This window comes from Modestobacter marinus, from assembly GCF_011758655.1.
GTDB lineage: Bacteria > Actinomycetota > Actinomycetes > Mycobacteriales > Geodermatophilaceae > Modestobacter > Modestobacter marinus.
Genome location: NZ_JAAMPA010000001.1, coordinates 283090 through 339082, shown reverse-complemented (window position 1 = coordinate 339082; position 55993 = coordinate 283090). Strand labels below are relative to the sequence as shown.

General features: G+C 73.6%; 60 protein-coding genes (2 of these 60 running past the window's edge). 17 read left to right on the top strand and 43 right to left on the bottom strand.

The window, feature by feature from the left end:
• Both FB380_RS01660 and FB380_RS01655 read left to right on the top strand, forming a co-directional pair.
• Window positions 1–266, top strand: the 3' portion of a protein-coding gene (locus FB380_RS01660; protein ID WP_166753566.1) for a PadR family transcriptional regulator. 70 nt of this gene lie to the left of the window's left edge; only the last 266 of its 336 coding nucleotides appear in the window; the start codon falls outside the window, past its left edge; its stop codon occupies window positions 264–266.
• Window positions 263–1276 (top strand): HAAS signaling domain-containing protein, encoded by a 1014-nt coding sequence (locus FB380_RS01655; RefSeq protein ID WP_166753565.1) that lies wholly within the window; start codon window positions 263–265, stop codon window positions 1274–1276. Before FB380_RS01660 ends, FB380_RS01655 begins: the two co-directional genes overlap by 4 nt.
• 13 nt (window positions 1277–1289) lie before the next feature.
• On the opposite strand, the gene trhA is transcribed toward FB380_RS01655, so the two are convergent.
• Window positions 1290–2111, bottom strand: a complete 822-nt coding sequence (trhA, locus tag FB380_RS01650; protein ID WP_166753564.1) for a PAQR family membrane homeostasis protein TrhA — start codon at window positions 2109–2111, stop codon at window positions 1290–1292.
• A gap of 143 nt (window positions 2112–2254) precedes the next feature.
• On the opposite strand from trhA, the gene FB380_RS01645 reads away from it, so the two are divergent.
• The 6 genes from FB380_RS01645 (at window position 2255) to FB380_RS25760 (ending at window position 7886) form a co-directional block, all read left to right on the top strand.
• Window positions 2255–3034 carry an isoprenyl transferase gene (locus FB380_RS01645; RefSeq protein ID WP_166753563.1) on the top strand — a complete coding sequence of 260 codons (780 nt, stop codon included), beginning with the start codon at window positions 2255–2257 and terminating at the stop codon, window positions 3032–3034.
• Between the two features lie 68 nt (window positions 3035–3102).
• Window positions 3103–4320: a DUF885 domain-containing protein gene (locus FB380_RS01640; RefSeq protein ID WP_166753562.1), complete on the top strand. Its 1218-nt coding sequence runs from the start codon at window positions 3103–3105 to the stop codon at window positions 4318–4320.
• A 5-nt stretch (window positions 4321–4325) separates the two neighbouring features.
• Complete coding sequence (locus FB380_RS01635; RefSeq protein ID WP_166753561.1) at window positions 4326–4511, top strand: hypothetical protein; 186 nt, start codon at window positions 4326–4328, stop codon at window positions 4509–4511.
• A 43-nt stretch (window positions 4512–4554) separates the two neighbouring features.
• Complete coding sequence (locus FB380_RS01630) at window positions 4555–5550, top strand: ATP-binding cassette domain-containing protein (RefSeq protein WP_166753560.1); 996 nt, start codon at window positions 4555–4557, stop codon at window positions 5548–5550.
• Window positions 5547–6356, top strand: a complete 810-nt coding sequence (locus tag FB380_RS01625; RefSeq protein ID WP_166753559.1) for an ABC transporter permease — start codon at window positions 5547–5549, stop codon at window positions 6354–6356. The genes FB380_RS01630 and FB380_RS01625 overlap by 4 nt, the downstream gene beginning before the upstream one ends.
• A 234-nt stretch (window positions 6357–6590) precedes the next feature.
• Window positions 6591–7886 (top strand): RNA 5'-3' helicase PhoH2, encoded by a 1296-nt coding sequence (locus FB380_RS25760; RefSeq protein ID WP_166753558.1) that lies wholly within the window; start codon window positions 6591–6593, stop codon window positions 7884–7886.
• A gap of 65 nt (window positions 7887–7951) precedes the next feature.
• Here FB380_RS25760 and FB380_RS01615 read toward each other — a convergent pair whose 3' ends face one another.
• The 7 genes from FB380_RS01615 to FB380_RS01585 form a co-directional block, all read right to left on the bottom strand.
• Complete coding sequence (locus FB380_RS01615; protein WP_166753557.1) at window positions 7952–8968, bottom strand: SIS domain-containing protein; 1017 nt, start codon at window positions 8966–8968, stop codon at window positions 7952–7954.
• A 10-nt stretch (window positions 8969–8978) separates the two neighbouring features.
• A complete protein-coding gene (locus FB380_RS25755; protein WP_166753556.1) occupies window positions 8979–9824 on the bottom strand; it encodes a PfkB family carbohydrate kinase in 846 nt (281 codons plus the stop codon).
• Window positions 9821–10951: an NAD(P)/FAD-dependent oxidoreductase gene (locus FB380_RS01605; RefSeq protein ID WP_166753555.1), complete on the bottom strand. Its 1131-nt coding sequence runs from the start codon at window positions 10949–10951 to the stop codon at window positions 9821–9823. Before FB380_RS01605 ends, FB380_RS25755 begins: the two co-directional genes overlap by 4 nt.
• A gap of 28 nt (window positions 10952–10979) precedes the next feature.
• The gene (locus FB380_RS01600) at window positions 10980–12017 is read right to left on the bottom strand and encodes a Gfo/Idh/MocA family protein (protein WP_166753554.1); all 1038 of its coding nucleotides are present in this window, start codon (window positions 12015–12017) and stop codon (window positions 10980–10982) included.
• Complete coding sequence (locus FB380_RS01595; protein WP_188959580.1) at window positions 12014–12784, bottom strand: amino acid ABC transporter ATP-binding protein; 771 nt, start codon at window positions 12782–12784, stop codon at window positions 12014–12016. Before FB380_RS01595 ends, FB380_RS01600 begins: the two co-directional genes overlap by 4 nt.
• Window positions 12781–13572 carry an amino acid ABC transporter permease gene (locus tag FB380_RS01590; protein ID WP_166753553.1) on the bottom strand — a complete coding sequence of 264 codons (792 nt, stop codon included), beginning with the start codon at window positions 13570–13572 and terminating at the stop codon, window positions 12781–12783. The genes FB380_RS01595 and FB380_RS01590 overlap by 4 nt, the downstream gene beginning before the upstream one ends.
• A gap of 66 nt (window positions 13573–13638) precedes the next feature.
• The gene (locus FB380_RS01585; RefSeq protein ID WP_208382719.1) at window positions 13639–14499 is read right to left on the bottom strand and encodes an ABC transporter substrate-binding protein; all 861 of its coding nucleotides are present in this window, start codon (window positions 14497–14499) and stop codon (window positions 13639–13641) included.
• Between the two features lie 184 nt (window positions 14500–14683).
• Here FB380_RS01585 and FB380_RS01580 point away from each other — a divergent pair, with 184 nt between their 5' ends.
• Window positions 14684–15784 carry a LacI family DNA-binding transcriptional regulator gene (locus FB380_RS01580; RefSeq protein WP_166753551.1) on the top strand — a complete coding sequence of 367 codons (1101 nt, stop codon included), beginning with the start codon at window positions 14684–14686 and terminating at the stop codon, window positions 15782–15784.
• Window positions 15785–15796: 12 nt separating this feature from the next.
• On the opposite strand, the gene FB380_RS01575 is transcribed toward FB380_RS01580, so the two are convergent.
• The 33 genes from FB380_RS01575 to FB380_RS01415 form a co-directional block, all read right to left on the bottom strand.
• Entirely contained in the window at window positions 15797–16048 is a 252-nt protein-coding gene (locus tag FB380_RS01575) for a hypothetical protein (RefSeq protein WP_188959579.1), read from the bottom strand.
• On the bottom strand, window positions 16045–19038 hold the full coding sequence (locus tag FB380_RS01570; protein ID WP_166753550.1) for a hypothetical protein: 2994 nt from the start codon (window positions 19036–19038) through the stop codon (window positions 16045–16047). The genes FB380_RS01575 and FB380_RS01570 overlap by 4 nt, the downstream gene beginning before the upstream one ends.
• Window positions 19019–21064, bottom strand: coding sequence for a flagellar biosynthesis protein FlhA (gene flhA, locus FB380_RS01565; RefSeq protein ID WP_166753549.1), 2046 nt, complete (start codon window positions 21062–21064; stop codon window positions 19019–19021). The genes FB380_RS01570 and flhA overlap by 20 nt, the downstream gene beginning before the upstream one ends.
• Window positions 21065–21225: 161 nt before the next feature.
• Entirely contained in the window at window positions 21226–22359 is a 1134-nt protein-coding gene (locus FB380_RS01560) for an EscU/YscU/HrcU family type III secretion system export apparatus switch protein (RefSeq protein ID WP_166753548.1), read from the bottom strand.
• An 18-nt stretch (window positions 22360–22377) separates the two neighbouring features.
• The gene (gene fliR, locus FB380_RS01555) at window positions 22378–23142 is read right to left on the bottom strand and encodes a flagellar biosynthetic protein FliR (RefSeq protein ID WP_166753547.1); all 765 of its coding nucleotides are present in this window, start codon (window positions 23140–23142) and stop codon (window positions 22378–22380) included.
• Between the two features lie 7 nt (window positions 23143–23149).
• On the bottom strand, window positions 23150–23425 hold the full coding sequence (gene fliQ, locus FB380_RS01550) for a flagellar biosynthesis protein FliQ (protein WP_036336255.1): 276 nt from the start codon (window positions 23423–23425) through the stop codon (window positions 23150–23152).
• A 45-nt stretch (window positions 23426–23470) separates the two neighbouring features.
• Window positions 23471–24316 carry a flagellar type III secretion system pore protein FliP gene (gene fliP / locus FB380_RS01545; RefSeq protein ID WP_166753546.1) on the bottom strand — a complete coding sequence of 282 codons (846 nt, stop codon included), beginning with the start codon at window positions 24314–24316 and terminating at the stop codon, window positions 23471–23473.
• Window positions 24316–24735: a FliO/MopB family protein gene (locus tag FB380_RS01540; RefSeq protein WP_229682044.1), complete on the bottom strand. Its 420-nt coding sequence runs from the start codon at window positions 24733–24735 to the stop codon at window positions 24316–24318. The genes fliP and FB380_RS01540 overlap by 1 nt, the downstream gene beginning before the upstream one ends.
• A 5-nt stretch (window positions 24736–24740) precedes the next feature.
• On the bottom strand, window positions 24741–25487 hold the full coding sequence (fliN, locus tag FB380_RS01535) for a flagellar motor switch protein FliN (RefSeq protein ID WP_166753544.1): 747 nt from the start codon (window positions 25485–25487) through the stop codon (window positions 24741–24743).
• On the bottom strand, window positions 25484–26455 hold the full coding sequence (locus tag FB380_RS01530) for a flagellar motor switch protein FliM (protein ID WP_229682043.1): 972 nt from the start codon (window positions 26453–26455) through the stop codon (window positions 25484–25486). Before FB380_RS01530 ends, fliN begins: the two co-directional genes overlap by 4 nt.
• Window positions 26456–26595: 140 nt before the next feature.
• A complete protein-coding gene (locus FB380_RS01525; protein WP_166753542.1) occupies window positions 26596–27072 on the bottom strand; it encodes a flagellar basal body-associated FliL family protein in 477 nt (158 codons plus the stop codon).
• Window positions 27069–28034, bottom strand: a complete 966-nt coding sequence (locus FB380_RS01520) for an OmpA/MotB family protein (RefSeq protein ID WP_166753541.1) — start codon at window positions 28032–28034, stop codon at window positions 27069–27071. Before FB380_RS01520 ends, FB380_RS01525 begins: the two co-directional genes overlap by 4 nt.
• Window positions 28031–28801 carry a motility protein A gene (locus FB380_RS01515; protein WP_166753540.1) on the bottom strand — a complete coding sequence of 257 codons (771 nt, stop codon included), beginning with the start codon at window positions 28799–28801 and terminating at the stop codon, window positions 28031–28033. The genes FB380_RS01520 and FB380_RS01515 overlap by 4 nt, the downstream gene beginning before the upstream one ends.
• Before the next feature lie 3 nt (window positions 28802–28804).
• The gene (locus FB380_RS01510) at window positions 28805–29092 is read right to left on the bottom strand and encodes a flagellar FlbD family protein (RefSeq protein WP_166753539.1); all 288 of its coding nucleotides are present in this window, start codon (window positions 29090–29092) and stop codon (window positions 28805–28807) included.
• A 204-nt stretch (window positions 29093–29296) separates the two neighbouring features.
• Window positions 29297–30574 carry a flagellar hook protein FlgE gene (locus FB380_RS01505; protein WP_166753538.1) on the bottom strand — a complete coding sequence of 426 codons (1278 nt, stop codon included), beginning with the start codon at window positions 30572–30574 and terminating at the stop codon, window positions 29297–29299.
• A 52-nt stretch (window positions 30575–30626) separates the two neighbouring features.
• Complete coding sequence (locus FB380_RS01500; protein ID WP_166753537.1) at window positions 30627–31073, bottom strand: flagellar hook capping FlgD N-terminal domain-containing protein; 447 nt, start codon at window positions 31071–31073, stop codon at window positions 30627–30629.
• Window positions 31074–31088: 15 nt separating this feature from the next.
• A complete protein-coding gene (locus FB380_RS01495) occupies window positions 31089–32543 on the bottom strand; it encodes a flagellar hook-length control protein FliK (RefSeq protein WP_166753536.1) in 1455 nt (484 codons plus the stop codon).
• Window positions 32540–33490 carry a transglycosylase SLT domain-containing protein gene (locus FB380_RS01490; RefSeq protein WP_166753535.1) on the bottom strand — a complete coding sequence of 317 codons (951 nt, stop codon included), beginning with the start codon at window positions 33488–33490 and terminating at the stop codon, window positions 32540–32542. Before FB380_RS01490 ends, FB380_RS01495 begins: the two co-directional genes overlap by 4 nt.
• Window positions 33478–33933 (bottom strand): flagellar export protein FliJ, encoded by a 456-nt coding sequence (locus FB380_RS01485; protein WP_166753534.1) that lies wholly within the window; start codon window positions 33931–33933, stop codon window positions 33478–33480. Before FB380_RS01485 ends, FB380_RS01490 begins: the two co-directional genes overlap by 13 nt.
• Before the next feature lie 10 nt (window positions 33934–33943).
• A complete protein-coding gene (locus FB380_RS01480; RefSeq protein WP_229682042.1) occupies window positions 33944–35287 on the bottom strand; it encodes a FliI/YscN family ATPase in 1344 nt (447 codons plus the stop codon).
• Window positions 35284–36219, bottom strand: coding sequence for a FliH/SctL family protein (locus FB380_RS01475; protein ID WP_166753533.1), 936 nt, complete (start codon window positions 36217–36219; stop codon window positions 35284–35286). The genes FB380_RS01480 and FB380_RS01475 overlap by 4 nt, the downstream gene beginning before the upstream one ends.
• On the bottom strand, window positions 36197–37273 hold the full coding sequence (gene fliG / locus FB380_RS01470) for a flagellar motor switch protein FliG (RefSeq protein WP_188959578.1): 1077 nt from the start codon (window positions 37271–37273) through the stop codon (window positions 36197–36199). Before fliG ends, FB380_RS01475 begins: the two co-directional genes overlap by 23 nt.
• A 148-nt stretch (window positions 37274–37421) precedes the next feature.
• Entirely contained in the window at window positions 37422–38975 is a 1554-nt protein-coding gene (gene fliF, locus FB380_RS01465; RefSeq protein WP_166753532.1) for a flagellar basal-body MS-ring/collar protein FliF, read from the bottom strand.
• Window positions 38975–39301 carry a flagellar hook-basal body complex protein FliE gene (fliE, locus tag FB380_RS01460; RefSeq protein WP_166753531.1) on the bottom strand — a complete coding sequence of 109 codons (327 nt, stop codon included), beginning with the start codon at window positions 39299–39301 and terminating at the stop codon, window positions 38975–38977. The genes fliF and fliE overlap by 1 nt, the downstream gene beginning before the upstream one ends.
• A gap of 2 nt (window positions 39302–39303) precedes the next feature.
• Entirely contained in the window at window positions 39304–39708 is a 405-nt protein-coding gene (locus FB380_RS01455; protein ID WP_166753530.1) for a flagellar basal body rod protein FlgC, read from the bottom strand.
• Window positions 39708–40037, bottom strand: a complete 330-nt coding sequence (locus FB380_RS01450; RefSeq protein ID WP_166753529.1) for a flagellar basal body rod protein FlgB — start codon at window positions 40035–40037, stop codon at window positions 39708–39710. The genes FB380_RS01455 and FB380_RS01450 overlap by 1 nt, the downstream gene beginning before the upstream one ends.
• A 282-nt stretch (window positions 40038–40319) precedes the next feature.
• Complete coding sequence (locus FB380_RS01445) at window positions 40320–40709, bottom strand: hypothetical protein (RefSeq protein ID WP_166753528.1); 390 nt, start codon at window positions 40707–40709, stop codon at window positions 40320–40322.
• The gene (gene fliS / locus FB380_RS01440) at window positions 40706–41092 is read right to left on the bottom strand and encodes a flagellar export chaperone FliS (protein ID WP_166753527.1); all 387 of its coding nucleotides are present in this window, start codon (window positions 41090–41092) and stop codon (window positions 40706–40708) included. The genes FB380_RS01445 and fliS overlap by 4 nt, the downstream gene beginning before the upstream one ends.
• A 42-nt stretch (window positions 41093–41134) precedes the next feature.
• The gene (gene fliD / locus FB380_RS01435; protein ID WP_166753526.1) at window positions 41135–42496 is read right to left on the bottom strand and encodes a flagellar filament capping protein FliD; all 1362 of its coding nucleotides are present in this window, start codon (window positions 42494–42496) and stop codon (window positions 41135–41137) included.
• 104 nt (window positions 42497–42600) lie between these two features.
• On the bottom strand, window positions 42601–43737 hold the full coding sequence (locus FB380_RS25200; protein ID WP_166753525.1) for a flagellin N-terminal helical domain-containing protein: 1137 nt from the start codon (window positions 43735–43737) through the stop codon (window positions 42601–42603).
• A 228-nt stretch (window positions 43738–43965) separates the two neighbouring features.
• Window positions 43966–45105 carry a flagellin N-terminal helical domain-containing protein gene (locus tag FB380_RS01425; RefSeq protein ID WP_166753524.1) on the bottom strand — a complete coding sequence of 380 codons (1140 nt, stop codon included), beginning with the start codon at window positions 45103–45105 and terminating at the stop codon, window positions 43966–43968.
• Between the two features lie 117 nt (window positions 45106–45222).
• Window positions 45223–46059 carry a flagellin N-terminal helical domain-containing protein gene (locus tag FB380_RS01420; protein WP_208382718.1) on the bottom strand — a complete coding sequence of 279 codons (837 nt, stop codon included), beginning with the start codon at window positions 46057–46059 and terminating at the stop codon, window positions 45223–45225.
• A gap of 141 nt (window positions 46060–46200) precedes the next feature.
• Window positions 46201–47118, bottom strand: coding sequence for a sigma-70 family RNA polymerase sigma factor (locus FB380_RS01415; RefSeq protein WP_229682041.1), 918 nt, complete (start codon window positions 47116–47118; stop codon window positions 46201–46203).
• Between the two features lie 181 nt (window positions 47119–47299).
• On the opposite strand from FB380_RS01415, the gene FB380_RS01410 reads away from it, so the two are divergent.
• The 8 genes from FB380_RS01410 (at window position 47300) to FB380_RS01375 (ending at window position 53742) form a co-directional block, all read left to right on the top strand.
• Window positions 47300–47788 (top strand): flagellar protein FlgN, encoded by a 489-nt coding sequence (locus FB380_RS01410; RefSeq protein WP_166753522.1) that lies wholly within the window; start codon window positions 47300–47302, stop codon window positions 47786–47788.
• Window positions 47785–49209, top strand: a complete 1425-nt coding sequence (gene flgK, locus FB380_RS01405) for a flagellar hook-associated protein FlgK (RefSeq protein WP_166753521.1) — start codon at window positions 47785–47787, stop codon at window positions 49207–49209. Before FB380_RS01410 ends, flgK begins: the two co-directional genes overlap by 4 nt.
• A gap of 4 nt (window positions 49210–49213) precedes the next feature.
• Complete coding sequence (gene flgL, locus FB380_RS01400) at window positions 49214–50122, top strand: flagellar hook-associated protein FlgL (RefSeq protein ID WP_166753520.1); 909 nt, start codon at window positions 49214–49216, stop codon at window positions 50120–50122.
• Between the two features lie 143 nt (window positions 50123–50265).
• Entirely contained in the window at window positions 50266–50514 is a 249-nt protein-coding gene (gene csrA / locus FB380_RS25195; protein ID WP_166753519.1) for a carbon storage regulator CsrA, read from the top strand.
• Window positions 50515–50656: 142 nt separating this feature from the next.
• Entirely contained in the window at window positions 50657–51247 is a 591-nt protein-coding gene (locus FB380_RS24025; protein ID WP_188959577.1) for a hypothetical protein, read from the top strand.
• Between the two features lie 94 nt (window positions 51248–51341).
• On the top strand, window positions 51342–52439 hold the full coding sequence (locus FB380_RS01385; RefSeq protein ID WP_229682040.1) for a sigma-70 family RNA polymerase sigma factor: 1098 nt from the start codon (window positions 51342–51344) through the stop codon (window positions 52437–52439).
• A 197-nt stretch (window positions 52440–52636) separates the two neighbouring features.
• Entirely contained in the window at window positions 52637–52984 is a 348-nt protein-coding gene (locus FB380_RS01380; protein ID WP_166753518.1) for a hypothetical protein, read from the top strand.
• Window positions 52981–53742 (top strand): hypothetical protein, encoded by a 762-nt coding sequence (locus FB380_RS01375; RefSeq protein WP_166753517.1) that lies wholly within the window; start codon window positions 52981–52983, stop codon window positions 53740–53742. Before FB380_RS01380 ends, FB380_RS01375 begins: the two co-directional genes overlap by 4 nt.
• A 23-nt stretch (window positions 53743–53765) precedes the next feature.
• On the opposite strand, the gene FB380_RS25750 is transcribed toward FB380_RS01375, so the two are convergent.
• Window positions 53766–55685 (bottom strand): NlpC/P60 family protein, encoded by a 1920-nt coding sequence (locus FB380_RS25750; protein ID WP_166753516.1) that lies wholly within the window; start codon window positions 55683–55685, stop codon window positions 53766–53768.
• 250 nt (window positions 55686–55935) lie between these two features.
• A protein-coding gene (locus FB380_RS01365) for a citrate synthase (protein ID WP_166753515.1) crosses the window boundary here: on the bottom strand, window positions 55936–55993 show its end. Its footprint extends 1244 nt past the window's final position; only the last 58 of its 1302 coding nucleotides appear in the window; its start codon lies beyond the right edge, outside the window; its stop codon occupies window positions 55936–55938.

Here is a 55993-nt window from a genome sequence, read left to right as displayed (position 1 = left end):
GCTACGGCTACGACGTGGTCCGGCGACTGCGCGCCGCCGGGCTGGAGGAGGTCGGCGACGCCTCGGTCTACGGCACGCTGCGGCGGCTGTACGCCGCCGGCCACCTGACCAGCTACGTCGTCCCGTCGGCCGAGGGGCCGCACCGCAAGTACTACGGGCTCAACGTCTCCGGGCGGGCGCAGCTGGAGATCGCGACCAAGACCTGGCACGGCTTCGCCGACACCATGGCGGCCCTGCTCACGACCGATCCGGAGGTGGCGGCATGACCGGCGCGACGAGTGTGGGCCGGCAGGCCGAGGTGCGGGAGTACGCGGCGGCGGTGCGCGCGGCGCTGACCGACGTCCCGGCCGACCGGTGCGAGGAACTGCTGGAGGACCTCGAGGACCACCTGGCGGAGGTGGCCGAGGACGGCGACGCGCCGCTGGAGTTCCGGCTGGGCTCGCCCCGCCACTACGCCGACGAGCTGCGGGCCGCCGCCGGGTTGCCGGCCGCGCCGGTGGCCGAGGACGAGCAGGTCGGCCTCGCCGAGCTGGTCGGCCGGCTCCGGTCGTGGGGGCCGGTGCGGCAGGTCGAGGAGTTCCTTCCCGAGCTACGGCCGGCCTGGTGGGTGGTGCGGGCCTGGGCGGCCGTCACCGCCGTCGACGTGGTGTTCGTCGGGGGCACGTCCTTCCCGGTGCCCACCCTCGGGCTCGGCCCGGTCGGCCTGCTGGTCACCGGCGCGGCGATCGCCTGGTCGGTGCGGCTCGGCCTGCAGGCCCGGGCGGAGGGGCGGGAGCCGGGGCGCCGGGCCGTGCTGGTCAACGCCCTGCTCGGGCTGCTGACCCTGGTCGCGCTCGTCGGCCTGGCCGTCGGCCCGGGCGTCGCCACCGCCGAGACGGTGTACGTCGAGGACCAGCAGCCCGCCCACCTGGTGCACGAGGACGGCACGCCGATCACCAACATCCTGCCGTACTCCTCGACCGGGGAGCCGCTGCGCGGGGTGCTGCTCTACGACCAGGACGGGCGGCCGATCGACGGCCTGGCCGACGTGACGGTCGAGGGGGAGCAGGTGGAGACGGTGCCGGACGCGCCGGTGCAGCCGGGCAACGCCTACCCGCAGCAGCGGCAGGTGCTGAGCTGGGACGCCTACGGCGAGCAGACCGCCGTCCCCATGCCGCTCCCGAGCGTCGCGCCCGAGGACGGGGTCGAGTCGGCAGAGCCGACGCCGTCCGAGCCCACGCCCTCCGAGCCCGTGCCGTCCGAGCCTGTGCCGTCGGGTGCTGCGCCGACGCCCTGACCCAGCTGGGGGCTCAGGTGAGCGGGGAGTTGTACAGCGCGAAGTAGACGGCGATGTAGTGGCAGATGGCGGCCACGATCGTCATCGCGTGGAACACCTCGTGGTAGCCGAACGTCCCCGGCCACGGGTTGGGCCGCTTGCTGGCGTAGGCCACCGCGCCGACGCTGTAGAGCAGCCCGCCGACGGCCAGGAGCACCAGCACGGTGACGCCGACCAGCTGCAGCATGTCGACCATCACGAACACCGCGGCCCAGCCCAGCGCCAGGTAGATCGGCACCCCCACCCAGCGGGGGGCGTGCGGCCAGACCAGCTTCAGCGCGACGCCCAGCGCAGCGCCGGTCCAGACGGTGCCCAGCAGCCACCAGCCGGTCGGCTCGGGGACGGCGAGCACGGCGAACGGCGTGTAGGTGCCGGCGATGAACACGAAGATCATCGAGTGGTCGGCGCGCTTCATCAGCTGCCAGCCGCGCAGTGACCAGCGGCGGCGGTGGTACAGCGCGCTGACCCCGAAGAGCCCGAGGATGGTGACGCAGTAGACCGTCACCGACCAACCGGCGCGGGCGCCCTGCACGGCGGCGAGCGGGATCAGCACCGCCCCGGCCACGATCGACCCGAAGAACGCGAACAGGTGCAGCCAGCCCCGCAGCCGGGGCCGGGTGTCGGGGTGCCCGTGGCCGTCCCGCTCGGACGGCGCCCACTCGCCCGGGCGCTCGACGGCCTCGACCCGCTCGCCCTCATCGCGGACCGCGGCCACCGCCTCGCCGGCCGGCGCCTGGAGCTCGGCGCCGTCCGCGGTGACCCGGACGTGGTCCTCGTGGTCTGAGGAGACGCTCATGGGCCGAGGTTACGGAGCCGCGGGCGACGCCGTCACGTCGAGCCGGGTGTGACCTTGCTGGGAGACGCGCTCCCGGGGAGGCGCGCGGGGCCGGGTACGGCGCGCTCCGTCCGGGCGGGGGAGGCGGCACCTAGGGTGAGGGCGTGGGGGTGCGCGCGAGGGTCCGGGACGCACTCACCGTCGTCTACGAGCGCCGGCTGGCCAGCGAGCTGGTCGGCGCCGACACCCCCCGGCACGTCGGCGTCATCATCGACGGGAACCGGCGCTGGGCCCGGGCCATCGGTCTGGAGGACGTCAGCGAGGGGCACCGTCGCGGCGCGGACAAGATCGCCGACCTGCTCTCCTGGTGCGACGAGGCCGGGGTCGAGGTGGTCACCCTCTTCCTGCTGTCCACCGACAACCTGACCCGGCCGGCCCCCGAGCTCACCCCGCTGCTGCGGATCATCGAGGGCGTCGCCTGCGACCTGGCCGGCCCGGACCGGCGGTGGCACCTGCGGGCGGTGGGCGCCCTGGAGCTGCTGCCGGCGGAGACCGTCGCCGTCCTGACCCGGGCCGAGCGCGACACCCGCGAGCGGCCGGGCGCGACGGTGAACCTGGCGGTCGGCTACGGCGGCCGCCGGGAGATCGCCGACGCCGTCCGGTCGCTGCTGGCCGAGCACGTCCAGCGGGGGACGACGCTGCCGGAGCTGATCGAGGTGCTCGACGCCGACCACATCGCCGAGCACCTCTACACCCGCGGGCAGCCCGACCCGGACCTGGTCATCCGCACCAGCGGCGAGCAGCGGCTGTCGGGCTTCCTGACCTGGCAGACCGCGCACTCGGAGTTCTACTTCACCGACGTCTACTGGCCGGAGTTCCGCCGGGTCGACTTCCTGCGGGCGCTGCGCGCCTACGCCGCCCGGCACCGCCGCTTCGGCAGCTGACCCCGGGGGCAGAAATGGCCATTTCTGCCCCCCGCGGGCGTGGGGACGCGGACTGACAGACTCGCGGCATGGCAGCCGGCGCGGTCGACGTCCCCCTGGAGTACGTGCGGCTGGGGCTGCGCTTCGACCGGCTCGAGCCCGGCTTCGTCGACGCCTACACCGGCGAGGCGCGGCTGCGGGCCCAGGTCGCCGACGAGCCGGCGCCGCAGCCGCACCAGCTGCGCGACCAGGCCCGGGCCCTGCTGGCCGAGCTCGACTCGGCCGCGTTGCCGCACCCCCGGACCGCCTACCTGCGCGGTCAGCTCACCGGCCTGGAGTGCAGCGCCCGCAAGCTGGGGGGTGAGCCGGTCGGCTTCATCGCCGAGGTCGAGGCCTACTTCCAGGTGTCGGTCGCCCTCGGTGACCCGGCCGAGTACGCCGCCGCGCACGCCGAGCTCGAGCAGCTGCTGCCCGGCAGCGGGACGCTGGCGGAGCGGTACGCGGTGCACCGGCGCCGGGAGGAGTGCCCGCCCGCGCGGCTGGAGGAGGCGGTGCACGCGCTCTCCTCCGCGCTGCGGGACCGGGTGCGCGGTCAGTACGGCCTGCCCGAGGCCGAGACGGTGCGCTACGAGGTGGTCACCGACAAGCCGTGGTCGGGGTTCAACTACTACGAGGGCGACTACCGCTCCCGGGTGGCGATCAACGCCGACCTGCCGCACCGGCTGGCGCAGCTGCCGCACCTGGTCGCGCACGAGTCCTACCCCGGGCACCACACCGAACACTGCCGCAAGGAGCGGGGGCTGGTCGAGCGCGCCCAGCACCTGGAGCACACCGTGTTCCTGGTCAACACCCCCGAGTGCCTGATGGCCGAGGGGCTGGCCGACCTCGGGGTCGAGGCGTCGATCGGCGACGGGTGGGGGCCCTGGGCCGCCGACGTGCTCGGTGACCTGGGCCTGCGCTTCGACGGGCACCTGGCCGAGCGGGTCGCCGCCGCGGCCGCACCGCTCAACCGGGTGCGCCAGGACGCCGCGATCCTGCTGCACGACCGCGGCGCCGACCCCGACGTGGTCATCGCCCACCTCCAGCGCTGGGGGCTGGTCAGCCACGACCGCGCCGTCCAGCAGCTGCGCTTCCTCACCGACCCGCTGTGGCGGGCCTACATCTCCACCTACGTCGAGGGCTTCGACCTGCTCTCCGCGTGGCTGGCGGCCCGGCCGGCCGGGCAGCCCGTCGCCGACCGCTTCCTGCGGCTGCTGGACGAGCCGCTGACGCCGGCGGTCGTCACCGCCGAGCTGGCCGGCGCCTGACCACCGTGGCGAGCGGGACGACGGAGGAGCGGCAGGCCCTCGGGCTGTGGACGGCGGGCTGGCTGGCGCTGTTCCTGCTCGGCGGGCTGCTGTGGCTGGGCGACGTGTCCCTGCAGTGGCCGGTCCTGCTGGTGCCGGCGCTCTGGGCGCTGGTCGTGCTGCGGCCCCGCCGGTCGTCCGCCGGGAGCTGAACCCGGTCGACTCCTGTCGGTGCACCGGTGGAGGATCCGCAGCGTGATCCACGCCCGCGGGCTCGCCCGCACCTTCCGGAAGAAGAAGCAGGAGGTGCACGCCGTCGCCGGGGTGGACCTCGACGTCGAGGCCGGGGAGATCGTCGGCTTCCTGGGCCCCAACGGGGCCGGCAAGACCACCACGCTGCGAATGCTCACCACCCTGCTGGAGCCCACGGCCGGCACGGCCACGGTGGCCGGCTGCGACCTGGTCAGCGACCCGGTCGGGGTGCGCCGCCGGATCGGCTACGTCTCGCAGAGCGGCTCGACCGCGCCCGAGGCCCGCGCCGGGGAGGAGGTCGTCGACCACGCCCGGCTGTACGGGATCAGCACCGCGGAGGCGACCGCCCGCGGCAAGCAGCTGTTCCGCGAGCTGGACCTCGACGGCCTGTGGGAGCGCCAGCCGAAGGCGATGTCCGGGGGCCAGCGCCGCCGGCTGGACATTGCGCTGGGCCTGGTGCACGTGCCGGGCCTGGTCTTCCTCGACGAGCCGACCACCGGGCTGGACCCGCAGGCCCGGGCGAACCTGTGGCAGCACATCCGTGGCCTGCGCGAAGAGCGCGGGACGACGGTCTTCCTGACCACGCACTACCTCGACGAGGCCGACGCGCTGTGCGACCGGATCCTGGTCATCGACTCCGGCCGGATCGTCGCCTCCGGTACCCCCGACGAGCTGAAGTCCGACGTGGGCGGCGACGTCCTGACCGTCACCGCCGAGCACCCCGACGCAGCCGGCCGGGTGGCCGCCCTGATGGCCGCGCTGCCCGGGGCCGAGGCGCCCCAGGTCGACGGCCCGCGGGTGGTCGGGCGGGCTCCGCAAGGCGGGGCCGCCCTGGTGGCGCTGGTCCGTGAGCTGGACGCCGCCGGCATCGCGGTGGCCGGCATCGAGAGCCGCCGGCCCAGCCTGGACGACGTGTTCCTCGGCCTCACCGGCCGGTCGCTGCGGGAGGCCGGGGCACCGGCCGCCGTCCCCGCCGAGTCGCTGGAGGCAGCCCGATGAGCACGGTCGCGACCCCGGCGGAGGCGAGCCCGACCAGCGCCACCGCGACCAGCAGCCTGGTCCGGGACACCTACACCGTCTTCGCCCGGGCGATGCGGATGTCGCTGCGCAACCCGGCCTGGCTGGTGATCAGCCTGATGCAGCCGATCCTCTACATCACCCTGTTCGGCCCGCTGCTGACCTCCGACGCCGTCCAGCTCGGTGCGGGCAACGCCTACCAGGTGTTCGTGCCCGGGATCCTGGTCCAGCTGGGAATCTTCGGGGCGCTGTTCGTCGGGTTCGGGCTGATCGCGGAGTACCGGGCCGGGGTCATCGAGAGCCAGCGGGTCACCCCGGCCAGCCGCACCGCGCTGCTGCTGGGGCGGGTGCTGCGCGACGTCGTCGTCCTGCTGGTGCAGGGCACGCTGCTGGTGCTGGTCGCCATCCCGCTGGGGCTGCGTGCCCCGCTGGCCGGCGTGCTGCTGACCCTGGTGGTCATCGCCCTGCTGGGGGCGGCGTTCGCCTCGGTCTCCTACGCGCTCGCGCTGACGCTGAAGAGCGAGGACGCGTTCGCGCCGCTGCTCAACGCCGTCGTCCTGCCGGTGCTGCTGCTGTCGGGCATCCTGCTGCCGATGTCGCTGGCGCCAGGCTGGCTGCAGGCGATCAGCGACGTGAACCCGCTCAAGCACGTCGTCGAGGGCACCCGCGCGTTCTTCGACGGCGACTACGGCAGCAGCACCGCCTGGTGGGGCGCGGCGCTGACCGTGGCGCTGGGCGTGCTCGGCTGGTGGTTCGGCGTCCGACGTTTCCGGCAGGAGTCCAGCTGACGAACGGCGCACCACGCATCACCCGATCGCGTGTCGGGTGCGTGCTTTCGTCGGTACCGGGGCCTAGCGTCGGCGGTGGAGGACGAGCTCACCTCGCCCTCCACGGGAGGCCCGGTTGGTGCGACGCAGTTCGTCCATCAGAGGGGCCGCGTTCCGGCCCCAGCGCCGGGGCCCGGCCACCTTCGAGCCGGGGCGCGCCTTGTCACCAGGGTGGCGCTCCACGGGAGCCGACTCGTGAGCACTCGCCGTACCTACGTCCTCGACACCTCCGTGCTCCTCTCCGACCCGGGCGCCCTGTTGCGCTTCGACGAGCACGACGTCGTCGTCCCGCTCGTCGTGATCGGTGAACTCGAGGACAAGCGGGACCACCCCGAACTCGGCTGGTTCGCCCGGCAGACCCTGCGGATGCTGGACGACCTGCGGGTGCAGCACGGCCGGCTGGACGCCCCGCTGCCGGTCGGCGACCAGGGCGGTTCGCTGCACGTCGAGCTGAACCACAGCGATCCGTCGGTGCTCCCGCCGGGGTTCCGCAACGACAGCAACGACAGCCGGATCATGGTCGTCGCGCTGAACCTGCGCAGCGAGGGCCGCAGCGTCTGCCTGGTGACCAAGGACGTGCCGCTGCGGGTCAAGGCCGCCGCGGTGGGGCTGGACACCGAGGAGTACCGCGGGCTGGGTGCGGTCGACACCGGCTGGACCGGGATGGCCGAGCTCGCGGTCGAGGAGTCCGACGTCCAGGCGCTGTACGACGCCGGCTCGGTGTACCTGCCGGCCGCTGCCGAGCTGCCCACCCACACCGGGCTGGTCCTGCTCTCCGGCCGCGGGTCCGCGCTGGGCCGGGTGACCCCGGACAAGCACGTGCGGCTGGTCCGCGGCGACCGGGACGCCTTCGGCCTGCACGGTCGCTCCGCCGAGCAGCGGGTCGCCCTGGACCTGCTGCTCGACCCGGAGATCGGCATCGTCTCGATGGGCGGCCGCGCCGGCACCGGCAAGTCGGCGCTGGCGCTGTGCGCGGGGCTGGAGTCGGTGATGGAGCGGCGGGCGCACAAGAAGGTCGTGATCTTCCGTCCGCTCTACGCCGTCGGCGGGCAGGAGCTCGGCTACCTGCCCGGCAGCGAGGGCGAGAAGATGGCGCCCTGGGCCCAGGCGGTGTTCGACACCCTCGGTGCGCTGGTCTCCGGCGACGTCGTCGAGGAGATCGTGGCCCGCGGGCTGATCGAGGTGCTGCCGCTGACCCACATCCGCGGCCGCTCGCTGCACGACTCGTTCGTGATCGTCGACGAGGCGCAGTCGCTGGAGCGCGGGGTGCTGCTCACCGTGCTCTCCCGGCTGGGCACCAACTCCCGCGTCGTCCTCACCCACGACGTGGCGCAGCGGGACAACCTCCGGGTCGGCCGGCACGACGGCGTCACCGCGGTGATCGACCGGCTGAAGGGACACCCGCTGTTCGCCCACGTCACCCTGACCCGCTCGGAGCGCTCGCCGATCGCCGCGCTGGTCACCGAGATGCTGGAGGACCTCCCGCTCTGACGGGTCGCGCCTGGTCACCCGGCAGACCGGCGGGCGCCGGTCTGCCGGGTGACCGGCGCAGTGCCTCAGTACGGGAACTGCCACATGTAGCGGCGTCCCTCCAGTGCATAGCCGCGTACGGCGGCGTAGTGGGCGGCCAGCCGGAACATCAGCGAGTAGAAGACGACCGGGGCCACGAAGGCCCGCTGGTCCGCGGCGATGCCCGGCAGTTCCAGGTCCCGACCGTCCAGGTAGCACGTGCGGCCGCTGTGCTGGTCGAGGAAGCGGGACACCCGTTCACCCATCGGCCGGGTGTCGTCCTCCCCCAGGAACACCAGGCACCGGGTCTCCTCGTCGAACACCTCGAACGGTCCCTGGAAGAACTCGTCGGCGTTGATGGTCGCCGCGTGCATCCACTGCATCTCCTGCAGGAAGCAGCTGGTGAAGGTGTTCGCCGGCCCGATCAGCGGTCCGGACGCCATCGCGTAGGTGACCGGGACGTCGTGCATCGCCGCGGCGATCTCGGCGGCTCTCGGTTCGAAGGCGTCCACCGCCGCCTCCAGGGCGGTGGGCAGCGCGCGCAGGGCGGCCAGGTGCGGGGAGACGTCGATCCCGTCACGGTCCAGGACGGCCAGCGCCACCAGCTGGAGGAGCACCTGGTTGCCCTCGCCGCTCTGCGCCACGAAGGCCGTCGGCAGCGCCTGGGCGAGCGGCCCGTCCGCCTTGAGTGTGACGGCGGCGACCGCGGCTCCCCGGCTGAGCGCCCACTCCGCCGCCCGGACGGTCTCCGGAGTGTTGCCGGTGCCGGACAGGGCGATCACCAGGGCCCCTGGGCCGACACCCGGCGGGGAGCGGAAGAACAGCTCGTCGGAGTTGATCGCCACCGACGGCGTCTGCGCCTCGCTGTCGAGCACGAACTGGGCGGCCGTGAGACCGATGAAGGACCCGCCGGCGCCCACCAGGTAGACGCGGCGCAGGTCGGGCACGTCGGCGACGAACTGCCGGATGGGCGCCCACAGCGAGCAGGCGTGTTCCACCGAGGACCGCAGGCCCTCCGGCGCCGGAGCGACGGGGGAGGGACCGAGGTAGGTGCCGTTGGTCATGGGGATGTCCTCACTGGGTGACGGAGGGGGACAGGACGGGGTGGTCGGCGCGGCCGTGTCCGAACGCGCCGTGGATCGTGCAGACCGCCGCGGCGTCGGACGCCGCCGCCGCGAGCAGGTGGTCAGGGGCCTCGCCGGCCAGCAGGCCGACGAGGGTGCGGGCGATGAAGGCGTCCCCGGCGCCCAGGGTGTCGACGACCGATGCGGCCGGGGACGCCGGGCAGTGCCATTCGGCGCTGCCGTTGCTGAGCACCGCGCCCGCCGCGCCGCGGGTGACGAGCACCCACTGGGCGCCGGACGCCACGGCCAGCCGACGAACGGCGTCGACGCCGGCAGCAGCGAGGTGCCCACCGGAGAAGGTGGCCAGGTAGCAGTGCGGTGCGATGACCCGGATGTGCTGTGGGTCCTGGTGGACGGCGAAGTCGTACGAGAGCCGGGTGCGTCCGGCGATCTCCGGCAGGTGGCGGTCCAGACGGCTGGAGTGCCCGACGTGGGCGGCGTCCACGGTGCTGAGCAGGTCCAGGTCTGCCGGGTCGGGGTCGAACACCGACACCCCCAGCTTCGAGCCGAGGAAGACCCGGTCGCCGCCGCGGTGGCCGATCCGGCAGTGCGCCGTCGGGCCCCCCGCGACCCGGAGCCGGCTGACGTCGACCCCCTCCGCGACCAGTGCGTCCCGGATGAGGAGGCCGTCGGCGTCCTGCCCCACTGCACCGACGTAGGCAGCCGCCGCGCCAGCACGGGCCGCGAAGACGGCCACGTTGACGCAGTTGCCGCCCGGGAAGGTCGTCCCGAGCGCCTCGTAGCGGTCGACCACGTTGTCGCCGACGCCGGCGACCCGGACTCGGGAGGGAGTCACCGGGACGCGGGGGCGAAGCGACCCGGTCGGAACGACCGGAGCAGCGGGCTCTCCTCGCCGGTGAGGACCTCCCGGGCGACGAGCTCGCCGAGGATCAGCGCCAGGGTCGCCCCGCTGTGCGTGAACACGGTGAACAGGCCGGGGACCTCCTCGACCGGCCCGACGACCGGTTCGCCGTCGCCGGGGATGGGCTTCGGCCCGACGCCGTAGCGCTCGACCGTCAGCTCGGGACGGCCGGCCAGCACCGCGCGCGCCTCGGCCACCAGTCCGGCGATGGTGGAGTCGGCCACGGAATAGCTGCCGTTCTCGCGGACCACGACCTCCTCCTCCGACCAGGCCGCGTCGAACACGAGCGAGCCGTTCGGCGTGGGACGGACCGCCACCCGCGGGGTGTTCAGCACCGCCTTGAGCGGGGACTCGACCGGCTTGCTGGTCACCAGCAGCGAGACCGGCGTCAGCTCCGGCAGCACCACGCCGAGGTCGGCGAGGTCGCGAGGCACCCACGGCCCGGTGGCCAGCACGACGGCGTCGGCGTCGAAGGTCTCGCCGGACTCGGTGGTGGCACCGGTGGCCCGGCCGTCGTCCACCCGGACGGTGGCCCGGCCGATGCCGGTGCGCACGGTCGCGCCCGCCTCGACCAGCTCGGTCAGCAGCTCGTCGGCGAGCATCGGCAGGTCGACCCAGCCCTCGCCGGGGTTGAAGATGGCGCCCTCCTCGGCCACCGCCGCGGCGTCGACGCCCGGCGCCCAGCGGGCTGCCTCGGCGGGGGACACCCACAGGGACTCGTACCCGATGTCCAGCTCGTGCCGGTGTCGGTCGGCGAAGCTCTCGCCCGGACCGGCCCAGGTCAACCCGCCGTCGAAGTGCAGGAACGAGGGGGAGCCCAGCCGGGTGGCGAGGCTGCGGTACCGCTCGATGCCGGCCATTCGCAGCCGGTGGTAGTCGTCGGAGCGAGGACCGGCGGAGTTGAGCCAGGACAGTGACCGACCCGACGCGCCGGCCGAGCCGATGGTCTCCGTGACCAGGGTGACCGCGGCACCGCTGCGGGCCAGCTGGAGGGCAGTGGACGTGCCGATGGCGCCGGCGCCGATCACCAGGACCTGACGGACGGGGGAGTGGGGGTTCATCGCTTCTCTCGGATCGTGGTCGAGGTGGTCAGGCCGCAGCGGCGCTGCGACGGAGTCGTTCGATCAGCTCGATGACGTGCAGGGAGTCCGCCGGGTCGACGGGCAGCGGACCGCCGCTCCGCAGCGCGGCCGACAGCAGCCGGTAGAAGGCGCCGTAGTCGCCGCGGGCCGCGGGCACCGGCTCGAGTGCTCCGGGGACGCCGAGGGTGCCCCAGCGGTCCGGTGGGGTGAGGCCCCAATCAGGGTCGGTCGGGACGAGGCCCTCCTTGAGCGCCGCCTCCTGACCGTCCAGTTCCCAGCTGACGTAGCCGGCTCGGGAGCCGAGCACCCGGAACCGCGGCCCCGGTTGTGCGGCCACCGAGCTCATCCAGAGGTGGGACCGGACGCCGGAGGTGTGTTCCAGGACGACGAAGGTGTCGTCGTCGGCCCCGCCGCCGGCCCGCCGGACGTCGGTCTCCGCGCTGAGTCCCTCGACCGGGCCGAAGAGCTGCACGGCCTGGTCGATCAGGTGGGTGCCGAGGTCGAACAGGATGCCGCCGCCCTGCTCCGGGCCCAGCCGGCCCTTCCAGGTGTCCGGCGGGACCGGCTTCCACCACTCGAACCGGGACTCGAACCGGTGCACGGTGCCCAGACGCCCGTGGGCCAGCAGTTCGCGGAGGGTCAGGAAGTCGGCGTCCCAGCGGCGGTTCTGGTGGACGGTCAGCGGGACGCCGGCGGCGCGGGCGTGCTCGATGACCTCCCGGCCCTCGACGGACGTCACGGTGAACGGCTTGTCCACCACGACGGCGAGCCCGGCGTCGATCGCCCGGTGCGCCAGGTCGGCGTGGGTGTGCGGCGGCGTGCCGATGATCACCAGGTCCAGGTCGACGGCCCGGGCCAGGGCGTCGTCCGGGGTCGGTACGACGACGGCGTCGGGGTGGGCGGCGGTGGCCTGGCCGGCGCGGTCCGGGTCGGCGGTGGACACCACGGTGACCGCGTAGTCGGGGTCGGTGGCGAGCAGCGGTCCGTGGAACACCCGGCCCGCGGTGCCGAAGCCGAGCAGCGCCGTGCGCAGCGGCGTGGTCACAGCACCTCGCTGAGGAAGCGGCGCAGCCGAGGGCTGGCCGGGTCGCTGAAGAGCTGCGCCGGATCGCCGGCCTCGACGACCTTGCCCTCGTCCATGAAGACGACCTGGTCTGCCGCCTTCCCGGCGAAGCCCATCTCGTGGGTGACCACGACCATCGTCATCCCGCGCTGGCCGAGCGTCGCCATCAGGGTCAGCACGCCCTTGACCAGTTCCGGGTCGAGCGCGCTGGTGACCTCGTCGAACAGCATGACCTCGGGTTCCAGGGCCAGGGCGCGTGCGATGGCCACCCGTTGCTGCTGGCCCCCGGAAAGGTCGCGGGGGCGGTGACCGGCCCGCTCGGCGAGCCCGACCTCGGCCAGCCGCGCGGCGGCGAGCTCCCGGGCGTCGGCCTTCGACATGCCCTTCACCTTGCGCAGCGCGAGTGCCACGTTCTCGAGCGCGGTGTGGTCGGGGAACAGGTTGAAGTGCTGGAACACCAGGCCGATGCGTCGGCGCAGCACGTCTGGCTTGAGCTGCAGGGCGCTCTCCCCGTCGAGCAGGACGTCGCCGCCCTGGGGCTCGTGCAGCCGGTTGACGCCGCGGAGCATTGTCGACTTGCCCGAACCGGACGGGCCGATGACGCAGGTGGTGCTGCCGGCCGGCACGGCGATGTCCACCCCGCGCAGCACGTCGACGTCGCCGTAGGCCATCCGCAGGCCCACGAGCTCCAGGCTCGAGCCGCGGTAGACGGGCCCGTCGGTGAGGGCAGCAGAGGAGGTCGTGGTCACGTGTTGCTCCCGCGGGTGAGGGCGATGGGCGTGCCGTCGACCTCGTCGACCTCGTCGAGCCCGCTGGCCGGGGCGGTGGCCGTGCGGCGTCCGGTCCGGAAGCGGTTGTCGAAGTGGTTGACGAGGTGGGTCAGCGGGACGGTGATGGCGAGGTAGAAGACCCCGGCGAGCACCAGCGGCGACAGGTTGCCGTTGAGCACGGCAGCGTCCTGGGCCACCCGGAAGATCTCCCGCTCGGTGACGAGCAGCCCGAGGAAGTAGACGAGGCTGGAGTCCTTGACGATGGCGATGAACTGGTTGACCAGCGCCGGCAGCACCCGGCGGATGCCCTGGGGGACGACGACCTGCCGCATGCCGGTGGCGTAGCTCATCCCCAGCGCGCGGCAGGCCTCCAGCTGCCCGCGGTCCACGCTTTGGATGCCGGCCCGGAAGATCTCCCCGATGTAGGCGCTGGAGATCAGCGACAGGGCGAGGATGCCGAGCGGGTAGGGGGAGGGGCCGAAGACGTCCCGGGCCACCCCGGCGAACCCCTGGCCGATCAGCAGGATCGTGAGGATGGCGGGCAGGCCGCGGAAGACGTCGGTGTAGATCCGGGCGGGGAGTCGCAGCCAGCGGGTGGTGGAGATCCCCATGACGGCGAGCACCATGCCGAGGACGACGCCGATGAGGGTGGCGGACACCGAGATGACCAGGGTGTTGACCAGTCCGGTCGTCAGCAGCTGCGGCAGTACCGCCAGCATGGCCGAGCCGTCGAAGAACGTACGTGCGAGATCGCTGAGCCAGTCCATCGGGGACCTCTCCGGGAGTGAACGGTCGGGGGCCTCCCGGCGACGGGGCCGCCGGGAGGCAGCGCGTCACGACGTCGGCGAGGCGCCTTCGGTCTGCTCGGCCTTGGGCAGGTACTGCGGGGTGAGCGGAGACCCGGGGAACCACTCCTGGTAGAGCTCCTTCCAGGTGCCGTCCTCCATGGCTGCGGCGAGCCCCTCGTCCAGCGCCTCGCGGAGCGCGTCGTTGCCCTTGGCGACGGCGAAGCCGGCAGGCGCGTCGAAGGAGGGGATGTCCTTCACGTCGGTGAGGTCGTACTGCTCGATGTAGGCCTTCGCCGACTCGTAGTCGAGGAAGTGCGCATCGATGCTGCCGGTGTTCAGCGCGGAGATCGCCGCGTTGTTGTCCGGGAACCGGACCAGGGCGGCCTCAGGGAAGTTCTCCACCGCGTAGGTCTCCTGGAGCGTTCCCTGAACCACGCCCAATCGGGAGCCGGCCAGGGCGTCCTCGTAGGACACCGCGGACTCGTCCTTGGCGAGGACGGTCAGGAAGCCGGCCAGGTAGCCGCTGCTGAAGTCGACGGTCTGCTTGCGGTCGTCTGTGATCCCGATCGCGGCCACCCCGACGTCGTACTGCTCGTTCGACACGGCCGCGAGCAGGCCGGAGAAGTCCGTGCCGGTGAAGGTCACCTCGTCGATCCCGGCCCGCGCGGTCACGTCCCGGAACAGCTCGACGTCGAACCCAGTGAACTCCCCGGAGGCGTCGGTGAACGTGTACGGCTTGAGGTCGCCCACGCTGGCGACGCTGATCTGCCCGGGGGTGATGAGGCCGTAGGGGTTGTCGGCGGAGTCGCTCTCCGTGTCGGTGGAGCCGCACCCGGCGAGGACCAGGGTGATGGCTGTCGCTGCGGAGAACAGGGCCGCTCGCCGGCTGAACCTGGTGGTGGTCATGTCGTTCCCGTCCATGCGTCTGGGTGGCTGAGGAGGGCTCCACGGGCCGATCCGGATTGCCCGGTCAGCCGGTCCGATGGCTAATGTCAGTTCGGAAGTGCGTTGTGAGTCCGGACTCAACGCGGCGAAAGTTAGCCCGCGGGTCATGTGCTGTCAACCACACCCGAGGTGCGAGGAGGTGGGCATGGCGAGGTCGAGCGACCGCCGACGAGACGTGACGGTGGCCGACGTGGCACGGCTGGCGGGTGTGAGCAAGGCAACGGCGTCGCGCGCCCTGGGCAACTACGGGGCGGTCAGCGAGACGGTGCGGGAGCGGGTGGCGACGGCGGCGCGTGAGCTCGACTACCGGCCGAACGAGCTGGCCAGGAGCATGAACACGGGACGGTCGATGTCCATCGGGGTGGTGGTAGGCGACATCGAGAACGGCTACTTCGGGCTGGCGATGCGCGGCATCACCGACACCGCGCGGCGGGCCGGGTACGACGTCGTCCTGGCCAACACCTCGGAGAGCGTGGAGGCCGAGATCGACGCCGTGAAGGTGCTGCTGGACAAGCGCGTCGACGGTCTCATCATCTCCCCCGCCTCGGCGTACGAGACCCAGCACCTGCACGACGCCCGGGACACGGGTCGGCCCATCGTGCTGCTGGACCGTCGTCTCCCGGGCCTGGACGTGCCCTCGGTGGAGGTCGACATCGCCCCGGCGGCCCGGGCGGCCACCACAGCACTGATCGAGTCGGGGCACCGGCGGATCGCCTTCATCAGCGCACTCACCACGGACGGCCCCGAGTTCACCGGCCTGCCGCTCGGCGTCTCCTCGGTCACCGACCGTCTGGAGGGCATGTTGCAGGCGCTGGGCGCAGCCGGCCTGGACGTCTCCGCCGACCTGATCCGGTTCGGTGCGGTGAGCCGGGAGACGACCCGGCAGATCGTCCGGCAACTCTTCGAGCTGCCCGATCCACCGACAGCCGTGCTGGCCTCGGACAGCGTCATCGCCCTCGACGTGCTTCTGGCGCTGCGCGAACGTGGGCTCACGGTGCCCGACGAGGTCTCCTTCGTCGCCTTCGACGACTTCAGCTGGGCAGAGCTGATCGACCCACCGCTCACGATCGTCTCCCAGCCGGTCCACCAGGTGGGCGTGACCGCGGCCGAAGTCCTGCTGCTCATGCTCCAGGGTGGACGACCCGCCACCCAGCGGCACACGCTCGTCGCCGACCTCGTCAACCGTGGCTCGACCGGCCGCCCGCGCCTCTCGGCCCGAGCGGCTCGTCCGCAGGACGCCGGCTGAGGGCAGCGCCGCTCAGCCGACAGCACCGCCGGCCGGCGCAGCGCTGTCCTCCGGGGGGCCGGCCGCCCCCGGACCCCGTCGTGGCGACGGCGGGGTGCTGGCCCAGCGCACCAGGGCGACGGCCACCCAGCCGGCGCCCAGGCACCACAGCAGGCGGATCGTGACGTCGTCGAGGGAGAGGTCCCCGCGCAGCCCCAGCAGGAACACCGGGATGGCCAGCACGAAGCCGGTCACCACGACGTCCCGGCGGAACGGGCTGATCACGCGCCCATCTCCTCCAGCCGCTCACACAGCAGCGAGGCCCAGCGGTGGGCGGTGGCCCGGGTGCCGTCGACCATGGCCACCGGCACCGGAACGTGGTCCAGCACGGCAGCCGGGTCCGCGGTCGAGTCGGTGTCCTCGACGACGACGGCGTCCAGGCGGGGCAGCCCGTCCAGCCACGGCACGAGGTCCTCGGGCTTGCGGGTGGCGTCCATGACCGCCCACACCGCCGACGGCGACCAGACCGAGAGCATGTGCTCCATCCACGGCCCGCCGGACGTGCGCAGCGGGGCGTCCACGGCGACGATCGTGACCGCGCCGGTCGCCGCGCTGGTCCGGCGGCGGGCCAGGGCGGTCTCCAGCGAGGTGATCCGGCTGGCCTCGGGGGCCAGGCCGGCCAGCGCGCCCGACGCGGCCCACAGCACCGCCTCCGGCTCCAGCCGCAGGGACGAGGCCAGCGACCGGGCGGCGGCGAAGGTCTCGGCGCCGGGGCCGACGAGCATCAGCACGTCGCCCGGCTCCGTCGGCGCCGGCGGAGCTGCGGGCAGCCGCTCGGACAGCGTCCGGGTCAGCGCCGCGTACACGCCGCGGGCGGCCGCGTCAGCGGTGAAGTCGGCACCCAGCAGCGAGTCGGGCAGCCCGAGGGTCAGCAGCCGGAGGACCAGCTCCTCGGGCTCGCTCATCGGGTAGGGGGCCAGCGCACGCGAGGACGGCGCGGGGACCAGCCGGGTCACGGTCGCGAGGCGGCCACCGGGCTCGTCGGCGGGCGGCAGCGCCGGGGCGGCCGGACGGGGCGCCACCGGGAGGGAGGTGGGGCGGGTCGACGCCGGCGGCCGGCCGGACAGCGCGGGGCGGGTGCTCGCCGGCACCGGCGGGCGGGACCGGCGGACCGGCGGGACACCCGGACGGGAGGCCAGCAGCGGCGGCTGCCCACCGCCGAAGTGCTGCGGCGGCATCAGCGACAGCGGCGGCAGGATGGTGGTGGCGTCCAGCGGCAGCGGAGCCGGGTCGCTCGCGGTCCGCGCCATGGCCGGGGACAGCGCCGCCGGGACGGCGTAGCGCTCGCGCTGGTCGGTCGGCAGGGACTCCACGAAGCGGACCTCCTCGGCCGGGGACACGTCGACGACGACGGCGTCCACGACCAGGTTCTGAGCGGCCGCGAACTGCGCCGCCCGCTGCGCGACCCGGGCGTCGCTGGCGGTCCGGTAGGCGCCGGTGTCGTAGGCGCTGGGGCCGGTGGCGGTGGTCTGGCAGGCCCACGGCTGCGGGACGTCGCGCACCTGGTCCTCGACGAACGCCGGGGCCGGCCAGGCGCGTGAGGCGGCCGCCTCGACGATCGCCGACGCGGCTGCGACCGCGGCGTCACCGTCCTCGTCGGCCTCGACGGCGGACCGGTCGCCGGCTGTCTCGGGGGAGCGGTGCCGGCCGCGGCCGGAGCCGTTGGCGGCCAGGACCTCCTCGAGCAGTTCGGCCAGCTCCTCGTCCGCGCTCCGGACCGACTCGACCATCGACAGGACCGGCGCCGCCTCGAGGCGGGCGATCTCCGCCCGGGCGACCTCGATCCGCGCCGCCTCGGCCTCGGCCTCGGCCTGGGCCTGACGGCGTGCGGCCTCGGCCTCGGCGGCAGCGGCGGCTGCGGCTTCGGCCTGACGGCGGGCGGCCTGGGTGGCGGCCGCGACCTCGGCCTCGGCCCGGAGGCGGGCGGCCTCCGCAGCCTCGGCCTGGGCCCGGGCGGCCTCGGCAGCAGCCTGGACCCGGGCGGCTTCGGCGGCGGCCTCGGCCTCGGCCTGGAGGCGGGCGGCTTCGGCTTCGGCCTGGATCCGGGCGGCTTCGGCAGCAGCCTCGGCCTCGGCCTGCAGGCGGGCCGCCTCGGCGGCGGCCTCGGCTTCGGCCTGGATCCGGGCGGCCTCGGCTTCGGCCTGGACCCGGGCGGCCTCGGCAGCGGCCTCGATCTCGGCCTGGAGGCGGGCGGCCTCGGCCTCGACTCGCGCTGCCTCGACCCGCGCTGCCTCGACGCGCGCCGCCTCGAGGCGCGCCGCCTCGACCCGCGCTGCCTCGAGGCGCGCCGCCTCGAGGCGCGCCGCCTCGACGCGTGCTGCCTCGGCCCGCGCTGCCTCGGCCTGGACCCGGGCGGCCTCGGCGGCAGCTGCCTCGATGCGCGCCGTGGCCTGCCGTGCCGCCTCCGCGGCCGCGGCCTCGACCGCAGCCGTCTGGGCCGCGGCCGCCTCGGCCGCCGCCAGCTCCGCAGCCGCGGCGGCGTCCTCGACAGCGGCGTCGGCCGCCGCCTGCACCGGGCTCGAGGCGACCATCCGGGTGAGCGCTGCGGCGAACGGCGAGGGGCCCGAGGGCTGCTCGGCGACCGGCGCCGGGGCGGGCCCGGGCACCAGGTCCTCCGCGGCCAGCATCAACGTGTGCTTGGCGGGGGTGAACGGCTTGGCCGCCACCGGGCTCGCGGCGGCGGTTGCGCGCGGGCTCGCGGCGGCGGTCGCGCGCGCCGGCTGCGCCGTGGACCGGGCGCCGGCGGACGACCGCACCGGGGAACCGGTCGGGGAGGTGGTCGACCGCCCCGACGACGGGGAGGTGGTCGACCGCCCGGGCGACGGCGCGGCAGTCGTGGCCGTCTCGGGCGCGGTCCGCACGGAGCCGGCGCGGCCGTAGAGGTCGACCGCCGGGCTGCCCTGGGCCGCCGCCCCGAGCAGGTCGGCGAGCTCCTTCATCCGGTCGTCCATAGACGGCCCGGCCGGGCGCGCGGGGGCGGCGGGGTCCTTCAGCACGGCGGCCGAGCCGGTGCTCGGCCCGGTCGCCGGCGCGGTGGCCGCCCCGGCCGCGGGCACCTCGACCTCGGCGATGAACCGCTCGTTGGTGAAGAAGCCGAACATGCCGCCGGAGCGGATGCGGCGCACCCCGACCACCCGGGCCGAGGCCCCGAACTCCGCGCGCGCGGCCGCGATGGCCTCCTCGCGCGTGGCTGCCTCAACGGATCGCGACGGCACCGCTCACCACTCCCAGGGACTCGATCTGTGCCGTGCGGGACACCTCGTTGTACGAGATGACCGACAGGCGGGGCAGGACCTGGCGGACCAGGCGGGACAGGGCGGCTCGCACCTGCGGTGAGCAGACGAGCACGGGGGAGAGGTTCAGCCGCTCGGCGTCGTCGAGGAGCTCGGTGCAGCCGCGGACCAGGACGTCGACGGTGTGCCCGTCCAGCGCGAGCACCTGGCCGCCCTCGGTGGGCCGCACGGCCTCCAGGAGCCGCTGCTCGAACGACGGCTCGAGGGTGATGACGTGCAGCCGCTCCTCCTCGGTCACGTACGGGTGGCTGATGGCCGCGCCGAGGGCGGCGCGGGCCGCCTCGACCAGGCCGTCGAGGTCGGTGGAGACCTTGGCCCGCAGGGACAGCGCCTCGAAGATGCGCACCAGGTCGCGGATCGACACGCCCTCGTCCAGCAGCGCCTGCAGCACCCGCTGCACCTCGCCGAGGCTGAGCAGCGCCGGGGTGAGCTCGTCGGCGACGGCCGGGTGCGAGCGGCGGATCATCTCGACCAGCACCTTGACGTCCTCCCGGCCCAGCAGCGCCGAGGCGTTCTGCCGGACGACCTCGGCCAGGTGGGTGGTGATGACCGAGGAGCGGTCGACGACCGTGGCGCCGGCCATCTCGGCCTGCCGCTGCAGCTCGGCGGGCACCCACTTGGCGGCCAGCCCGAAGACCGGCTCCCGGGTCGCCTTGCCCGGCAGCCCGTCGAGGTGGTCACCGATGGCGAGGACCGTGCCGGCCGGGGAGGTGCCCTTGGCCGCGGGGACGCCGTTGAGCCAGATGACGTACTGCGAGGCGGGCAGGTCCAGGTTGTCCCGGGTGCGGACCAGCGGGATGACCAGGCCGGTCTCCATGGCGACCTTGCGGCGCAGCGCCTTGACCCGGTCGAGCAGGTCGCCGCCGCGCGCGGTGTCGACCAGCTCGACGAGGTCGAAGGCGACCTCCAGCTCCAGCGGGTCGACCCGCATCCGGTCGGCGATCGCCTCGGGGGAGTCCGGCTGCGGCTCGGCGGCGACGGCGTCCCCGGGGGTGCTCTCGTCGTCGTCCTCCTCGACCCGGTCGGTGAGCCGGGTGGAGATGAACAGGACCAGGCCGCCGATCAGCAGGAACGGCAGCTTGGGCAGGCCGGGGATCAGGCACAGGGCGAGGGCGGCGAGGCCCGCGATCCGCACCGGCTGCCTGTTCCGGCTGAGCTGGCTGATCAGGTCCGAGCCCATGTCGCCCTGGGAGGCGGACCGGGTGACGATCAGGCCGGTGGCGGTGGAGATCAGCAGCGCCGGGATCTGGGAGACCAGGCCGTCGCCGACCGACAGCAGCGAGTAGGTGGTGACGGCCTCGCCCGGGGCCATGCCGCGCTGCAGCACGCCGATGGCGAAGCCGCCGATCAGGTTGATCAGCGTGACGATGATGGCGGCGATGGCGTCGCCCTTGACGAACTTGCTGGCGCCGTCCATCGAGCCGTAGAAGTCGGCCTCGGCGGTGACCTCGCTGCGCCGCTTGCGGGCCTGCTTCTCGTTGATCAGGCCGGCGTTCAGGTCGGCGTCGATGGCCATCTGCTTGCCGGGCATCGCGTCGAGGGTGAAGCGGGCGCCGACCTCGGCGACGCGGCCGGCACCGTTCGTGATGACGACGAACTGGATGATCGTCAGGATCACGAAGATGACCAGGCCGACGATCAGCGAGCCGCCGATCACGAAGTGCCCGAAAGCCTCGATGACCTTGCCGGCGTAGCCCTCGCTGAGGACCAGGCGGGTGGAGGAGACGTTCAGGGCCAGCCGCATCAGCGTCGCGATCAGCACCAGGGACGGGAAGATCGCGAAGTCCAGGGGGCGCTTGATGTTCATCGCCACCAGCAGGATCAGCAGCGACCCGACGATGTTCAGCGCCAGCAGCACGTCCAGCAGGGGCGCCGGCAGCGGCACGACGAGCATCAGGACGATGGAGACGACCCCGATGGGGACGGCGGCCTTCGTCAGCTTCCCCACGAGACCTCGTTCCTGAGCGGTGCGCCACGGCGGCGGTGGAGTGCGCCGCTGCGCCCCCCACCGCCTTCTCGGCAGTCCGGGTCACGGGCGGTACCGCTGGGTGGGGCGGCACACCGTGCGTCACAGCCGCTCCGCGGAGCGCAGACAGGCGGGTCGGGCCGTCAGCGGCGCCGGCCGGCGCGGGGGAGCCCTTCGGTGGCCGGCGCCTCGAAGCCGGGCCGGTGCATGCCGCCGCGCACGCCGCGCGCGGACAGGTGCATGACGAAGGCGAGCACCCGGGCGACGGCGGTGAACAGCTGGGCCGGCACCTCCTGCCCCAGGTCGCAGGAGGCGTGCAGCGCCCGGGCCAGCGGGATGTCCTGGACCATCGGCACCTTGCACTCCTCGGCCCGGGCGCGCAGCCGGGCGGCCATCTCGTCGGCGCCCTTGGCCACCACCCGGGGTGCGCCCTTCAGCGGGTCGTACTTGAGCGCGACGGCGACGTGGGTGGGGTTGACCAGGAGCACGTCGGCGTCGGCGACCTCGGCCATCATCCGGTTGCGGGACATCGACAGCTGGGTCGAGCGCCGCTGCGCCTTCATGTGCGGGTCGCCCTCGGACTGTTTGTGCTCCTGCTTGATCTCGTAGACGCTCATCTTCAGCTGCTTCATCATCTTGTGCCGCACGACCACGTAGTCGGCGACCGCGATGACCAGGCCGGTGATGCCCACGACGCGGAACATGAGCACCGCGGAGTCGGTGAAGGTGTGCACGACCTCCGACAGCGGCAGCGCCCCGGCGGCGGAGACCAGGTGCATGGCCCGATCGGAGGTCACGCCGATGACGGTGGCCAGCGCGACGGTCTTGATGATCGCCTTGGTCGCCTCCCAGATCCCCTGGGTGCCGAACATCCGCTTGATCCCGGGGAAGGGGTTCAGCTTCTTCAGCGTCGGCTTCATCGGCTTCGTGGTGACGGTGACCCCGCCCTGGGCCGCCGAGGCGACGGTGCCGATCACCATCATCGCCAGGGCCATCGGCAGCAGCGCGGTCATGAAGACGGCCAGCGCGGTGCCGAACAGCGCCTGCATCGTGGCCGGCTGGGGGTCGTTGGCGACCACGCCGACCTGCACGAACAGCTCCTGGATCGCGCCGAACGCACCCCCGGCGAGCATGGGCAGCAGCACGCTCGCCGCGGCCGCGCCCAGCCAGGTGCCCAGTTCCTGGGTGCGCGGGATCTGCCCTTCCTTGCGGGCGTCCTTCAGCTTCTTCGGTGTCGGTTTCTCTGTCTTCTCACCACCGGGACCGTCCTTGGCCATCAGTCACCCCCTCCCACGTCAGCCGCTGCGCAGCGAGGTCATCGCGTCGAGCGCGGAGTCCAGCAGCCCGTCGAGCGCCGGCGGCAGCAGCGGGAAGGTCAGGCCGAGCAGGGTCAGGGTGATCATGATCTTGACGGGGAAGCCGAAGGCGAAGATGTTCAGCGCCGGCGCGGCCTTGGACAGCAGGGCGAGCGCGACGTCGGCCAGCAGCAGCACCGCCACGAGTGGCCCGGCGATCTGCAGCGCGGCCAGGAACATCATCGAGAAGGCGGTGATCAGCACCTGGCCGAGCTGGTCGGTGGGCAGGGAGCCGCCCACGGGGAGCCCCTGGTAGGAGGTGACGAACCCCCGCACCAGCAGCAGGTGGCCGTTGCTGGTGAACAGCAGGGTGACGGCGAGCAGGTAGTGCAGCCTGCCGATCACCCCCTGCGTGGTCAGCGACATCGGGTCGTAGGCCGGTTGCAGGGAGAACCCGCCGGTCACGTCGATCAGGTCACCGGCCAGCTGGACGGCGCTGAACAGCAGCTGGACGACGAAGCCCAGCGCGGCGCCGATGACCGCCTCGGTGACGGCGCCCGCGACCAGGAACCCGGCCGTGACCTCGGGCAGGGTCCCCGAGATGTGCGGGAAGGTGACCAGCGCGATGCAGAGGGCGAGCGCGCCCTTGACCACCCGCGGGATGCCGTTGGAGTTGAACGGCGGGGCCAGGGCGATGAAGCCGGCGGCCCGCGTGCTGGCCAGCAGCAGCGCCGCGAGGGTCGCGGAGGGGACCTCGAGGTCCACTGCGGCCTCAGGTCCTGCCGAGCAGCCGCGGCAGCGACTCGAACAGCTGGTCGGTGAAGGAGACCAGCTCCGAGAGCACCCAGTTGCCGGTCACCAGCAGCGCGATCGCCACCGCGATCATCTTCGGCACGAAGGACAGGGTCGGTTCCTGGATCTGGGTGGCCGCCTGGAACAGCGAGATCATGAAGCCCACCAGCAGGGCGGTCAGCAGGATCGGGGCGGACACCTTCGCCGCCACGATCATCGTCTGGGTGGCGATCTCGGTGACGTCGGCGTCAGACACGACGCACCCCCGACGGGCCCGTGCCCCGGGCGGTCAGCGCGGCGCTCATCCGTAGGACCCGACCAGTGCGGTGGTCACCAGCGCCCAGCCGTCGACGATCACGAAGAGCATCAGCTTGAAGGGCAGCGACACGATGGTCGGCGGCACCATCATCATGCCCATCGCCATGAGCGCGGCGCTGACCAGCATGTCCAGCACCAGGAAGGGGATGAAGACGACCAGGCCGATGATGAAGGCGCTCTTGAGCTCCGAGAGCACGAACGCCGGGACGAGGGTCAGCATGCTCACCGCCTGCGCGTCCGCCGGCGCCTCCTCCCCGGAGAGCCCGACCATCAGCTTGAGCTCGTCGTCCCGGGTGTTGGCCAGCAGGAAGGTCTTCAGCGGCTCGACCCCGGAGTCGTAGGCCGCCGAGGCGGTGATCGCACCGTCGAGGTAGGGCTGGACGGCGACCTCGTTGACCTCGCTCAGCACCGGGCCCATCACGAAGATGGTCAGGAAGAGCGCGATCCCGGTGAGCACCTGGTTCGGCGGTGAGGTGGGCAGGCCCAGCGCGTTCCGGGTCAGGGCCAGCACCACGAGGATCTTGGTGAACGAGGTGACCAGCAGCAGGGCCGAGGGCGCGATCGACAGCACGGTGATCGCCAGGATCAGCGTCACGGCGGTGCTCGGGCTGTCCCCGCCGATGGAGATGTCCAGGCCGCCGTCGTCCACCACCGGGGCGACCGGCTCGGACGGCGGGGTCGGCGCGGTGGGGGCGGCCGAGGCCGGGCCGGCCAGCAGGACCAGCAGCACGACCGTGCCCAGCAGCAGCAACGGCAGCAGCCACGCGGCGCGACGGCGGGCGGGCCCGGACGTCGGCGGCGCCGGCAGCCGGACGGGGACGGCGGCCATCAGCGGCGCACCGTCCGCTCACGCAGCTCGTGCACCACCGACGTCCACGTGCCGCGGTCGAGCACCGAGCCGGCGAGCGCACCGCTGCCCGCCCGCGGCACCGGCACCCGGGCGGCGGGCAGTTCGGTGGTCGCGCCGTCCGCGCCGACCGCCGGGCGGGTCTGGGCGGCGAGGGCCGCCTGCAGCTCCTCGTCCTCGACCTCGGCCAGCAGGGTGACCTGCTCCTCGGTCGAGCCGACCACCAGCACCCGTCCGGCGACCCGCAGCACCGAGACGCTGCTGGCCCGGCCCATCCGCTGGCGGGCCACGACCTCGATGACGCCGGTGGCGCCGCCGAGCCCGCGCTTCTTCGCGACCTTGCTGGCGAACAGCAGCACCGCGGCGACGAAGACCAGCGACAGGACGAGGCGGACGATCATCCAGCTCATGCGGGCGGAGCCCCGTACTCGCCGGCCTCGGTCACGATCTCGCTGATCCGCAGGCCGAAGTCCTCGTCGACGACGACGATCTCGCCGCGGGCGATCAAGGTGCCGTTGACCAGCAGGTCCGCCGGGGCGCCGGCGGCGCGGTCGAGCTCGATGACCTCGCCGGGGTGCAGGGAGAGCAGCTCGGACACCGTCATCCGGGTCCGGCCGATCTCGACGGTGACCTCCATGGCCACGTTGCGCAGCAGGTCCAGGCTGCCGCGCCGCTCCCGCGGGCGGGGCAGGGTGACCTGCAGGGCCAGGGTGGCGGCGATCTCGGTGCCGTTGATCAGCGGCACGGCGAGGAAGACGCCCTTGTCCCGCAGCCCGTCCAGCGCCGCGACGACGTCCTCGACCCGCTCGGCCGCCACCCGGACCCGGCCGAGGGCGCCGGCGGCGGCCTCGAGCGCGGGGCGCAGCGCGGTGGCGACGTCCATCGGGCCGACCGGGGAGTTGGTCAGCGCGCTGACGATCTCCTCGGAGAGCACCAGCACGATGTCGCCGCTCACCTCGCCGCCCAGCGCCGCGGTGACGGCCGCGCCGGGGGTCGGGGGGAGCGGGACCGACTCGGGGTCGGCCACCGTCTCCCCGGCCTGCAGGACGAGCTCGGCGGGCATCGCGGCTGCGGCGGCCTGGGCCGCGGCAGCGACGGCTGCGGCGATGGTGTCGGAGTCCGACGAGCGGTCGGTGCCGAAGGCGGTGGTCATGCGGGGTCCTTTCCGCCGGTCGCGGTGTCGGGGACGATCTCGGCCGCCAGGCGGCGCCGGTGGTTGCTGGGGAGGGCGTGGGCGAAGGTCACGTCGTTGGTGGTGACCTGCAGCGGGTTGTCCTGGGCGTGGCGCAGCAGCAGCACGTCGCCGACGGCGAGGGACAGCAGGTCACCGGAGGGGACCTCGAGCGGGTTGAACCGCACGCTGACCTCGACCGGGACGTCGTTCAGCCGCTCGGTGATCGCCTCGAGCGCCCGCTGCCGCTTGTGCTTCGCGGTCTCCGACAGCTGCGGGGAGGCGGCGTTGTTCAGCGGGCCGGCGAAGGAGGCGAAGGGCAGCACGAGGGTCACCTCGGGCTCCCGGGCCCCCAGCCGCATGCTGTAGGTCGCCACCATGACCGTCTCGGAGCCGGAGGCGGCCTGGGCGAGCTGCGGGTTGTACTCGACGCCGTCCAGCGCGGGCGTCAGCGCGGTGACCGGGGCGAAGGCCTGGCCGAGCTCGTCGAGGAGCCGGGACAGCAGGTGGCCGGTGATGGAGCTCTCCATGCCGGTCATCGGGCGGTTCGGCTGGTCGCCGGCGCCGGAGCCGCCGAGCATGTGGTCGACCATCGCCATGGCGGTGTCCAGCGGCCAGGCGAGCACGCCCTTGCCGGCCAGCGGCTCGAGGGTGAACGTCGCCACGAAGTACGACGACGGCAGGGTGGCGATGTAGTCGTCGTAGGAGAACTGCTCGATGCCGGTCAGCTCGACCCGGACGCCGGTGCGGAGCAGGGAGGTCAGGGTCGTCGTCGCCTGGCGGGCGAAGGACTCCTGGGTGATCTGCAGGATCCGGACGTGCTCACGGGAGAGCTTCGTGGGACGACGGAAGTCGTAGGTGCGCGGTTCCCGGCGCCGGGCGCGCCCCTGCCCGTCAACTGCTCGGGGGGCGGCGCTCGGGGCGTCGGCCACGGTGTCGGACAGGCTCACGCATGTCCTCATCGGCGGGGGGCGCGGGAACCCTGACCGCCGGACACCAGCCGGCACCGAGGTGCTCGGCGCCGGCTGGTGCGGCTGTGCCCTGCTGAGGGCGGTGGGGGAGGAGCGTCAGTCGCGGACGCCCTCCGTCGTCACTGGGTGACGTACTCCGTGTACCAGAGCTCGTAGACGTCGCCGTGGTAGGCCTCGACGACCGCCGCCTCGAAGGCGGCCTTCATCGCCTCCCGGTTGGTCTGCACGTCGGACAGGGCCGCTCCGGAGAACTGGGAGATGGCGATGTCCAGCGCCTTGGAGCCGTCCGGGGTGGCGCCACCGCCGTGCCCGCCGCCGGCGGACTCGTCGTAGGTGAGGGAGAACTGCAGCGTGAAGCCGAGCTTCAGGTAGCTCCCGCCGGCCAGGTTGATGGCCACCGGCTCGACCGCGAGGACGACGGTGCCGGCCTCCGGTGCGGGTTCGGCCTCGGCCTCGCCGCTGCCGCTGAAGACGAAGAAGTACGCGGCCGCGCCGATCGCCAGCACGGCGACCAGCCCCATGATCAGCAGCTTCTTCTTGCCGCCGCCCTTGGCGCCGTCCTCCCCCTCCGGCTCTTCCTTCTTCTTCTTGCTCATTCCTGACTCCCCTCGGAGGTCGTGCCGGTGGCCGGGTCGGTGCCGGTGGTCTGGGTGGCTGCCTCGATGCCGGGCAGCAGGGCGCTGGCCTCGGCGGACGCGGTGGACTGCAGCACGATGTCCACCCGCCGGTTGACGGTCACGTAGCGCGGGTCGGTGTCCGGCACGAGCGGTCGGGTGTCGCTGTAGCCCACGGCGGACATCCGGTCCGGGGCGATGTCGTCGACGTCGACCAGGTGGCGCAGCACGGTCGTGGCGCGGACGGCCGAGAGCTCCCAGTTGGACGGCCACGGACCGCCGCGGGTGACCGGCAGCGAGTTCGCGTGCCCCTCCACCCGGACCAGGTTGGGCAGGTCCCGGATCGCCGGCGCCATGGCGTCGAGCACGACCGCCCCCTGGGGCAACAGGACGGCGGACTCGGGGGCGAAGAGCACCGGGTCGGAGACGACCCGCACGACCAGGCCCCGCTCGTCGATGACGAACTGGGCGGCCCCGGACTGCCCGGCGGCCTCCAGCGCCGCGGCGATCGCGGCCCGTGCGGCCGCGAGCTGGTCGTAGGCCCCCTGCGCCTCGGCGGCCGTGGCCCGGGCGTCGGCCTCCGCCGCGGCCGCCGCCGCTGCCTGCTCCGCCTGGGTCTGGGCGGTGCCGTCGATGGCGGCCTCCTGGGCCACCTGGACGGGCTTGAGCGGGCTGTCGTTCTGCGTCGGGGCGTCGATGGCGGCGCCGTCGTTGAGGATGGTGACCGGGGCGCCGCCACCCTCGCGGGCGCCGGCGGCGAACGCGTTGAACTTGGCGGCGTCGATCGAGCTCATCGCGTAGAGCACCACGAAGAGCACGAACAGCAGCGTCATCATGTCGAAGCCGGACACCAGCCACCGTTCGTGGTTCTCGTGCTCCTCGTGCTCCTCGTGCTTCTTGCGGCGGCCACCACCGTGGCCGCCGTGCCCGCTGCTCTTGCTCATGCCGCGTCGCGCTGCTGCTCACTGGGCGGCACCAGCGAGCTCAGCTTGGCGCGCACGGTCCGCGGGCTGGTGCCGGCCTGGATCTCGGCGATCCCCTCGACGAGGAGCTCCATCTGCGCGGCCTGCAGCTCGCTGACCCGGGCGATCTTCGCGCCCATCGGCAGGAACCAGAAGTTGGCCGCCATGACGCCCCACAGCGTGGCGATGAACGCCGCGGAGACCATCGGGCCGAGCAGCTCGGGGTTGCTGAGGTTCCCCATGACGTTCATCAGGCCGACGATGCAGCCGAGGATGCCGATGGTCGGCGCGTAGCCGCCCATGGTGGTGAAGAACTTGCCCGCGACCTTGTCCTCGCCCTTCTTGGCGGCGATCTCGCCCTCCAGGATGGCCCGCAGGTCCTCGGGGTCGGTGCCGTCGATGCTCATCTGCAGCCCGCGCTTGAGGAACGGGTCCTGGATGTCCTTGACCTGTGCCTCCAGCGCGAGCAGGCCCTCCTTGCGGGCCTTCTCCGCGAGGCTGACCAGGACCTGGATCTGCTCGGTGGCCGGGGGCACCTTGGCCGGCAGCACTGCCATCTTGAACCAGGTGGGGATCTTCTTCAGGTCGGCCATCGTCTGGCTGGCGAGTGCAGCGCCGAAGGTGGCGATGATGACCAGCACGATCGCGGGGAGGAAGATCAGCGACGTCGGGTCGGCGCCCTCCAGGATCATGAAGACGAAGAACGCGATCAGGGAGATCGCGAACCCGATCAGGGTGGCGGGGTCCATGGCTCAGCGCTCCTCTCGGCTCGGGAAGGGCACGACCGAGGCGTCCTCGGGGCCCTGCAGGTCGGTGGTCGTGGGCGGGCGGTACTCACCGCGGTCCATCTGGAAGGCGACCGCCTGGATGCCCGCCCGGTAGTCCCGGACCGATCGGACGACCTGGTCGACGGTCTCGGTGACGACGTACTTCGTGTCGTCCCGGAGCGTGACCACGGTGTCGGGGTGGCCCTCCACGCGCTGGATCAGCTCAGCGTTGAGCACGAAGTGCTCACCGTTGAGGCGCGTCAGACGGATCACGGACTGCTCCAGGGGTTCGGGGTGGCGGTGACCTGGGGTGGTCGGGTGCCACGACGGGCCTCGTCGCGCCGCAGTCAGGTCATCGGCGTGTCGAGGGCGGTGCTTGAGCCGGACGGCCCGGCCACCCCGTCGGGGTGACCGGGCCGTCCATCGAGGTGGCCGACTCACTCCCCACCGGGACGGCCGTCCCGGTGGGGAGGTGCGTCAGCGCTTGAGCTGGACCAGGTCCTGCAGGATCTCGTCGGAGGTGGTGATCACGCGGCTGTTCGCCTGGAAGCCGCGCTGGGCGACGATCAGGCCGGTGAACTCCTCGGCCAGGTCGACGTTGGACATCTCCAGCGCGCCGGCCGACAGGCTGCCGCGGCCGCCGGTGCCGGCCTGCCCGACGAGCGGGTTGCCGGAGTTGTCGCCGGCCCGGAACGAGCTGTTGCCGGCCTTCTCCAGGCCACCGGGGTTGGTGAAGGTCGCCAGCGCGAGCTGCCCGATGTCCTGCCGCAGCCCGTTGGAGTAGATCCCGACGATCGTGCCGTCGTTGGCCAGCGAGTAGCCCTCCAGCACGCCCATCGCCGAGCCGCTCCCGGCCGTGGCCTTGGCCGCGGCGTCGCTCTTGCCACCGAACTGGGTCAGCGAGGACAGGTCGACGTCCACGTTCCGGGTCCAGGCGCCGCCGGCCGCCGGGATCGTGTAGGTGGCGGGGGAGATCAGCGTGCCGGCGGGCTGACCGGCGACCGTGCCGTCGGCGAAGGTGAGCGTGGTGCTGCCCAGCGGGGTGGGGGTCGGGGTGCTGGTGTCGGCGAAGCTCAGGGACCAGCTGTTGGCCGGGACCGGCGGGGTGGCCGCCGGGTCCGCGGCGAGCTTGGTCATGGTGACGCTGACCGGGTGGGCGTTGCCCAGGTCGTCGTACATGTTGATCTGCGAGCTGACGGCGGTGTCCGCGGGCGTGGCCCCGGCGGAGAGGTTGCCGCTCACCGACGACGTGGTGGTGGCGACCGGGGCGAGCACCTGGCCGGTCGGGATGCGGAGGTCCTGGATCGGGCCGTTCGGGTCGACGACGCCCAGCGCGTTGGCCATCCAGCCCTGCAGCTTCGCGCCGTCGGGGGTGACCAGGTTGCCGACCCCGTCGGTGTCGAAGGAGCCGGCCCGGGTGTAGAGCTGCTCGTTGCCGACCTTGGTGACGAAGAAGCCGTCGCCGCTGATCATGAAGTCGCTGGCCCGGCCGGTGTTCTGGGTCGAGCCCTGGCCGAAGTTCGTGGTGATGCCGGCGACCTTGACGCCCAGGCCGACCTGCGCCGGGTTGGTGCCGGCGACGTCGCCGTTGGGCGCGGAGCCGTTGCGCAGCACCTGGCTGAGCGTGTCCTCGAAGACGGTCTGGCTGGCCTTGAAGCCGACGGTGTTGACGTTGGCGATGTTGTTGCCGGCGACGTCGAGCTTGGTCTGGTGGGCGCGCAGGCCGGAGATGGCCGAGAACATGGAGCGAAGCACGGTGGGACTCCTCGCGATCGGTGATCGGTGTGGGGGAGGCGGGGACGCCGGGTCAGCTGGTGGGGGTGGCCGGGGTGTCGACCTCGGGGACGGTGATCTCGGTGATCCGGCCCAGGGGCACGGCCTTGTCACCCACCACCGCCCGCGGCTCGCTGCCGCTGGTCACGATCACCGAGGAGACGGCCCCGGTGACGGTGGTGCCGTCGTCGGCGGTGTAGGCGACGTGCTTGCCGACGAGGGCGCCGGCGCTCAGCGAGCGCTGCAGGGTGAGGAGCTCGGCGTTCTGCTTGGCGATCTCCTCGAGCTTCTCCACCTGGGTGAAGGTCGCGGTCTGCGCCATGAACTCGCTGCTGCTGGTCGGGTTGCTGGGGTCCTGGAACCGCATCTGGGCGACCAGCAGCTTGAGGAAGGTGTCCTTGCCCATCTGGTCGGTGCGGGCGGTCGAGGTGGTCGCGGTCGTGGTCGGCGTACCGACGGTCCCGGTGATCGGGGTGGTCATCGCACGGTCTCCAGGTCAGACGCGGACGTCCACGCCGGCTGACGTGGACTGGTCGGTGGCCGGGGCGGTGCTGCCGGGGCCGAGGAGGTCGGTGGTCTGCCCGCCGGAGCGGGAGCTGCCCTGCTGGCCCGGCTGGCCGGACCTGCCCTGCTGACCGGTCTGGGCGTCGAAGAGCTGCTGCGCGGTCCGCGCGCCGGTGCCGGCGTTGCCGCTGTCGGCACCGACCTCGACCCGGCCGGCGGTCAGGCCGGCGCCGTCGAGCTCGCGGCGCAGGTCGGGCAGGGCGTCCAGCAGCGCCTGCCGGCCGGCCTCGTGCGCCCCGTGCAGGGTCACCTCGAGGACGCCGCGGGTGACGGTGACCTGGACCGACACCGGGCCGAGGTCGTCCGGCGTGAGCACCACCGTCATCGTCTGGCTGCCGTCGGGGGCGTTGCGCAGCACGGCGAGCTGGCGGCCGAGCTGGGCGGCGACGGGGGTCTCCGCGGGCGCCGGCGCCGGCGCGACCGCCGCCGCGGCAGGTGCGGGGGCGGTCGGCGTCGGGCCGGGGGCGCCGAACACGGCATCGCCCTCGGCGACCGGCGCCGGAGCGCCGGTGGGCGCCGGGGCGGGCTCGTCCCCGGTGCCACCGGACCCGGTGTCCGCGGTGCCGGCGGCGCTGCCGGCCGGGGGCAGCAGCACCGGCGTCCCGACGGCGTCGGCGGGGGCCGGGCCGCCCACCGGTGCACCGGCGGTGCCCGGGCCGGTCGCGGGCGGCGGACCCGGGACGCCGAGCGGGTCGAGGACGACGGTGAGCCCGGCGGCCTCGGCCAGCGCCGCGGTCGGGTCGGCCACGGTCGGCACGGCCACGGTCGGCGCGGATGCGGCCGGCGCGGGCGCGGCCGGCAGCAGGGTGGCCGCTGCCGGGGCGCCGGGTGCGGTGGCCGTCGGGAGCGCGGCCACCGGCTCGCCCGGGACCGCGGTCGAGCCGGCGACGGCCTGCCCGGCACCGGTGACGGCGCCGATCAGGCCGGCGGCGGCGGCCGCCGTCCCGAGGCCGGCGGTGCCCTCGGCGGTCAGCGGGGCCGCCGCTGCCAGCAGCGCCCACAGTCCGGGCTGCAGCGGCACGGGGGGCGCGGGGTCGGCGGTGTCGGTGTCGGTGTCGTCCGCCGCCGGGGGCGTCGACGGTGTGGCGACGTCGTCGGCCGGTGCGTCGGCCGGGCGGTGAGCCGCGCGGTCGGTGCGGTCGGTGCGGTCGGCGGGGGAGCGGTCGGGCGACCGGACGGCGGACCGGTCGGCGGCCCGCTCCGCGGCGCGGTCGGCCGCCCGCTGGGACGCCCGCGACGGAGCGCGGTCGCTGCCCAGCGCGTCGTCGAGGGCGCTGGCGAACGCCGGTGCCCGGTCGCTGCCGGCGGACCGGCCCGCCGAGCCCGGGGCCGCCGTGCCGGGGCGGGCCGGGGCCGAGGTCACCGGCAGGGTGGTCGTGCTGCTCATGCGTAGGCCTCCGCGGCTCTGGTGACCTTCTGGACGTAGGACTGCGTCTCGGCGTAGGGCGGGATGCCGCCGTGGCGCTGCACCGTGCCCGGACCGGCGTTGTAGGCGGCGAGGGCCAGCTCGGTGGAGCCGAACTGCTGGGTGAGCCTGCTGAGGTAGCGGGCGGCGCCGTCGATCGAGGACGCCGGGTCGGTGGCGTCCACGCCGAGCCCCTGGGCGGTGGCCGGCATGAACTGCATGAGCCCGGTGGCGCCCGCGGGTGACACGGCGGAGCTGTCGAAGCCGGACTCGGTCTTGGCGACCGCGGCCAGGAGCGCGGGGGAGACCCCGTGCCGGGCGCCGGCCTGGGTGAACAGGTCGGCGTAGGGCACCCCGGAGAGGGAGCCGCCCGTGGCGGCGGTGACCGGTGCGGTGCTCGTGCCCTCCGGCAGCACCCGGCGGATGAGGGACGGGTTGCCGACGTCCTGCACCTTGACCACCTCGCCCTCCTGCGGGGCGGCGATCATCTTGCCGCCGCCGATGTAGAGCCCGACGTGGTCGATGCCGGGCCTGGAGGAGGTGTTGTCGAAGAAGACCAGGTCGCCGGGCTGGGCCTCGGCGAGGGAGGCGACCGGCCGGCCGGCGGTGGCCTGCTGGGACGACGTGCGGGGGATGCTGATGCCCAGGTCGGCGTAGACGCGCTGGGTGAAGCCCGAGCAGTCCAGGCCGGTCGCCGGGTCGGTGCCGCCCCACTTGTAGGGGACGCCGAGGTACTTGGTGGCCGCCCCGACCACCTCGGCGCCGGTGCCGGTCGCTGCGGTGACCCCCGGGGCCGCGTTCGTCGGGCTGCTGCCGGTCAGGCCGGCGGCGGAGGCGGCGCTGGCCCACGCGGCCTGCTGGGTCACCGGGGGCGCGAACCGGGCGTGGATCTGCCCGATCCGGCTGTGCACCGCGGTCAGTCCGTCCACGTCGTCTCCTCCCTGCTGGCTGGTCTGCTGCTGTGCTGGCGGGTGACCAGGTCGTCGACCACCCGCTCCTCGGCGGCGTCGGCCGCCGCCTGCAGGGCCGCCACGTGCCGCTCGCGCAGGCGTTCGAGGCCCTTGGTCCGCTGGGCCGCGGCGGTCCACCGGGCGCGGACCAGCTCGGCCTGCTCGGCGCGTGCGACGGCCACCGACCGTGCAGCTGACACATCGGCAGCCGCGGCGGCCGATGCGACCATCGCGGCGATGAAGGCTGCGCCGGTCGGGTGCCCGGGCAGCGCGCGCTCGGTCAGCGCGGCGGCGTCGCGCTCGGCGCGCTCGGCGGCCTCGGTCGCCTCGCGGGCGGCCTGGGCCGAGGCGAGCGCGGCGGCCCGCTCCTCGGTCCGGCGCAGCCTGAGCACCGGTTCCAGCCGGAAGGCCGGCTGCTTCACCGCGGGCCGCTCACGCCGTGGTGGCGATCGCGTGCAGTCGGGCGAACGCCTCGGGGGTCGAGGTCGGGTCGTCCACGGCCTGCCGCAGGAAGGCGTCGATCTGCGGCACCAGCCGGCGGGCCCGGTCCACGAGCGGGTCGGAGCCGCTGGAGTAGGCCCCGATCTCGATCAGCTCCCGCACGTCGCGCAGGGCCGCCATCATCCGGCGGACCTCGCGGGCGTCGGTCATCTGCGGCGACGGGACGATCGTGGTGGCGACCCGGGAGATCGACTCCAGCACGTCGATGGCCGGGAAGTGCCCGGCGGTGGCGAGCTTGCGGGTGAGCACCACGTGCCCGTCCAGGATCGACCGGGCGGTGTCGGCGATCGGTTCGTTGTGGTCGTCGCCCTCCACCAGCACGGTGTAGAGGCCGGTGATCGAGCCGGTGGTCGAGGTGCCGGCCTTCTCCAGCAGCTTCGGCATCATCGCGAAGACGCTCGGTGGGTAGCCGCGGGTGGCCGGCGGTTCGCCGGCGGAGAGGCCGACCTCGCGCTGGGCCATCGCGGTGCGGGTGATCGAGTCCATCATCAGCAGCACGTCGCGGCCCTGGTCGCGGAAGCCCTCGGCGATGCGGGTGGCGACGAACGCCGCCTTCAGCCGCACCAGCGGCGGCTCGTCGGAGGTGGCGACGACGACGACGGTGTTCGCCATCCCCTCCGCGCCGAGGTCCTCCTCGAGGAACTCCCGGACCTCACGGCCGCGCTCACCGATCAGCCCGATGACGCGCACGTCGGCGTCGGTGCCCCGGGTGATCTGGCTCATCAGCGTCGACTTGCCGACGCCGGACCCGGCGAAGATGCCCAGCCGCTGGCCGCGCCCGACCGGGACCAGGGTGTCCAGGGCCCGGACGCCGGTGGCCAGCTGCCGGCTGACCCGGGCCCGGGTCAGTGCGTTCGGCGTCTGGCTGGTGAGGTCGACGTACCGGATCGAGCTGCCCAGTGCGGGGCCGCCGTCCATCGGCCGGCCCAGCCCGTCGAGCACCCGGCCGAGCAGCGCCCCGCCCACCGGCACCTGCAGGGGCATGCCGGTGGCGCGCACCCGGGCGCCGGAGCGGACGCCGGAGAGGTCGCCCAGCGGCATGCAGGTGAGCCGGTCGCGCTGCACGGCGACCACCTCGGCCAGCAGCGGGTGCGGGCCGGTGCGGACCTCGACCAGGTCGCCGACGGCCGCCGAGACGCCCTCGACGGTCAGGGTCAGGCCCATCGCACCGGTGACGATGCCGGTCAGCTGGGGCCGGGCCGCGGCGCGCGCACGGTCGATCAAGTCGTTGCTGTCCAGGGCGGCGCTGTCCCGGGGGTGGGCGGCGGTCCTCACGAGCGGAGCACCTCGCGGACGCGGTCCAGGGCCGCGCTCAGCTGGGCGTCGACCCGCTGGGTGCCCGCCTCGGCCACCGCGCCGGCCCGTTCGACGCCCTCGTCACCGCGGACGGTGACCGACGCCGGCAGCTGGGCCAGCGCCTCGGCCGGCACCTCGGCGAGGTCGTCGGGGTGCAGCCGGACGACGACCGGCACGTCGTCGGGACACAGCGTCATGGCCCGCCGCAACGCGTCCAGGCCGGGCTCTGCGGCCACGGCCAGCTCCCGGCCGAACAGGTCGCCGACCAGGATGACGACGGCGTCGAGGATGCTGTCGCGCAGCTCGTCGACGACCGGGGCGGCGGTGCCGTCCAGCCGCTCGACGGCGGCGCCCATGGCCGCGGTGGCCGAGGCCAGCCGGCGCTCCCAGCGGGCCTGCACCTCGGCGAGCCGCTCCTCGGCGGCCTGCTCGGCGGCGCGGACCACCCGCTCGGCGGCGACCAGGCCCTCGGCGTGGCCGGCGGCCCAGCCCTCCCGGCGGGCCTCGGCCCGGAGCCGGGCCAGCTGCTCGGCGTAGACCTCGCCCAGCCGCAGCCCGACCCGGGCGGTGGCGGCCTGGTCGCTGTGCGCCGCCGTCGGGTGCTGGGCGGCCGGGTGCTGTGCGGCCGGGTGCGCGGCCGTCGGGTGCGGGGCCGTCGGCTGCGTGGCCGGCGGGTCGACCGGAGCCGCCGGCGGGACGACGGAGGGCGCCCGGGGCGCCCGGGGTGGGGGGACCGGTGCGGCGGGGGCCGGCGCGACGGCGTCCTCCGCGGCCGGGCGCACCGCCGACGGCCGGCCCCACACCGGCGCGCCCTCGGGGGCGCGCCGGTAGGGGACGGCGCCGGCCGCCGGTGCCCCGCGCAGCAGCAGGGTCTCCCGCCCGCTGCCGTCAGGCGACGAAATCGTCCTCACCGCCCCGCGAGATGGTCAGCGCCCCCTGCTCCTCGAGGGTGCGGATGACCGCCACGATCTTGGCCTGGGCCTCCTCGACCGTCCGGGTGCGGACCGGGCCGAGCAGCTCGATCTCCTCGAGCAGGTTCTCCCCGGCACGCTCGGAGAGGTTGCGGACCACCTTGTCCCGGACGTCGGGCTTGACGCCCTTGAGCGCGGTGGCCAGGTCGTTGGCCTCGACGTCGCGCAGCACCAGCTGCAGCGACCGGTCGTCGATGGTGACGATGTCCTCGAACACGAACATCTGCGAGCGGATCCGCTCGGCGAGGTCGGGGTCGCTGTTCTCCAGCCACTCCAGGATCGAGCGCTCGGTGGGCCGGGAGGAGCGGTTGATGATCTCCACCAGCGTCTCCACGCCGCCGACCGTGGCCATGTCCTGGTAGGCCAGCAGCGAGCCCATCCGGCGGCCGAGCTCCTCCTCGACCATCCGGACCATCTCCGGGGCGGTGCGGTCCATCATCGCGATCCGGTAGGCGACGTCGGCCTGCTGGTCCGGCGGGAAGCCCGACAGCACCTCGGCCGACTGCGGCGCCGGCAGGTGCGCCAGCACGAGGGCGACGACCTGCGGGTGCTCGTCCTTGAGGAAGGTGACCAGCTGCCGGACGTCGCTGTTGCGCAGCGAGGCGAAGGGCAGCTCGGTGTAGACGACGTTGAGCCGGGAGAGGATGCCGTCGGCCTTCTCCTCGCCCAGCCCCGCGGCGAGCACCTCGCGGGCGAACTCGATGCCGCCGGTGCCGACGAAGCGGCGGGCCTGCATGAGGGTGTGGAACTCGCCGAGCACGTCGTCGACGTCGTTGCCGTCGACCCGCTGCAGGCCCATGAGCTCGCTGGTCAGCTTCTCGACCTCGGAGGGGCGCATCTGGGCGAGCACGGCCCCGGCCTCCTCCTTGGTCAGCTGGGCCAGGAACACCGCGGCCTTGCGCAGGCCCGGCAGTTCCTTACGGGGCTTGGCGAGCTGCGCGGACGACGTCGTCGCCGGCACCCCGACGAGCTGTTCGACGCTGGCGATGCTCACTGCTCAGCTCCCTTCGCGACGCTCACGGCAGTCCTCGTGTCCTCAGGACGCCACCGGCGTCCACCTCCTGCATCGGCAGTCCGGGGCCCCACCCGGCAGGGCTCCCGGCAGTCCGGGGCCCCGCCGGGGGAGGCCCCGGACCAGGTGCTCACTTGGCGTCGGCGAACCAGCCGCGCAGCATGGTGGCGACCTCGTCGGGACGGTCGCTGACCATCTCCGAGATCTCGCCGCGCACCCGTTCCCGCTGCTGGGCCTCCAGCAGCGCCGTCCGGTCGTCGAGTGCCGGGTCCCGGACGCTCTCGACCTGGATGCGCTCCTCGGTCTCCTCGTCCTCGTACTCCTCGTACTCCTCGCGGTTGCGCCGCGAGCGCAGCCACACGATGAGCACCAGCAGGGCGATGCCGAGGGCGATGCCGCCGGTCTTGATCAGCGACCACATCTGCGCGGCCTTCTCCGCCTCCTCGGCGGCCGCCAGGTCGGCGGCAGCCCGCTCGGCGGCGGTCTGGTCGAAGGCCATGGCGGCGACCGTGATGGCGTCGCCGCGGGCGACGTCGAGGCCGACCGCGTTGCCGATCAGGTCCTGGACCTGCGCCTGGTTCAGCGCGCCGGCCGCGGCCTGGTCCATCACCACGGAGACGGTCAGCCGCTCGACGGCACCGGGCGCCCCCGCGACGGTCTCCACGGTCTTGTCGATGGCGTTGTTCCGGGTGGCCGTCTCCTTGCCGTAGGTGGACTCGCCGGCGCCGTCGACCGCGAGGTCCTCGGCACCCAGCACCCCGCCGACGGCCGCGCCGTTGCCGGTGTAGTTCTCGACGGTGGTGCTCTCCGAGAGCGCCGGGGTGTCGGCGTTGTAGTCGTAGCTCTCGATCGTGGTGTCCCGCTTGGAGAAGTCCAGGTCGGCGCGGACGGAGACGACGGCGTTGCCCGGGCCGGCGACCCGGTCGAGGATCTGCTGGGCGTTGGCTGCCAGCCGGCCCTCGAACTCCTGCTCCATCTGCGACTGCGCGTCACCGGCGGCCGAGGAGGCGCCCTCCCCGGCGGCGGAGAGGACCGCGCCGGTGGAGTCGGCGACCGTGACGTCGGCCGGGTCCATCTTCTCGATGCTCGAGGAGACCAGGTGGGTGACCGCCTGTACCTGCTCGCCGGCGAGGCTGGTGCCCGGGGCGAGGTCGAGCAGGACCGACGCGGTCGGCTTGCCCTCCTCGGTGGCGAAGACGTCGTCCTTGGGGAGGGCGACGTGCACCACGGCGGACCGGACGCCGTCCAGCGCCTTGAGGGTGGTGGCGAGCTCCCCCTCCAGCGCGCGCTGGTAGGAGACCTGCTGCTGGAACTCGCTGGTGGTGATGCCCTGCTCGTCGAGCAGGGAGTAGCCGGTCTCGTCGCCGGCCGGCAGGCCCTGGCCGCTCATCGCCAGGCGCAGGTCGTAGACGGCCTCCTTGGCCACCATGATCGTCTGGCCGCCGTCGGCCAGCTCGTAGGTGACCCCCTGGGCGTTGAGCTCCTCCACGATCGCCGAGGCGTCGGTGGAGGCCAGGTTGCTGAACAGCGGCGACAGCGTGGGCGCGGTGACCCACCGGGTGAAGAAGAAGCCGCCGAGGAGCAGCCCGGCCAGGAGCAGGCCGATGACGATCTTCTGGCCGGCGCTGATCGTGGCCAGCAGCGTGCGGACCCGCTCCATCGGCCCGGCGAGAGCGCCGGGCATCAGATCTGCATCCGCATGATCTCGGTGAAGGCCGCGACCGCCGAGTTCTTCAGCGTCACCACGGTGTCAGTGGCCAGCCGCGCCTCGGTGCTGGCGATCATGTAGTCGTGCGCGTCCTGCAGGTCGCCGGTGGCGGCCTGCAGGGCGAGGGCGTCGGCGTTGCCCTGCACGGCGTTCAGCGAGTCGATCGAGCCGGTGAGGACGGCGGCGAACCCGCCGTCGCCGGAGACCGACCGGGGTGCGGCGGCCGAGGCGGCGCCGGCGACCCCGGTGACGTCGGTGATGCCGGGCATCCCCATGGAGATGCCGCTGATGGGTGAGGTCATGGTCAGCCCTTCCCGAGCTGGAGAGCCTGCTGGTAGGCCTCGGTCGCGCTCCTGATGGTGGCCAGGTTGGCCTGGTAGCCCCGCTGGGCCATGAGCAGCTGGGTCATCTGGTCACCGAGGTCGATGTCGGGGTAGCGGACGTAGCCCTCGTCGTCGGCCAGGGGGTTGCCCGGCTCGTAGACCATCCGGCCCTCGGCGCTGCCGAGCTCGGTGCCGGCCACGCGCACGCCGCCCTGGCCGGAGCCGTACTGGACCGCCTCGGCGACGACCATGCGCTCCTGGAAGGCGGCCTCCCCCGGGGCGTTGACCGTGTTGATGTTGGCCATGTTGTCCGCGACGGCGTCCATCCACTTGCGGTGGACGAACAGCGACGAGCCGCCGATGCGCAGCGTGTCGAAGACCGCCATCACTGCACCCGCAGGGCGGAGCGCAGCAGGGCGTACTTGCCGTCCAGGGCGCTGATCGACAGCTGGTAGCGCAGCCCGGTCTCGGTGGCGATGACCGTCTCGGTGTCCAGGTTGACGTTGTTGCCGTCGGTCCGGGTCGGGTCCATCGAGCGGTTCACCGAGCTGCGGCCGACGGTGGGCGTCTCGCCGCCGGCGATCGCGCTCTGCAGGGTCGACTCGAAGTCGACCCGGCCGGCCAGGAAGCCCGGCGTCTGGACGTTGGCGATGTTGTCGGCGGTCACCCGCTGGCGCTGCTGCAGTCCGGTGAGGGACGCGTGCAGCGCCGTCATGGTCGAGTCGGTGATCACCGGACGCCCAGCAGGGAGCGACGGAGCACGAGGTACCTCCGGGTACGGCGGGACGCGCGCACAGGGGGTCCTGTGCGCGAGGGGGCCGCCGATCCGTGGCGAGTTGGTGCGTTCCGTGCAGCTCTGTCATCGGCAGCTGCCGGGACGAGCGTGACCACATGCACCCGATCGGGCACTTCCAGTCACTCAACGCACACGTCCCCCGGGGCCAAAGTCGCGCCTTTGGCCCCGGGGGACGGGGGAGTGCAGGAGTGGTGCGTGGGGTCAGAGGACCCGGTCGATGAACGAGGCGACCGGCCGGGTCGGTGCGTAGGACATCCGGGCGGCGACGTCCCGCTGCTTCTGCGACTGGGTGATCCGCTCGACCAGCGCCTCGGCGACCGCCAGCTGGTGCTGCAGCAGCCGGGCGGCGCGCTCGCGCAGGTCGTCGGGCAGCGGGCCCAGGTTGCTCGGCGGGATCCAGTCGGTGGACCGGCGGCCCCAGGCCGCGATCTCCTCGGCCCGGCCGCGGGCCAGGGTCTCCTGGGCCTCGTACACGTCGCCCTCGAGCGCATCCAGCACCGCCGGCCAGTTCCGCGCCGCACCGACCGGGGGGCCGGCCAGGGCGGGGACGTCCCCGACCCGGTTGCGCCCGGCGGGCGGGCCTCCGGTCACGCCGGAGCCGCTGCGAGGGAGGCCGCGGCCTCCCGCCACGCGTCGCGCAGCGGCTCGACGATCTTGCGGCAGTCGGCGACCCGGCGCACGTCGCCCTTGACCACCGCAGCACCGAGCTCGGTGATCAGCCAGTTGTAGAGCGCGGCCAGCCGGGGAGCGCCCTCCCAGGCGTCGACCTGGAGGCTCTCCAGCAGCCCGAAGACGACGTCCTGGGCGTGCTGCAGCTGCTCGGTCGCCGCGTCCCGGTCGCCCTCGGCCAGGGCCGCGTGCCCGCGCTCGAGGTCCAGCGCGAGGCGGTCGTACAGCATGACCAGCAGCCGCTGCGGAGAAGCGGTCGTGACCGTGTCACCCAGGTAGCGGGCGCGGAGGGAAGCGGTGCTCATCGGTACGGGGCTCCAGGGGAAGACGCGGCAGCGGGGTCAGGACTACTTGGAGGAAGAGGACCAGGAGGGCAGCCCGGCGATCTGTGAGCTCAGCCAGGACGCCTGGTTCTGCATGGTGCTCAGCGCGGTCTCCATGGCGGTGAACTGTCGGGTGATCGTCTGCTCGCGCAGTGCCAGCCGGGTGTCCCAGGCGTCGATCCGAGCCTGCAGGTCCTTCGCCTGCGCGTCCTCGCTCGTCGCGAGCAGGACCAGCGAACCGGTGGTCGTGTCGCTGGCGCCCTTGGCGAGCGCCTCGAGCTGCGCGGCCAGGCCGATCGGCGAGCTGACGTCGTCGGCGTTGCCGCTGACGCCGTCCGCGCCGGTGCTCGTGACCTTCGACTCGGCGAAGACCTTCTGCACCTTGGCCGGGTCGGCGGTCAGCGCCCCGGTGAACACGGTCTTGTCGAACGCGAACGTGCCGTCCCGGTTGAGCTGGATGCCGACGGTGGACGCCGAGACCCCGCCCACCGCGTAGGACACGACGCCGGCGATCCGGTTGGACAGGGCCCGGAGCGTGGTGTCGCCCTTGAGGGTGGCACTGCTGCTCTTCGGGTCGGTGTACGAGGTGATCGCCGACTGCAGCGCGTTGGCGGCGTCCACCAGGGTCTGCACCTTGGCGGCCGTGGCATCGGGGTCCTTCGACACGGTCACCGTCGCTGCGGCGTCCTTCTTGCTGACCGTGAAGGTGGTGCCGGGCAACACGTCGGTGAACGTGTTGGTCGGTGAGGTCACGTCGTAGCCCGCTGTCGCATCCCCGACCCGGAGCTTCGCGTCGGTGCCGCTCGACAGCGTGGCGACCGGCACGTCGCCGGACACGGTGAAGACGCCGCCGGCGCCGGACTTCTGGGAGGTGAGCTGGAGCCGGAAGCCGCTCCCGGTGTCGACCGCCACCGCGGTGACACCGGCCGTGGACTCGTTGATGGCCGTGACGGCGTCGGTGAGCGTCTGGCCGGCGGCCAGCGGCACGTCGACCCCGCCGATGGTGAGGGTGGTCGGGCCGGTCGCGTTCAGCGCGGTGTCGGCCGTGGCCCAGCTGCCGGTGCTGTAGACGGAGTGGGTGGTCGCCAGGCTGGTGACGGTGAAGCTCAGCGACCCGGCGGTCGCGCCGGCGGCGGCCGTCGCGGTCACGGAGGGGTCCGAGCTGCTCGCCTTGGTGGCGGTCCAGGCGGTGTCCGCGGTGAGCGCTGCTGCGGCGGTGCGCAGGGCCTCGAACCGCGTGTTGACTGCCCGGTAGGCGGCGGCGTCGGCGTTGGTGGCCGAGAGCTGCTGCTTCAGCAGCGTCTGCGGGTTCGCCTCGACCTGCATCAGCTGGCTGATCATCGTCTTGTAGTCGATGCCCGAGATGAGGCCCGTGCTCACGCTCATGCCTGCCATGGGATACCTCCGGTGCTCGGGACGGGGAGTGCAGTGAGGGGGGAGGCCCGGGGGCCTCCCCCCTCACCGGGTGGTGCTCAGGTGGTGCGGGTGGATCAGCCCAGCAGCTTCAGGATCCCCTGCGGGGCCTGGTTGGCCTGGGCCAGCATCGCGGTGCCGGCCTGGGTCAGGATCTGCGTGCGGGTGAAGTTGGTCATCTCCTGGGCCATGTCGGTGTCGCGGATGCGGCTCTCCGACGCGGACAGGTTCTCCACCGCGACGTTCAGGTTGTTGATGGTGTGCTCGAACCGGTTCTGCAGCGCACCGAGGTTGGCCCGGGTGGTGGAGACCAGGCCGATGGCGGTGTCGATGGCGCTGATCGCGGCGCTGGCGCCCGAGGCCGCCGTCGCGTTGAAGGTGGTGGCGATGGTGCCGCCGCCCAGGACCAGGTCAGCGGCCACGGAGCCGGTGGGCCCGTTGGCCTTGACGCCGCCGTAGCTGTCGACCTTGACGGTGAAGCCGCTGCCGTTGAGCTCGGTGTCGTAGGCCTTCTGGATGAGGGCCTGGTTGGCGGCGGCGTCGGCGGCCGTGGTCCCGGCCGACCAGCCGGCCAGGTCCAGCGTGCGGGCACCGGTGCCGTTGACGTCGACCGTCAGCGTCGGGGCGGTACCGGTGAAGGACAGGCTGCCCGGGGCGGAGGCCCACTCCGGGCCACCGGTGGAGACATCGACCGTGGCGACACCCAGCTGGGCGGCGCTCATGCCCTGGGTGACGGCGACGCCGATGGTCTCCCCGGCGTTGGCACCGACCTGGAAGTTGGCGTTGAAGCTGCCGTCGAGCAGCTTGTTGCCGTTGAACTTGGTGGTGTCGGCGATGCGGGTCAGCTCGGACTGCAGCTGGGTGACCTCGGCCTGGATGTTGGTCTTGGCCGCGGCGTTCAGACCACCGTCGTTGCTGGCCTGCACGGCCAGGTCGCGCATGCGCTGCAGCAGGCTGTGCGTCTCGGTGAGCGCACCTTCAGCGGTCTGCACGACCGAGATGCCGTCCTGGGTGTTGCGGACGGCGACCTTGAGGCCACCGATCTGCGAGCGCAGGCCCTCGGAGATGGCCAGGCCCGCGGCGTCGTCGGCGGCGCGGTTGATGCGGAAGCCGGAGGAGAGCTTCTCCAGCGACTTGCCCATCTGGTTGTCGGTGATCGACAGGTTGCGGTACGAGTTCATCGCCGCGATGTTGTTGTTGACGCTCAGACCCATGGTGTTCCTCCGTGGAAGTGGGTTTCAGGGACTCCGCTGCATCCGTGCTGCGGGGTGTTGCTCTACCGGGATCGGCGGACCGCCGCAGGTTCTCAACCCGAAACGGCGACCTTCTTCCCGCGGTCCACGGAGAGGTCCGAGCGGCTGCGCCGGGGCGGCACAGCAGTGAGGGGAGAGGCCCGGGGGCCTCCCCCCTCACCGGGTGGTGCTCAGGTGCTGCGGGGTGGGTCAGCCCAGCAGGCGGAGGATGCCCTGCGGGGCCTGGTTGGCCTGGGCCAGCATCGCGGTGCCGGCCTGGGTCAGGATCTGCGCCCGGGTGAAGTTGGTCATCTCCGAGGCCATGTCGGTGTCGCGGATGCGGCTCTCCGACGCGGTCAGGTTCTCCACCGTGACGTTCAGGTTGTTGATGGTGTGCTCGAACCGGTTCTGCAGCGCACCGAGGTTGGCCCGGGTGGTGGAGACCAGGCCGATGGCGGTGTCGATGGCGCTGATCGCGGCGCTGGCGCCCGAGGCCGCCGTCGCGTTGAAGGTGGTGGCGATGGTGCCGCCGCCCAGGACCAGGTCAGCGGCCACGGAGCCGGTGGGCCCGTTGGCCTTGACGCCGCCGTAGCTGTCGACCTTGACGGTGAAGCCGCTGCCGTTGAGCTCGGTGTCGTAGGCCTTCTGGATGAGGGCCTGGTTGGCGGCGGCGTCGGCGGCCGTGGTCCCGGCCGACCAGCCGGTCAGGTCCAGCGTGCGGGCACCGGTGCCGTTGACGTTGACCGTCAGCGCCGGGGCCGTGGCGCCGGTGTAGGCCAGGCTGCCCGGGGCGGAGGCCCACTCCGGGCCACCGGTGGAGACGTCGATGGCGGCGACACCCAGCTGGGCGGCGCTCATGCCCTGGGTGACGGCGACGCCGATGGTCTCCCCGGCGTTGGCACCGACCTGGAAGTTGGCGTTGAAGCTGCCGTCGAGCAGCTTGTTGCCGTTGAACTTGGTGGTGTCGGCGATGCGGGTCAGCTCGGACTGCAGCTGGGTGACCTCGGCCTGGATGTTGGTCTTGGCCGCGGCGTTCAGACCGCCGTCGTTGCTGGCCTGCACGGCCAGGTCACGCATGCGCTGCAGCAGCGAGTGGGTCTCGGTGAGCGCACCTTCAGCGGTCTGCACGACCGAGATGCCGTCCTGGGTGTTGCGGACGGCGACCTTCACGCCACCGATCTGCGAGCGCAGGCCCTCGGAGATGGCCAGGCCCGCGGCGTCGTCGGCGGCGCGGTTGATGCGGAAGCCGGACGACAGCTTCTCCAGCGACTTGCTCATCTGGCTGTCGGTGATGGCCAGGTTGCGGTACGAGTTCATCGCCGCGATGTTGTTGTTGACGCTCAGACCCATGGTGTTCCTCCTTGGACGGTGCCGTACCGCTTCCGTGCGGTGGGCTCTGGCCCCTGTAACGGCCGGGTCCGGGAGGTCCTTGAGGGTTCCTCTCGGGGATCCCCCCGAGGGGGTGGGTCAGCTCAGCAGTTGCAGCACCCGCGGGGCGGACTGGTTCGCCTGGGCGAGCATCGCGGTGCCGGCCTCGGTGAGCACCCGGGTCCGGGCGAGGGCGGTCATCTCCTGCGCCAGGTCGGCGTCGCGGATGCGGCCCTCCGACGCCGCGGTGTTGACCAGCGCCGCGCCGACCTTCTCGAGGTTGTGCTCCAGGCGGTTCTGCATCGCACCCACGGCGCCCCGGACCGTCGAGACGTGCCCGATCGCAGCGTCGATGGCGGCGATCGCCGTCGCCGTACCGGAGCCATCGGCACCCGGGTCGGTCCGCACGTCCACGGCGGCCACGCCGAGACCAGCTGCGCTGACGGCCGGCCCGAGGTCCACGGCGAGCAGGTGCCCGACGTCGGCGCCGATCTGGAAGGTCGTCCGGTAGCTGCCGTCGAGCAGCCTCCGGCCGTTGAACTGCGTCGTCTGCGCGATCCGGTCCAGCTCCGCGGTCAGTCCGGTGATCTCCGACTGCACCGCCGAGCGTGCGTCGTCGTCGAGGCTGCCGGCGCTGGCGGCCTGGACCGCCAGGTCCCGCATGCGGTGCAGGATCGCGTGCGTCCCCGTGAGTGCGCCGTCCGCCGTCCGCAACACGGAGATGCCGTCCTGGCTGTTGCGCAGGGCGACCCGCAGCCCGCCGATCTGGGCCCGCATGTTCTCCGAGATCGCGAGGCCTGAGGCGTCGTCCGCGGCGCGGTTGACCCGCTGACCCGACGAGAGGCGCTCGACCGACGTGGTGAGCTGCCGATCGGCGGTGCCGAGGGCGCGGGCCGAGTTCATCCCGGCGATGTTGCTGTTGACGACCAGGCTCATGCGGGCCCTCCGTGGACCGGGAACGAGAAGGAACCGCCGCAGCCGTGCGGCGGGATCGCTCTCTTCTACGGTCCGGGGGGCCCGGTCTCAACCCGAACGGGTGAGGTCCGTGGTGTGGGTGTGACTCGCCGGGGCGGCGGCTCAGGCGGGGAGGGCAGCCGCCCCACGCTCGGGGAGGATCCAGCCGCGCCGCGAGCCGGGGCGCGGCGCCGGGACCGGGGGAGTGACGGCCGGGCTGCGGCCGGCGGTCTGCCGGGCGGCGACCCGTTCGACGTAGGCGCGCTGCTGGTTGCGGGCGCGCACCCCACCGTCGGCGGGGACGGTGGTGCCGTCCCACACCTCGCTCATCGCGGCGTGCAGCAGGGTGAGTGCCCGGGCCCGCATCTGCGAGACGCGGGAGAGCGTGACGCCGAGCGAGTCGGCGATGTCGGTGAGCGACTCGTCCCCGAAGAAGTTGCGCTCCACGACCTCGTCGAGCCGGTCGGGCAGGGCGCGGATCGCCTCGTGCAGGTGCCGAGCCCGCTCACCGCGCAGCAGTGCCCGTTCCGGTGAGTCGCCGGTGTCGGGCAGGTCGAGCGAGCCCCCGTCGGTGCCCGTCTCCGCGTCCATGCTGACCATCACGGCCCGGTGGACGTCGATCTGCAGCGAGTCCAGCTCCGCGCGCTGGACGCCGAGGCTGGCGGCCAGCTCCTCCTTCGTCGGCGGCCGGCCCAGGCTGATCGTCAGCGCGTCGGTCGCCGCATCGGTGCGCCGCGCCGCGGCCCGGACCGAGCGGCTGGCCCAGTCACCGGAGCGCAGCTCGTCCAGGACGGCGCCCTGCAGTCGCGGCAGGGCGTAGGTGGCGAACGTCGCCCCGGCGGCCGGGTCGAACCGGCGGGCGACCTCGACCAGCGCGACGCTCGCGCAGGAGAGCAGGTCGTCCCGGCTTACGTGGCTGGGCAGGGAGATGCGCGAGGCCACCGCGTTCACCGCGAACTGGGCCAGCGGGAGATGGGTGGTCACCATCGCGTCGACGTCGGCGGGGCGGCGCTCACTCACGGCGGGGCGGGCTGCGGTCACGCCCTCCTTCTCGGCTGACCGGCGACCACGTGGCACCGCCATCGGCACATTTCCGTGCCTCCTTGAGCCATCTCGGCTTGACCGTGCGCCGCCGGGTGCCGAAGGGAGATCGACAGCGCCCGCCGGTCCCGGTGGGCGCAGGCCTGCACGACGGGCTGCACACGACGACGGAAAGGCCGGCATGGACCACCAGCACCTGTCGACGTTGCTCTGGCGGGAGCAGGAGCTGCTGGACCTCCTGCTCTTCAAGGCCGAGGAGAAGCAGTACCTCATCGTCACCGGCAAGAGCCGGTGGCTGGCCCGGATCGCCCACGAGATCGAGGTGGTCCTGGAGCAGCTGCGGACCCTCGAGCTCGAGCGGGCCGCGGCCACCGAGCAGATCGCCGGCCGGCTGGGGCTGGCGGCCAACCCGTCGCTGCGCCAGCTCGCCGACTCGGCGCCGGCGCCGTGGGACGACCTCTACGCCAAGCACCACGAGGCCCTCCTGGTCCTCGTCTCGGAGCTGCGCGGGCTCTCCGACGCCAACAAGGAGCTGATCGAGAGCGGCCTGGCCGTCATCAACGACGCCCTGGCGTCCACCCAGCCCCACACCGCGGCCGGCACGTACACCCAGTCCGGCCGCACGGCCGGCAACGCCTACCGCTCGGTCACCCTGGACGGTGCGCTGTGAGTTCCTTCTCCGGTCTGAACACGGCGACGACGGCCCTGTGGGCGCAGCAGCGCGGGCTGGACGTCACCGGGCAGAACATCGCCAACGTCAACACCGCGGGCTACACCCGGCAGCGGGCCGAGCTGCAGTCGGTCGGGGGCAACGCCGTCCCGGCCATGTACGCGGTCAGCAACCAGGTCGGGCAGGGCGTCGACGCCGACAAGGTGATCCGCATCCGGGACGGCTTCCTGGAGAGCCGGGCGCAGATCGAGTCCGCCTCGACCGCCCGGATGACCGCGCAGGACGCCACCCTCGCGCAGATCGAGCAGGCCTTCCGCGAGCCGGGGGAGACCGGCATCCAGGCCAAGCTCACCGCGGTGTTCACCGCGTGGGGCGACGTCGCCAACCACCCGACCGAGGACGGCGCCCGGACGGCCGTGCTGCAGAAGACCGCCACGCTGGTCGCCGAGCTGCACACCACGAGCGCCAACCTGGACAAGCAGTGGACCCAGACCCGCGACAGCCTGGACACCCTGGCGCAGGACGTGAACGCGAAGACCCAGTCGATCGCGGACCTGAACCGGGCGATCAAGCGCGCGACCCAGGCCGGCCTGCCGGTCAACGAGCTGGCCGACAAGCGGGACGGTCTGGTGATGGACCTGGCCACCTCGATCGGGGCCACCTCGTCCCCCGGTGACGACGGGCAGGTGAACGTGTCCGTCGCCGGCGCCATGCTGGTCTCCGGCGTCTCGGCGATCGGCATCCGGGCCGTCGGCACCGAGGTCCCCGCCGAGGCCACGGCCACGGACCCCGCGTTCGTCACCGACCCGGGCGGCACCCGGCTCGCCCTCGGTGGCACGGCGGGCGGTGCGCTGACGGCGCTGAGCCAGACCATCCCGCGGTACCAGCAGAAGCTCGACGTGGTCGCCCGGCAGCTGGCCGACCAGGTCAACGCCGTGCACGCCGGCCCGCCGATGGCCTATGACAAGAACGGCGACCCGGGCGGGCCGATGTTCGGTTCGGGCTCCGTACCGGCCGTCCCGGTCACCGCCGCCAACATCACCCTGCTGATCACCGACCCGACCGAGCTGGCCGCCGCGTCGTTCGCCCCGAACGGCACGAACGCCTCCGCCGACGCCGGGAACGCCGCCAAGCTTGCCGCGATGGCCAAGGCCGACACCGGTGTCGCGGTGGCCTACCGGCAGCTGATCGTCGACCTCGGGGTCGAGGCGTCGGTGGCCACGAGCAACCTGAAGACGCAGACGGTGGTCGCCGCACAGGTGGACGCGTCCCGCGAGTCCGTCTCGGGGGTCAACCTCGACGAGGAGATGACGAACATGCTGCAGTTCCAGCACGCCTACTCCGCGGCTGCGCGGGTGATCACCACCATCGACGAGACCCTCGACGTGCTGATCAACCGCACCGGCCGAGTGGGGCTGTGACCTGATGCGGATCACCCAGCGCTCGCTCGCCGTCACCGCACTGCAGGGCCTCAACCGCAACCAGGAGGCCATCGCCAAGCTGCAGGCGCAGCTGACGTCGGGCAAGACGATCAACAAGCCCTCCGACGACCCCACCGGCACGAACGCCGCGATGCAGACCCGCCAGGAGCTCGCCGGTGCCCTGCAGTACGCCCGGAACATCACCGACGGGATCGGTCTGCTCGACGCGACGGACTCCGCCCTGCAGAACATGATCAAGCAGGTGCAGAACGTCCGGGCGCTGACCGTCCAGGGGCTCAACACCGGCGCTCAGTCCGAAGCCGCGCGGACCGCGATCGCCACCGAGATCGCCGGCATCCGGGAGAGCATGCTCGGACTGGCCAACACCACGGTGCAGGGGCGGCCGGTGTTCGGTGGCGTGACGAGCGGCTCCACGGCCTACGACGCCGCCACGGGCGGGTACACCGGTTTCGGCGGCACCGGAGGGGTGCCGGTCGTCCCCACCAGCCGGCAGGTCTCGGAGTCCGACTCGGTACGGGTGGACATCACCGGACCCGAGGCGTTCGGAGACCCCGACGCGGGCCCGGACCTCTTCGCCGTCGTCGGCCGGATCGCTGCCGACGTGGTCACGGACCCGGCTGCCGTGGAGGGACACCTCGCAGACCTGGACGCCGCGCTCAACCGGCTGCTGAACGTGGCTGCCGACATCGGTACGCGCACCAACCGGATCGAGACGGCGCAGCAGGTGAACAACGACCTGCAGCTGTCGCTGACCAGTCGGTCGGCGGCGACGGAGAACGTCGACCTGCCGAAGACGATCATGAACCTGCAGATGCAGCAGGTCGGCTACGAGGCCGCGCTGGGGGCCACTGCGAAGGCCATCCAGCCGACTCTGCTGGACTTCCTGCGGTGACACCGCGGCAGGTGGCCCCGTTCCGGGGGCCACCTGCCGAGAGATCAGGAGCAGGGCGCACCCACCCGGGTGGGCGCGCCCGGCCCCGCCGACCGGCGGGGCGATGCCACGGACGGCCCACACGAACCCATGGAGGGGTACCCATGCTCACTCTCACCCGCAGCGTCGGCGAGAGCATCCGGATCGGCGAGGACATCGAGGTCTACGTCGTCGAGGTGCGCGGCGGGACCGTGCGGCTCGGCTTCAAGGCCCCCCGCGAGGTGACCATCCACCGCGAGGAGGTCTACAAGCAGATCGCCGAGGCCCAGAGCCTGGCTGCCGAGGTGGCCGCGGACGCGCTGGGTGCCTTGTCGGCATTTGCACCAGGACCGGAGCAGCCGACTGGCAAGTAATGCCATCGGGTTGGTCTATACGGCGCAATAACAGCTCACCTCAGCCGTCACAGTAGTCACAGGGCGGCGAGTCTCGCCGTCCACGGCTCCGATCGTGCGCAAGTCTTCCCCCACAGCACCACGGTTACAGGGGGAGACGAACATGGAACTCAGCGCACTCGCATCGGGCCCGGTCATCGACGTCGAGCTGCCCGTCGACCTGCGCGTCGGGCCGTCCGGCTCCGGCGACCTGCGTCCGTGCGATGTCGTCGACGGCTCCTCCGGTGACCAGGCCGCGGCCTGGTCGGAGACGGTCGTGGTGCACGTCCAGCTCCGCCCCCGCCGCTCGGCCACCCGCCGGTGCCTCGCCGCCCTGGCGGCGCTGGCCACCCGGCACGAGTCGGTGTCCTTCGCCCTCACCGGGCTCAGCGGCGACGACCGCGCCGTCCGGGTCACCGTCGGCGTGGAGCTCGGCCCGCGCGAGCTGATCGCGAAGTTCTCCGACCAGGCGCAGGCCGCCTACGCCTTCGTCGACGGGCTCTTCACCGACCTCTACGACTTCATGCCGGTGTACGTCGCCGAGCCGAACGAGGTCGAGCGTGCCGCAGCCGCCGGCGTGCTCGAGGCCGTCGAGACCCCCCGGCCGCGGATGCCCGCGCCGCGGATGCCCGCCCCGCGGATCCCGTCGCCGCGTCGTCCCCTCGACGACAGCGTGCACGCCCCGGTCGGCCGCGGGGTGCCCGTCCTCGTCTGAGGCCGGAGGCGGTCGGCCCACCCGGCCGGCCCCGCTGCTGCACCGCCCCCGGCACGCCCACCCCGCCCACCTGCACTTCCCCTCAGGAGGACCGGTGTCCCAGGACATGCTCACCACCCAGCTCGCCACCGACCCCGCCCGCACCCGTGAGCCGCTGGTCTTCGGCGGGCTCACCGAGGCCGAGGGCTGGGCGCTGGCCCCGATCACCCCGCGCGACCGGGTGCACTTCCGCACCGACCGGGAGCTGCCGCTGACCGACTTCCGGGCCGCTTTGCCGGCCGAGGTCGAGGTGACCTACGACGAGGGTGACGGCCTGTACCGGGTCGACGGCGAGACCGGCACGGCCGAGTCGCTCGCCGGCCTGATCCGCGCGTGGTGCGCCGCCGGGGGCTACGCCACCGTCGGGCTGCGGCCGGAGACCGGCGTGCGCCGCCGGGCCCCCCGCGACCTGCCCGCCGCCTTCCTGGACGGGCTGTGCCGGCACTACTGCCGGGTCAGCCTCAAGCGCCTGCAGCGGAACATGAGCACCATCCGGCTGCACCTGCCCGACAACGATGACGTCGACCAGCAGGTCGCCGAGTGGGTGCTGAAGGCGGTGAGCCAGTACGACGAGACCAAGTCGGTGCCCTTCGGCGCCTTCCTGGCCACCCAGCTCTCCAAGTGGGTGCACGACCTGGGCCGCAACGCGTACGGCCGCACGGCCGCCGACACCGAGAACAAGCAGCAGAAGGCGGTCGCCGCCTTCACCGCCGAGCACCAGCGCCGCCCCAGCGAGAAGGAGCTGGCCGCCTACATGGGCCAGAGCGTGGCGACGCTGCGCCGCAACTCCCAGACCGTCGCCACCCTGAACGGACTGCGCAACCTCCAGTCCCTCGACGGCGGTGCCGACACGGTCGAGTTCGTGGTCCCGGACAGCGCCGAGGTGCCCGACGAGATCATGGGCGAGGCGGAGCAGAGCCTGCTGTCGCACGCGCTGACCGCCGCGTGCGCGCCCGACCCGACCGCCCGCCGGGACCAGCGGGCCGCGCAGCCGAACGTGCTGGGCTGGGCGACCTGGTACCTGACCACCTGGGGCGGGCAGACCAAGACCCAGCTGTCGGCCGACCTGGGCACGTCGGTGCGCAACATGAACGTGCACGCCGACCGCGCCGAGAAGGCCCTCAAGGAGCGGCTCACCGAGCTCGGCGGCTGACCCCGTCCGGGTCGCCGGCACGTGCGGCGGCCCGGCGCCCCGGCGCTGACGACAGCGGGCGGAAAAGGTTGCGATCCGGGTCCATCGGGCCTCTCACCTGCCGATATACAAGTCGTGACCGCGCCGGAGCCCCCTCGCCACCGTGCGGGGGACGGCTCCCGGACCGGGTCCGGAGCCCGTCGTCCCGGGGTGGGGGAGTGAGCGGCCCACCCGCCGGCGGGCCGGTCCAGGCGGTGCTCGTCCCACACTGGCTGAGCAGCCCGGACCGGCTCGAGGTCGAGCGGGCCGTGCAGGCCGCGCTCGACGACGGGCCGCTGCACCCGGTGGTCGCCGTCCACCTGGGCGAGGTGCTCACCGAGCTCCAGGTGGCCGCCGCCCGCGAGGTCGTCTGGCCCGCGCCCACCGCGCGCGTCCGCCGGGCCACCGGCTGGTCCGACGACGTGGTCCCGGTCCGGTTGTCCGCCGTCGAGCTGGCGAGCGTGTTGTCCCTGCCCGGTCTGGCGACCGTGGCCCGAGAAGCCCTGACCGGAGGACGCAGCGCATGACCGGAGCGCTCTTCGGCACCCCGGCGGGGCTCCTGCAGCGACTGAACCGGGCCGAGGTCCGGGTGTCCGACGTGCGGGCCGCCGTGGAGCTGCTGGCCGACCGGGGGGTCGACCCGGACCTCGAGCTGGCCGTCCTCGACGGCGCGGGTCGCGGCCCGATGCTGGTGCTCGACGACACCGGCCGCCGCACCCGGGTCCTGCTCGCCGAGCTCGCCGAGCAGATGACCCGCGCGCGGGTGCCCGTGGCGGCCGAGTCGGTGGCCACCGCGCTGCGCGCCTGGCTCGCGCGCCGCCCGGTGCCCGACCCGATCGCCCTGGCCTCGGGCATCGCCGTCCTGGACTGGTCCGACGTCCGGCAGACCGCGCTCGGCTGGCGGGTGGTGGTCGCCCGGGACTCCCTCGTCGTGCCCTGGCGGCCGTCCCGCACCGCGTCACTGCCCCTGGTGCACCAGGCGCGCTCGGCGGCGCTGGGCCGGGCCGCCGTCGTCCGGACCGCGCTACGGGTGGAGGGGCCGCTGGGCCTGTGGACCTCGACCGGCGTGCCGGGCGTGGACACCGCGGTCCTGGTCCGCCCCGAGGAGCTGCTCGTCGAGATGGCCGCCGCCGGGCTGCGGTTGCACGACATGCAGGTCGTGGTCACGCCCGGCCGGCCGGTCGCCTGCGCGGACGCGGCCGTGGCGCGCCGGCTGGTCGCCGAGGCGGACGACGCGTGCGCGACCCTGCCCTGGCGGGCGCTGGCCGACCTCGGCTGGGCCTGACCCGCCGCGATCTCCTCGGCCGGTCAGCTCAGGACGCCGTACTCCCAGTGCCACGGCTCCGGGTTCTGCCCGCCCGCCTGGGCCCAGTCCGGTTGCAGCCACCCGTAGTGCCCGGCGTTGAGCCGCATCCACGCGGCCTCCGCGGTGCCGAAGCGGTTGATCCCGCCGCACAGGTCGACCGCCAGGGCCCACCCGTGGTTCGAGGTGCCCGGCACCGCGGTGATCCCCGGCTTCCGGTGGTGGACGTCGACCTGCGCGCCCAGCGACCGGTAGGAGTCGGTGATGCACAGCGGGGCGCCGAAGGTCTGCGCGTAGGCCGCGGACATCGCCCGGTAGGCGGCCGCCGCATCGCAGCGCAGCCGGTGCCCGCCCCCGATCGTGCAGAGCTGGTCGGCCGGGATCTGCCCGTTGGCCCAGCCACCCCACGCCCCGCTCGCCGGCCCGGAGGCGCTGCCCGGGGCGGGCAGCGGTGCGCTGCACGCCGCCGGGACGGGGCCGCTGACCGGCAGCGGTGCCGGAGTGGCCGGCGGCACGGTCACCCGGACGGCGGTGCTCAGGTCGGCCAGCTCGCGCACCGCCACCTGCCGGCGGTCGGCGGAGGCGGAGAGCACGCTCGTGCCGCCCAGGTACAGGCCCACGTCGTCCAGGCCGCTGCGCGGGTCGGTGCGGAACACCAGGTCGCCGACCTGGAGCTGCCCGACCGGCACGGGCGTGCCCTGGGCCCACTGGCCGGCCAGGTCGGTGGGCAGCCCGATGCCGCCCTGCGCCCACGCCGTGGCGGTGAGCCCACCGCAGTCGTAACCGTCGGGCCCGTGCTGGCCGACGAGGTAGGGCCTGCCCAGCTGGGCGAAGGCGGCGCTGACCGCGGCGACGGTCTCGGCGGGCAGCACGGTCAGCGTGCCGCCGGCCGCGTAGGTGGTGGCGACGCCCGGCACCGGCGCGCCCGCGGCGTCGCGCAGCACGGCGAGCCCGGCCGGCAGGGCGTCTGGGTCGGTCAGGGTCGCGGCGGGGGGCGGGGTGACCCCCGCGGCCGCCAGCCGTCCCAGGTGGTCCTGCCAGCCGGCCAGCGCGGCGGCGTTGCGGGTCTGCTGGCCGGCGTCGGCGGGGCTCGCCGACAGCGCGGCCCACTGGGCGCTGACCGTCGGGTCGAGGTCGGCGACGATCGCGCGGACCTCGGTGAGCACCGCGTCGGCCCGGCTGCGCGCCTGCGCCGCGCCCGCGTCGGCCGCGGCGGCGAGGTCGGTCTGCTGCGCCGCCTGCACGGCGGCCCGCGCGGCGCGGGCGACCGAGGCGTCCTGCTGCTCGGTCAGCTGCTCGGCCAGGCCCTGCGCGTGCAGCACCTCCGGCGTCGAGCCGGGGGAGTGGACGGAGAGCTGCGCCAGGGGCCAGCGCTCCGCCGGGCTGCGCCGGTACGCCGCGGCGGCATGGAGCCCCACGGCGTCCCGGTCGGCGGCGACGACGGCCAGCGCGGCCGCGCCGGCGTCCCGGGCCTGCTGTGCCTGGGCGGTGAGCCGCTCCGCCTCGGACAGGGCGGCCCGGTGGCGGGCAGCGGCGTCGGCGAGGGTCGCGGCGGTGGACTCCGCCAGGCCGGCGGCGGCCGGGGCGGGCACCTGGCCGGCCTCGGTGGGCGGCTGGGCGGTGACGGCCAGGACGCCGATCAGGGCGAGGGTGGCGGCACTGACGACGGCCAGCCGGTACCACCAGCGCTGGGTGGCACCGGGGGTGCGGCCGCGCCTCGGCGGAGGCCGGCGACGTCCGGGGGTCGGGCGGCGACCGGCAGCCGTGCGCGGCGCCGGCTTCCTCCCCGTGGGCTGCCGGGCGGTCGTCCGGGTGGCCGGCTTCCGGGCAGGCGGCTTACGGGCAGGGGCCTTACGGGCGGGCCGGCCGGCGGTGGACTGGGCCCGGGGCGGCGACGCAGGAGCGTGCGCACGTGGTGCGGGCACCGTCGTCCCCCCGGCTGCGTCGGATCGGCCCGGCCGCCAGGCGGCGTCCGGTGTCCTGATCCCATCGACGTGCCCACGGGCCCGGTGGAGGTCCGTCACCGGTTCGGGGGGTGCAGCCCACCCCTTCGGGGGAGAGGGACGACGACGAGGCCCCGCCGTCCAGCTGGACGGCGGGGCCTGGTGACGTGCTGCAGCGGCTCCTCTCGGGGACCCGCGCTGAGCCGGCGACGGGCGGGAGGGAGCCCTTCGATCAGCGTTCGGCGATCTCCACGAAGGAACGCTCGGCCGGGCCGGTGTAGACCTGGCGC

Bases quoted from the DNA above. Each gene is read 5' to 3' on its own strand.
- FB380_RS01655 (WP_166753565.1), top strand. From the start codon at position 263: ATGACCGGCGCGACGAGTGTGGGCCGGCAGGCCGAGGTGCGGGAGTAC.
- trhA (WP_166753564.1), bottom strand. From the start codon at position 2,111: ATGAGCGTCTCCTCAGACCACGAGGACCACGTCCGGGTCACCGCGGAC.
- FB380_RS01640 (WP_166753562.1), top strand. From the start codon at position 3,103: ATGGCAGCCGGCGCGGTCGACGTCCCCCTGGAGTACGTGCGGCTGGGG.
- FB380_RS01625 (WP_166753559.1), top strand. From the start codon at position 5,547: ATGAGCACGGTCGCGACCCCGGCGGAGGCGAGCCCGACCAGCGCCACC.
- FB380_RS01615 (WP_166753557.1), bottom strand. From the start codon at position 8,968: ATGACCAACGGCACCTACCTCGGTCCCTCCCCCGTCGCTCCGGCGCCG.
- FB380_RS01605 (WP_166753555.1), bottom strand. From the start codon at position 10,951: ATGAACCCCCACTCCCCCGTCCGTCAGGTCCTGGTGATCGGCGCCGGC.
- FB380_RS01590 (WP_166753553.1), bottom strand. From the start codon at position 13,572: ATGGACTGGCTCAGCGATCTCGCACGTACGTTCTTCGACGGCTCGGCC.
- FB380_RS01585 (WP_208382719.1), bottom strand. From the start codon at position 14,499: ATGACCACCACCAGGTTCAGCCGGCGAGCGGCCCTGTTCTCCGCAGCG.
- FB380_RS01580 (WP_166753551.1), top strand. From the start codon at position 14,684: ATGGCGAGGTCGAGCGACCGCCGACGAGACGTGACGGTGGCCGACGTG.
- FB380_RS01560 (WP_166753548.1), bottom strand. From the start codon at position 22,359: ATGGCCAAGGACGGTCCCGGTGGTGAGAAGACAGAGAAACCGACACCG.
- fliP (WP_166753546.1), bottom strand. From the start codon at position 24,316: ATGGCCGCCGTCCCCGTCCGGCTGCCGGCGCCGCCGACGTCCGGGCCC.
- FB380_RS01540 (WP_229682044.1), bottom strand. From the start codon at position 24,735: ATGATCGTCCGCCTCGTCCTGTCGCTGGTCTTCGTCGCCGCGGTGCTG.
- fliN (WP_166753544.1), bottom strand. From the start codon at position 25,487: ATGACCACCGCCTTCGGCACCGACCGCTCGTCGGACTCCGACACCATC.
- FB380_RS01525 (WP_166753542.1), bottom strand. From the start codon at position 27,072: ATGAGCAAGAAGAAGAAGGAAGAGCCGGAGGGGGAGGACGGCGCCAAG.
- FB380_RS01520 (WP_166753541.1), bottom strand. From the start codon at position 28,034: ATGAGCAAGAGCAGCGGGCACGGCGGCCACGGTGGTGGCCGCCGCAAG.
- FB380_RS01515 (WP_166753540.1), bottom strand. From the start codon at position 28,801: ATGGACCCCGCCACCCTGATCGGGTTCGCGATCTCCCTGATCGCGTTC.
- FB380_RS01500 (WP_166753537.1), bottom strand. From the start codon at position 31,073: ATGACCACCCCGATCACCGGGACCGTCGGTACGCCGACCACGACCGCG.
- FB380_RS01495 (WP_166753536.1), bottom strand. From the start codon at position 32,543: ATGAGCAGCACGACCACCCTGCCGGTGACCTCGGCCCCGGCCCGCCCC.
- fliF (WP_166753532.1), bottom strand. From the start codon at position 38,975: ATGCCCGGCGCTCTCGCCGGGCCGATGGAGCGGGTCCGCACGCTGCTG.
- fliE (WP_166753531.1), bottom strand. From the start codon at position 39,301: ATGACCTCACCCATCAGCGGCATCTCCATGGGGATGCCCGGCATCACC.
- FB380_RS01455 (WP_166753530.1), bottom strand. From the start codon at position 39,708: ATGGCGGTCTTCGACACGCTGCGCATCGGCGGCTCGTCGCTGTTCGTC.
- FB380_RS01450 (WP_166753529.1), bottom strand. From the start codon at position 40,037: ATGACGGCGCTGCACGCGTCCCTCACCGGACTGCAGCAGCGCCAGCGG.
- fliS (WP_166753527.1), bottom strand. From the start codon at position 41,092: ATGAGCACCGCTTCCCTCCGCGCCCGCTACCTGGGTGACACGGTCACG.
- fliD (WP_166753526.1), bottom strand. From the start codon at position 42,496: ATGAGCGTGAGCACGGGCCTCATCTCGGGCATCGACTACAAGACGATG.
- FB380_RS25200 (WP_166753525.1), bottom strand. From the start codon at position 43,737: ATGGGTCTGAGCGTCAACAACAACATCGCGGCGATGAACTCGTACCGC.
- FB380_RS01425 (WP_166753524.1), bottom strand. From the start codon at position 45,105: ATGGGTCTGAGCGTCAACAACAACATCGCGGCGATGAACTCGTACCGC.
- FB380_RS01420 (WP_208382718.1), bottom strand. From the start codon at position 46,059: ATGAGCCTGGTCGTCAACAGCAACATCGCCGGGATGAACTCGGCCCGC.
- FB380_RS01410 (WP_166753522.1), top strand. From the start codon at position 47,300: ATGGACCACCAGCACCTGTCGACGTTGCTCTGGCGGGAGCAGGAGCTG.
- flgL (WP_166753520.1), top strand. From the start codon at position 49,214: ATGCGGATCACCCAGCGCTCGCTCGCCGTCACCGCACTGCAGGGCCTC.
- csrA (WP_166753519.1), top strand. From the start codon at position 50,266: ATGCTCACTCTCACCCGCAGCGTCGGCGAGAGCATCCGGATCGGCGAG.
- FB380_RS24025 (WP_188959577.1), top strand. From the start codon at position 50,657: ATGGAACTCAGCGCACTCGCATCGGGCCCGGTCATCGACGTCGAGCTG.
- FB380_RS01375 (WP_166753517.1), top strand. From the start codon at position 52,981: ATGACCGGAGCGCTCTTCGGCACCCCGGCGGGGCTCCTGCAGCGACTG.